Here is a 54,722-nt window from a genome sequence, read left to right on the forward strand (position 1 = left end):
TTAAGAGTTAAAATTGGTCTTCCAGAAGTACCACCAACAACTCACACTTATCCTGAAGCATTAGAAGAAGTAAAGAAATTATGTAAAATTACCGCCTTTGATGAATTAATTGGTTATGATGAAGCAACCGGCGGATTAAAAGAATAGATTTATGAGGAGAGTTATAATATGGAAATTGCATACTTCTTAGGTTGTATTATGAACAACCGTTATCCTGGTGTTGAAAAAGCTACCAGAAAATTATTTGAAGCATTAGATATTGAATTAAAAGATATGGAAGGAGCTTCTTGTTGTCCTGCTCCTGGTGTATTCGGTTCTTTTGATGAAGAAACTTGGGCTACTGTCGCAGCACGTAACTTAACTCTTGCTGAAGATATGGGTGTAGACATAGTGACAGAATGTAATGGATGTTTTGGTTCATTATTTGAATGTAATCATATTTTAAAAGAAGATGAAGATAAAAAAGCTAAAATTAATGCTAACTTAGCTGAAATTGGAAGAGAATACAAAGGAACTACTAATGTAAAACACATCGCTCAAGTTTTAAGAGATGATGTTGGTTTTGAAAAATTAGCTTCCCTTATTGAAAAACCTTTAGACTTAAATGTTGCTGTTCACTATGGATGCCACTTCTTAAAACCTACTGAAACTATTGGTATTGAAGATCAAGCTGAAAACCCATCTATTTTAGATGATCTTGTAGAAATTACTGGTGCTAAATCTGTTGACTACAAAGATAAAATGATGTGCTGTGGTGCAGGTGGGGGTTTAAGATCCAGAGATTTAGATGTTACTGCTAGTTACACTAAAGAAAAACTTGAACACATGTCTGAAGCTGGTGTAGATGCAATTGTTAATGTATGTCCATTCTGTCACATGCAATTTGACCAAGGTCAAGTTGAAGTTAATGAAAGATACGGAACTGATTTTGCAATTCCTGTATTCCACTTAGCTCAATTATATGGATTAGCTATTGGATTACCAGTTGAAGATTTAACATTTGATGCTCAAAAAATTGATGCAACTTCTGCTGTCAAAAAAGCATTAGGTGAATAGATTTAAGGATTTTCAATCCTTTTATCTTATTTTTAGACATTAAAAACACATTTTGGATATCGGTTATCGTTATGATAACTATTTTTTTATTTTAAATTTTTTTGTTTGTATTTATACGAATTATTCGTAAACATGTTTATATATGAGTATGTAGATATGAATAAATGTTATATAAATACGAGGTGAAAATTATGTTTGTAGCAACATTAGATGGAATATTCAAATATTCTGACCTTCCAGAAGAATACGAACCTTATGTTCAATTTAAAGCAACTATAGATAAAAGAGAACTTAAACCTACTGATGAAATGGCTATTTTAAACATTGCAGGTACTTCTACTCATCATGTTTTATTCTTAGATGCTTATTCAAGTATTGCAGAAATCGAAGCTGAATTAAAAGAAGCAGATGCAAAAATTAATCACACTACTTTAAAAATTATAGGTGGCCATTTATGAGTTTACCATCTGAGCAAAACTGGTTAGTTCTTCAAAATCTCATAATAGATTTGACAAAAAAGGGGTATGAAATACCTAATGGAATTAACCCTGAGATGGGATTAATCAGGTCTTCAATTAGTTCATATAAAAGAGATCCTTCCCATCCTGAATTGATCAATGGTTTAGCTAAAGCAGAAATGGCTTTGAATAATATCCAAGGAACTCTTTTAACTATTGCTGAAGAAGAAGGTGAAAATTATGTTGATTATTGGCTTGATTTATTAAAACAAGTCATGAAAGGTGAAGAATTGTTTGAATTTGCCAAATCTAGGTCAAAATTCTTAGTTAATACTCCACCGGGTTTAACTACTGGCAAAATTAACTTAAAAGTTCCTTTAGCTGAAGAAAGAGTTCAAGAAATTGCAGAATGGAATGGTTTAATCATCGAATTTGAGGATGATATGACTGTTCAATTACATGGTGACCAGGAAGACCTCAAAACTGGTTTAAAAGAGATGGGATCTTTCTTTTTAGATGATTAGGTGATTTTATGACAAAAATTTTAGCAATAAGTGACATTCATGGTGAAGAAAATGAAAATTTATACACTTATTTAGGCAATAATGATATTGATTTAGTTTTAATTCTTGGGGATATTACTGACTTCGGGCCTTTGGATTTTGTAGAGACATTTATTAATAAACTTTATGAATATGATGTTGATGTAATTGCTATTCCAGGTAATTGTGATCCACAGGGGATATGCAATGCTATTAATGATGTAGCATTCTGTCTTCACAATAATATTGTTGCTTATGGGGATGCAATTTTATTTGGTTACGGCGGTTCTAATCCAACTCCATTTAACACTCCTGGCGAAACAGATGATGATCATATTTATAAATCAGTTTATGATTTATTGGCAAATTATGATTATGTATACAATACCGAAGTTCCTAAAGTAAAAATTTTAGCCACTCATGCTCCACCATTCAATACTGATGCTGACAGAGTTTCCAATGGCGAACATGTAGGCAGTTCTGGAATTCAAAAATCTATTCATGAATTTGAACCTGAAATTAATGTTTGTGGGCATATACATGAAGCTAAATCTCTTAGTAAAATTGGAACAACTACTGATGTAGCAAATCCTGGTATGCTTAAAGATAATGGTGCTGTCTTAATTGATATTAAAGATGGTTCAAACTATGACATAAGCATTGTTTCTTTAGATGAATAAATTATTTATTCTCTTTTTTCTTATTTTTTATTTATTTTTAAACAGTTACTGTAATTTTATTTTTTTCTAGGAATTCAAATAACAAATTTTATTTAACATTAATTTTATAAATTTAATTATATTTAATGTGATTTTCATGATTTGGGTTACTAGTAATGTTGATGGTGAAGAATACAAAGAACCATTTTCCAAGGGAATTATGTCTCGTTCACTCAATATTTCTTATATTGGATCTAAAAGAGCATATGAATTAGCTAGTGAAATTGAAGAGGAATTGATTAAAAAGGATATGTCTGTTATTTCTCGTGATGAATTAGCAGATATTGTATTAAATCATCTGATTACGGTAGATCCAAAAATTGCAGAAAAATATAAAAGTCTAAGATTACTTAGGAACTCTAAAAAACCATTGATTATTCTTATTGGAGGTTCCTCTGGTGTAGGTACTTCTTCAATGGCATTTGAATTGGCTAATAGATTAAGGTTAAAAAATATTATAAGTACAGACATGATTCGTGAAGTAATGCGTAAAATTGTTTCAAAAGATTTGAGTCCCGTAATTCATAAGTCTAGTTATGATGCTTATGAAAGTATAAGAACACCATCTCTTAAAATGGATAAGATTGTTGAAGGTTTTATTACTCATGCTGATGTTGTTAATGTGGGAATTGAAGCAATCATCGAAAGGTCTATTAAAGAAGGCATTAGTATTATTATTGAAGGAGTCCATGTCGTTCCAGGTTTCATCAGTAAAGATTTAATGGAAAATAATAATATTATCATGTTTACATTAATGATTGATGATGAAGAGTTACATAAGCAACGTTTTTATTTAAGATGTAGTCAACCTTGGGTAAAAAGATCTCTTGAGAATTATATGGAAAACTTTGAATCAATTAGAAAGACTCAAGATTTTTTTGTTGAACAAGCAAAGATTTATGATTCTCACATAATCAATAATATTGAGATTAATGAAACAATTAATCAAATGGTAAGTGCTATCTTGGAAAAATTTGTAGGTGTTAATGATGTTAGATAAGAAAGTTAAGGAAATAATGACATCTGATGTACTAACTACTACTTCAGATGTTGATGTTGTATTTGCATTTGAAAAATTAATGGAAAATAAAATTAGTTCTCTTCCAGTTGTTGAAGATGATGAATTAATTGGAATTATTACTGCAACTGATGTTGGTCATAATTTAATTTTAGATAAATATGAATTAGGTACTAGTGTTAAAGAAATAATGATAACTCCTGTTGTTACTGTTTCTCCAGATAGTACTATCGAAGAAGCTGTTTGCATAATGAAAGATAATGTTTCTTCAGGTATATTAAATCAACTTCCAGTTGTTGAAAATGGAAAATTAGTAGGTATTATTTCTGATGGAGATATTATCCAAGAAATATTCTAAATTAACCTATTTAATTTTATTTTTTTTAAATTATATCTATTTTTACTCAGTTACTATAATTTCATTTTTTCTAGAAAATTTTTACTAATTACTTTTTTCAATTTTTTAGATTTTTTTACTAACCTTTATATAATATTAAACCCATATATTATTATGGCTAGACTGGAGGGTTAGGGGTCCTCTGTAAGCACACACCCCCTTTGGTGCAGTTGAAGTCTAGGAGGCGGCTTTTTAAAAGAATATGAGCCTATTAAAAACAATGTAGAAACCTCGTCCTACAGGATTGGTGGTGATGAAATTTTTACTGTAGGGTAAAAATTAGTCATCTTTGATATGGGAATGGGTCAGGCCCGGAAGGGAGCAGCTTTACTGTTAACATACAATGCTTGTAGAATCCCGGGGTGGAGTTGGGTTTTTTAGATTACTTATATTTTTGAGATTAGTCCACTCTTAGACATGCCATTTCTAAAAAATAATTAACTTTATAAATAAGTTTAGACATATAATTTATTATACTTGTTTTATTATAACTGTCGGGATGGCCCAGCCTGGTACGGCGTCGGACTGCTAATCCGATGGTCTTATGACCACCCGGGTTCAAATCCCGGTCCCGGCGTTTTTATTATTTATCTATTTCTTGATTATGATTATAATCCAATCCTTTTGGACATGCATGGACATTCACATATTTTACATCAGGTATTCTTTCAATAATATTATTCTGGACAATATGTACAATTTTATGTGACTCATTTAATGTCATATTTCCATCGATTTCAATATGTAATGTTACTGCAGCATATGAACCTAAATAATCTACTTTTATATTATGTGCATTGTTTGCATAATCGCTACTTTCATTTGCTATTTTTCTTATTTCATTAACAAATTTTTCAGATGGAATTTTACCCATAATATTGTCAAGATTCTCTTTACCAATGCCATATGCTGTTTTTAAAATTAAAAATCCAATAATCAAACCAATAATTGGATCTAATATAGGATAACCTATGTTTGATACAAGTACTCCAATTAATATTGCAATTGATGAAAAAATATCTGTTTTTTGATGTTTTCCATCAGCCACGATTGCTGGGCTATTAATCTGTTTACCTAATCTAATAATATACTCACTTATTATGTAATTGATAAATATTCCGAAAATAGCCATTACTGCAGCATAAATGTCTGGTGTGGTGATTGTTGATGGATTAAATAATTTTTCAATAGCTCCACTCATAATTTCATAAGCGACCATTGTTAAAAATAACATGATTATTAATCCACTTATTGCCTCAGCACGTCCATGTCCTAGTGGATGTTCTTTATCTGCTGGCTTCTGACCAATTTTAAATCCAATATATGCAATTATTGTTGTTGTAATATCTGATAAAGTATGCCCTCCTTCTGAGATTAATGCATAACTTCCAGACAGCATTCCTACAATAATGTTAAAAACGGTTAAAAATGTATTTGCAATTATTGCAACAGTTACAGCTTTTTTACCACCTTTATTTCTTAATTCATCCATTAACTACACGCTCTTCTAAAATATTCATTGCTTTTTCAATATTTTCATATGAATTTGCATAAGACATACGTACATGATTTTTGCCATTTGTTCCGAACGCAATTCCTGGAACTGTAATTACTCCGGCATCAGCAGCTTTCATTACGAAGTCTTCATCTTCAATTTTTGGAAATACATAAAATGCACCTTCTGCATTTACTGTTTCATATTCCATTTCATTTAAACGACGGATAATTAAATCACGTCTTTTTTGGAATTCAAAAACCATTTTTTCAACTTCATCTTGTGGTCCGGTCAATGCTTCATATGCTCCTCTTTGTGCAGTTGTATTGGCACAAGCAATGTTATATTGGTGTATTTTAAGTAATTGTTCTGTGTAATTTTCGTTAGTAGTAGCTAAATAACCGATTCTAAGTCCTGTCATTGCATATGTTTTTGAAAATCCATTTAAAGTAATTACATTATCACTGTATTTTGCAGGGGAATAATTTTTTTTTCCATAAATAATTTTCTCATATATCTCATCAGAAATTATTAAAAAATTTTCATCTATGGATAAATCTGCAATAGCTTTTATATCTTCTTTCTCCATCACAGCACCTGTTGGATTAGATGGTGAATTTAAAATTATTGCTTTTGTTTTATTGCTTATTTTTTCTTGAACATCTTCTGCTTTTAATTTAAACTCATTTTCCATTTTACAATCAACTGGCACTATATTCCCATCAGCTAGCTTTATGCATGATTCATAAGAAAGAAAACTTGGATTTGGAAGCAATACTTCATCTCCTTTTTCAACGAATGCCTGTGTACACATATATAATCCTTCACTAGCTCCTACAGTAACAATAATATCATCAGGATTTGTGTTTATGTCATTTTCTTTTTTAAATTTTTTAGAAATTTCTTCTCTTAGTTCAATATATCCTTTATTGGGAGTATAATGAGTATCATTTTCATCAATTGATCTTTTCATAGCATTTTTGATGTTTTCAGGAACATCAAAATCAGGTTCGCCGATTCCTAAATTTATTGCATTTGGGTTTGTCACTTCAAACATTTTTCTTATTAATGACAATTCAATTGATTTTGTTCTACTTGCAGGATTTATCATAATTTTTGCCTCTATTTTATTAATATATTATTATTGTAATTTAATTTTTTTCCAAGAATTATTTTTCACAAGATCCGCAATTATAGCAGGGGTTTGTTTCACACCAGGGGGTTTGTTTTAGACTTCTCAATCTTTTGTTCTCTATTTTTAAAAATCTCTTATTTACACCTACATCAATATTGTCCCAAGGCAATACATCATCAATATCATATTTTGGTAGTAATTCTTTCCATTCTTTTAATGTAGGATTTTTTGTTAAAGTTTTTTCAATAATTGCACCAATGCTTCTATTTCCACAAGACAGTATATATTGGATTAATCCTTTTTTAGGACTTTCACACTTTACATTATATTTTCTCATTTCTTTATTAATATATCTAGTTTTCTTTTTAATATCCTTGAAATCATAAGGTTCCCATTGTAATGGTGTGTGTGGTTTTGGAATAAGTGGATTTACACTAAATTTTACATTTTTGATACTTTTGTGCATATTTGCAATTTTTTTCATATATTGGCAAAGTTCTTCAATGTCTTCCATAGTTTCACCAGGTATTCCAATTAAAAAATATAGTTTAATTTTAAAATCAAGTTCAATAGCATTTTTTATTACTGTAAAAATCTTTTCTTCCAGTATTTCCTTATTAATTACTTTTCGCAATTTTTCAGTTGATTCCAGTGCAAGCGTAATAGTTTTTAATCCACTTCTCTTTAATGATTCTAAAGTTTCTTTTGTTATTGATTCAATTCTTAGGGAAGGTGTTGAAATCTGAAAGCCCTCTTTTTCTAAACCATCAATTAAATTTTTTAAATCACTATAATCTGAAACTGCAGCCCCTATTAATGTAATTTTATTTAATCCAGTATTTTCACGATTTTTAATTGCAATGTCAATTAGCTTTTTATATTTGGTTTCTCTCATGGGTCTGTATAAATATCCTGACATGCAAAATCTGCAACCTCTTGTGCATCCTCTTGAAACATTTAACATTATGGTATTATTGAAAATGGTCTGATAATTTTCATCATCACTTTTACTCACAATATGTTCTGTAATGTGGTAAGTGTTATCCATGTTTGGTATGATGTTTATTTTTGTTCTGTTGTTGTACTTTGGAATGTAAACTCCAAGCAACCCAAGATATTTTTCTAAATTTTTTCCATGTTTTTTATATGTATTTAAAATTTCATCAATAACAAATTCACCTTCTCCAATTACAAAAATATCAATATAATCGTATAATGGCATAGGGTTTGCAGTTACACATGGACCTCCTGCAATAATCAAAGGATCACTTTCACTTCTATCTTCTCTTTTTAGAGGTATTTCTGCATCTTTGAGCATTTTTAATACATTAAAATAATCTTCTTCAAATTGGACAGTAAAGCTTATAATATTAAAATATTTGCTGGGTGTGTTTGATTCTATTGAATTAGTATTGGGAAAGATTATTCTCTCACACCAAGTATTTTCACGTTCATTAATCTTATTGTATAAAATATTATATCCTAATGAAGACATTGCAGTCCTATAAATATTTGGATAGGCCAATCCCATGTGAATATTCATATTTTTGATATTTTTTTGAAATATATTTTTTTCATATAACATACAATCACTATTTCATATTTTTTAGTGAATTTCTTTTTATTAGATTAAATTGTTTATTTATAATTTAATGATCAATACGGATGTTATTTTTTTTATTTTGAACAATAAGAAATTAATTTTCACTATGATGGATTAATTCTTTATTATTTTAATTATAAAATCCAAATTGATTTAAATTTTATTTTTCATCCGATTGTTAAAAATTTAAATCAAATTTAAGATATTTAATCTTATCTTTCTTTATTTCCATTTAATTATTCTTTTATTTTAAATTAATACATATTTTTAGTCTATTTTAATTAATTTACATATTTTTAAGGTGTTTTTAAGTTTTTAAAGTTTTAAAAACATTTATATAATATTAAATCATATGTTTATCTACTCATTATGAAATACTATATTTTAGTATACTCATATTTTACTATAAAATTTTCGTAATGAGAACCAAGAGGTGGAAAAATTTCGATAAAAAACAAAGTGTTATTTATTTCTATTGCATTGATGTTCTTCTTAGTTTTGGGGGTAGTTGGTGCAACAGAATTTAATAATGCTTCAAATACAGAAGATTCAAATTTAATGACTGATAATGTTGATTCATTGTCTGTTGAAAATAAATTAGAAGTTTCTAACGAGGATTCTATCTCAGAGGCTAATTTAGTTAATTCTCATGATGATAATTTGAACAATTATTCTGATAGTGATGTTTTAAGTAACTATGAGGATGATTATGGAAATGTTCAAGCTTCTAATTATGCTGAAATAGGTAATACTAATTCTGTTCGTAGTGATGTTTTATCTGTTTCTAATGATGATAATTTAGCTGCTAGTTCTAAAGTATCTGCAAAGGTTGATGTAGTTGATACACATTATTCCAAATCCGCTACATATTTCAAAGTTACTTTGAAAGATACTAAAGGTAATTCTATCAGCAATCAAAAAATTTCTTTTAAAGTTAATGGAGTGACTTACACTGCTACTACTGATAAAAATGGTATTGCATCAGTTAAAACTGCAGCTTTGTCTGTAGGAACATATACTGTTGCAATTAAATACGCTGGTAGTTCCAAATATGCAGCTGTAGCTCTTTCAAAGAAAGTTAAAGTATTGTCATCTGTTAGTGGAAGTGATATTACTAAATATTATGGACCTGTTGTCCAGTATTCAGTAAAATTCTGGAAAAATTATAATGCATTAGCAAATACTAAAGTATCATTTAAAGTTAATGGGATAACTTATACTAAAACCACTGATAAAAATGGAGTCGCTAAATTACCAGTTAATTTGGCTCCTGGAAAATATGTTATTACTACAATTAATCCATATTCTGGTGAAAAATTGTCTAATAAATGTATTTCATTAAGAGATGGTACAACTTTAACCCATGGTTCAACTAATACATATATTACTCCTAATAAAAAACATTCATTTACTGTAACTTTAAAATCTAAACACGGTATTTTAATTAAAAACAAAAATGTAGTATTTAAATATAATAATAAAAAAGTAACTGTTAAGACTAATTCGAATGGGAAAGCTACTTTGTCTATTCCTGCTCTTTCTAAAGGTACTTATTATATTAGTTATTCATATTCAGGAGACAAATATTATTCAGGTTCATCTGGATCTGGAAAATTGTATGTAAAAAATCCAACTACTAAAATTACATCTTCAAAATTGAAGATGCAATATAAGGATGGATCTAAATTTGCGGTTAAGTTAACAAAAAATGGTAAAGTTTTAGCTAATAAAAAAGTGAAATTAACATTTAATGGAAAAACTTATACTGAAAAAACTAATTCAAAGGGTATTGCTTATTTAACTGTCCCTACAGTAAAACCAGCTACTTACAATATTAAATATCAGTATTTAACTCCAAGTTATTTTAATTATTGTTATGGCTCAAATAAAATTGTTGTTTCTAAACAAACTGCTAAAGTATCAGCAGGGGATTTAGTGATGAACTATAAAGATGGTTCTGTTTATAAAGTTGTTGTAAAAAATAAATTTGGAAACCCTCTTAAAAATATTAAAGTCAAATTTACAATTAACGGAAAAACTTATACTAAAACTACTGATTCAAATGGAGTGGCTAAGCAGTCTATTGGTTTAAATATTGGTTATTATTCTGTTAAAACAGTACTTTCTAATAATTATTATGCACATGGCGCTATATATAAACATATTTCAGTTAAAGGAACTAAATTTGTAGGCGGAAATATTCATGTAGCAGTAGGTAAAACTGCATATTATTCAGTAAAATTATTGGATTATAAGAATAATCCGATTAAAAGTACAGAAGTTACTTTTATTTTGGATGGTAAAAAATACACAGCTACAACTAGTTCAAAAGGTGTTGCTAAAGTAAATTTAGGTGTTTTATCTGCAGGTACTCATAATGTTAAATATTCACAAGGAGAGTATTCAGGTTCATCTAACATATATGTTGCTGATAAAGTGACTATTAAGCAAATTATTGCTGCATCTGGAAATGTGCAAAAGTATATTCAAAAAAATCATAGATTACCTTCCACAGTTAATATTGGGGGTGTTACTTATTCAACTAATCAATATTTATATTTAGTTTCAAAAGCTATTGTAAATTTAAAATCTAATGTTAAATCTGCAATTTATGTTAAAAATGTCGATGGTCCAAGTAATCCTTCATCAACATATGCTGCAGGTAATTTATATGATTATCTTTCAGTTGCAAATAGTGTTGTGAAAAATTCTGATTCAAAAGGTAGTGTACCTAATACTGTTAGTTCTAAAGTTGGAACTATTGGTTATAAAAGTTTAGTTTATGCGTTTGCTCGTGTTGTTGCATTTTATGGTGATGATGATAGATTGCCATCATTTGTTGAAATAAAATCACTAAGTGGTACTAGTTCAGATAGTAATATTAACTCTAAAAATACTATTTCAAACTTAAAAGCATATTTGGCAGCATCAACTAATTGCCAGGTTAATAATGCTAAAATTAAACAATTAGTTGGCAAATTAACTAATGGGTTGAAGAGTGAAAAATCTAAAGCAACTGCAATTTATAATTATGTGAGAGATACAATTTCATATAGTTTCTATTATGATACTAAACACGGTGCTGTTGGAACATTGAATGCTAAATCTGGAAATTGTGTTGATCATTCCCATTTGCTTGCTGCTATGTTTAGAACTGCAGGTCTTGCAACTAGATATGTGCATGGGTCATGTACATTTTCTAGTGGAAGTACATATGGGCATGTTTGGACTCAAGTATTGATTGATAATACTTGGACTGTTGCTGATGCAACAAGTTCTAGAAACTCGTTAGGAAAAATAGCTAATTGGAATACTAAGTCTTATAGGCTTAATGGATACTATTCCAGTCTTCCATTCTAATTAACTATTTTTATCTTTTTTTTTAAATTTTTTCTTTTTTTATTGCTATTAATTTTTATAATAGTTCTAATAAATAGTTATTTAGCAAACTATTAGGACAATATTATGAATTCTAAGAAATATAGTAAAGTGGCTGTTGGTGGAACTTTCGATAAATTTCATGATGGGCACAAAAAATTATTAACAACTGCTTTTGAATTGGGTAACCAAATTGAAATTGGTGTTACCTCTGATGCTTTTGGAGGGTTAAAAGGAGATATTGACCCTTGTAAAGAGAGAATGAGCAATCTTAAGGCTTTTTTTTCAGATAAATCAGATTTTGTTGTAATTCCTTTAAATGATCCGTATGGAACTACAATATATGATGAGGATTTTGATGCTATAGTTGTTAGTGAAGAGACTGAGCCTACTGCAGTTGAAATTAATGAGATTAGAATTTCTAAAGGTATGAAACCTCTTGATATTGTCGTAGTAAGTTTTGTGCTAGCTTATGATGGAAATCCCATATCTTCAACACGAATTAGACGTGGTGAGATTAATCAAAAGGGAAATGTTGTTGAATAATCCAAAATATATCGATATGTTTATTAATACAATTCGATAAATAATTAATTGCATAATTTGTTTTGTGTATATTTTTGAGGTGATTATATGGCAGTAAAAATTGATTCTGATTTATGTGGACATATTAAAGATTGTCCAGTACAAGGATTATGTATTAAACTTTGTGAGCAAGGTGCAATCATAGAAAAAGATGGTGATGTATCTATTATACCTGAAAATTGTGATGATTGTGATCTTTGTATTCAAAACTGTCCAAATCAAGCTATATCTAAAGTATGAGGGATATAATGTTTAATATAGAAAGAAATGGTGAAGAGCACCGTAATTTATCATATAATGATATAAATTGTGTTGGTTGTGGTATTTGTACGGATATTTGTCCGACTTCTTCTTTAAGATTAGGACCCATAGTTCCAGTAGCTCGTGGATTAATTGAAATGGATTTAGTTTCTATTAAAGAAGATTCATGTGTGTTCTGTGGATTATGTTCTATTGCTTGTCCGTTTGATGCTTTATCCATGTCTGTTGATGGGGAATATATTAAAAACATTGAGTCTTATCCTATTTGGAATAAAGAATCTGTTGTTGATGATGGAGAATGTATGTATTGTAGTAAATGTTATAATATATGTCCTAGTGATGCAATAATTTTTGAGAGGAATCTTCCAAATCCTGCTGATTTAGTTAGGGGGGAAATTGAAATAAATGAGGAAGATTGCATATATTGCTCTTTTTGTGCAGATATGTGTCCTGCTGAAGCAATTACAATTAAAAATATTCCCATATCTTCTGTTGATAAATTAAATAATTTTATTGATGTTGATTCTTCTAAATGTATTTTCTGTGGTGTTTGTAAAAAGGTTTGTCCTGAAAATGCTATTAAGCAAATCTGTTCTACATGCATGTTAAATGAAGAAATTGAAGTTCCGGAAATTACTGGAAATGTAATGATTTTAGAAGATTTATGTGTATATTGCTCATGGTGTTCTGAAGTTTGTCCTGTTGATGCAATTGATATAACTAAACCATTTGATGGTACTTTGGAATTAGTTGAAAGTGAAGAAAAAATCTGTAAGGGTGATTCTTGTCATGCTTGTCAAGATGTTTGCCCATGCAATGCAGTTTCAATTGTTGATGGAAAATCTGTAACTGATTTATCTTTCTGTAATTTATGTGGTGCTTGTGTGAAAGCATGTCCACAAGATATTAGAATTTTAACAAGAACTGATTTGAATTTAGAAAATATCAATTCTGAATCTTGGAATGATATTTTAACTTCAATTCTAGTTGGAAAATAGAGAGGTTTACTCTCTATTTATATTTTATTTATTAAGAAATCTCTTTCTGTTTTTAACAAATTTTGAATATTTGTCTGTGTTTTTTCAGTTATATTTGATATATAACTTGCTATTAGGAGTACAACAACAATTAAACCACCAATGATTAAAATTAACTCAGCACTCCCTTGGCCTTTGCTGTCAATTCTTTTTCTAAACATGGGTTCTGTTGTCAAGTATGGTATTTCTTACATCAATTATGTCATCTTTAGCTTTTAAACTGACATCACTTGTTTCCATATATGATCTGTATATTGTTAATGCAAGTAGTGCGATTACAAGCACACCTCCAAAGAGCAATATATATTCGGCAGCACCTTGTCCAGAATTTTCTTTGATGAGTTTTTTCATATTTTTCATGTTTTTTCACCAGTATTAAATTGGATTTTTTAATATATTAATATTACTATATTATAAAAAAGTAATACTAATCTCTTTTTTAATTTTTCTTTAACTATTTTCGTGTTTTTCTTCCATTAGATTTATAAATAGTTATTTAGATATTATATAGTAGTTAAATATAGAGTGATTAAAAAGTTATAAGGGTGAAATCGTGGGAAATACAATAAAATTAGTTTCAGGTTTTATTTTATTTGTAATTGGTGTTCTCATAGCTTATGAGGCAAGTGTGTATAATTTATTAGATATCTTATTAATAATTGGTTTAATCATTGCAATTGTAGGAATAATTATGATGATTAGTCATTTTGTGGAATCTAATGCGGATAGGACAACAAATAAAATTAAAGAGTTTTTAGAGTCTAAAGAAAGTAATTCAAGTTTTGAAAGAAAAAATTTTACTGGTGAAGAACCTTTAAAAATCCGTCATGATTATAATGATTTTGACGATGCAGAATATGATGACTTAGGCATTGAAGATTATAATGATTCAACTCCTAGTGAGTATTATGGAGATTCTTTTGAAGATAATCCTAATAGAGTATTAAGAACTGTTCCAAGGCAAGAAAAAGAATTAAATTTAGATAACCAGCTAGTTTTCACTCCTAATTATGGAAGGCCTTTGAAAGTTACTAGAACTCCTAAAAAACGTCAATCAGATTATTTTGAAAAAGAAATGCCTCCGTTTGTTGTGGAAACTGATAAATCTGATGAAATTAAACGTGCTTTAGAAGAACCAACTCCTGTTGAAAAAGCTGTTAATAATCATACATTGGCTCCTGAAGTGAAACAGCCTAGAGATATTAAAATTGATATTAATGACCCTGAGAGTTTACCTGTTCCAAAATCACTCAGTAGCCATATACTTTGTAATGATTCTGTTATTACTTCACAAGAAGCTTTTGACCAATTAGCAATTTATGTTAATAAAGAAATCATGTTGGAAATTCCTTCTTTAAATGAATTATCAGATAGATTCTTATCTCATGTTCCTACAAGTTATTCAAGAGTAATTATTGATGAATTTGATACATCAGACATGTCTTATATGTTTTTAATTTCATCTCTTTTAAAACAAGGTGTTCATATTAAGACTGTCCCTAAAGTTCATACAGTTAATTTAATCACTGATGATTCTCATGCAATGATTATATCTGAAGGTCAGAATGATATGGAATATGGTGCGATATATGATGACAGGAAGTCTATTTCAAACATTCGTGCTAGTTTCGAAAAAACTTGGAATATTGCATCTAACTTAGATGAGAATATTATTATGGGTTCTGTTGGGGGATCTGCTTAATGGAAATAAGATGGTTGGGTCATTCGGCATTTGAAATAATCAGTGATGATAATGTTAGAATATTAATAGATCCGTTTATTAGTAATAATCCTACTTGCCAAGTCCCTGTAGAGGAATTAAATCCAGATATTATTTTGCTTACTCATGGACATTCTGATCATTTTGGTGATGCTTTAGAAATATCCAATAGTACTAATGCTCCTATTGCATGTATTCACGAAATTTCACTCTTTTTAGCTAAACAAGGAATTAGGAATATTAGTGTTAATATTGGTGGTTCTTTTGTATATAGGAACATTAAATTTACAATGCTCGAAGCTAAACATTCTTCTGATATTGACATGGTTGAAGAAATCGCTCCTGGTGGAACTGCTGCAAGCTTTTTAATAACCTTTGAAGATGGAACTAAAATATATCATTGTGGTGATACAGGACTATTTGGTGATATGAAGAATATTATTGGTGCAATATATAAACCTGATGTGGTAATGATACCAATAGGGGATAAATTTACTATGGGTCCTTTTGAAGCTGCTTTAGCTTCCATGTGGATGAATCCGAAAGTTGTTATTCCAATGCATTATAATACATTTCCACCAATAGAACAAGACCCTGCAATTTTTGCTAATTTTGTAAGTCAGTTTAACCCGAATATTGATATTGTGGTTATGAATCCTGATGAATATTTTGAATATAATCCTGAAGATTATCAGGATTAATTTTTTTCATATTTTTTTCTTAGATGATACTCTTCATCGATATCGCATTTTCCTGATGGTAATACTCTTATAATATCATCAAGTGTTAATAAATCATCTTCATTAATCTTATTTATTATTTTTTTAGCGATCGCTTCTTTTTTTGCAAATCCCGGTTTTAATACAACATAATTATCACAATGGGCTTCAAGTGCTTCAACTGGTCCCGCCATTATTCTTTTACCTTCATAATCAACAATTCCAATAGCTAATTTTACCCTTGCACTTCTTATATAATTACGATGTCCCCGTATTACAAAAGATCCTTTAGATAAAAATTCACCTGCTTCAGGTGTTTTTGTAACTTGATCTGGATGAACCCAGAATACATCTTGGGTTGTGAATCCCATTGACCAAGCAGATGAAAATGCTGCGGCAAATTCCCCTGATTCTTTGATGATATTGTCATTTAATTCATTACCGTTTAACTTTATTGCAGTTGAACTTGCACCATGTATATCTGCATGTAAATAAATATCATTTGGTTCTAGATACTTCTTAACAACCATTTCATTGCTGTTAGCATCACGTCCACCGATAACTAATATGTTATCTGAGCTAATGAACCATCTTAACTTTTCATACCATTTTAAATCTTTTTTAATTCTTTTTTTAGGTAATTCTACCTGTTCCATCGCTATGTCCTTTTTGGATTTAATGTCATCAAGTTGTTTTTTAGTATTTTCAATAGCTATTATTGCACCTTTTGTTTTTCTTTTTGCTTTTTTAGCTTTTTCATAATATATTTCAGCATTTTCAGGTATTGTTGATTTAGGATTTATATTCAATGCAGTATCATCAATATTCAGTGTTAAAATACCCATTTTATCAATGGATTCATAAATCTGAGCTTCAGGCATTCCCTCCTTCTTAGCTTTTTTTAGTATTTTGCCAATTTCTTTAAAAGAATAGTCATTACTCCAAGCAGTGTTTATAACATTTATTATATTTTCAATGGTGGAATAATTAGAATAAATAACCTCTCCTTTATGTTGACTTTCTTCTATAGTTCTTGTAAAATTATCAAGGGTTTCTTGTTGTAATTTTAATCTTTTTTCAAACTTATTTACTTTTTTATTCCATGCTGCTTCTTTTACATTTTTTATGGTGCTGTTTACTTTTTTAGAATAAAATTCATCACAGGCCTCATTAAAATCTTTATAAAAAGTTTTTTCAAAATCAGCATATTTAACAAGATCTAATGGAATAACATCTTCTTTTGAATCTTTTTTTACAATTTGTGGTTTAATTGCTCCTTTTTTAAGATTATCAAATAACTCTTTAAGGCATTTATAGATTTCTGCAGTTTGAGTATCTGTTAATTGTGATGTAAGTGTGTTTTTATCAATTTCAATGATTCCATTGGCTCTTTGAATAATTTCTTCAGCATATAAGCTTCCAAGCCCATTCATTGCAAGAGTTCTTACAACATCACTTTCTGCATTTTTGAATAATTTTTTTAATTCTTCTTCAGTAATTGTGATAGGGTTTATTCCTCGTTTTTCAGGAAATTTGTATTCTCTTTTAGAACTAATGTCTCTTGCACTTAACTGTTTTCTTTTTAAAGGTTGAATAATATTGTTTTCATCATCTAAAAGGATTATATTTCCTTTATCAAATAATTCAACAATTATTGTGTAATATTTATCTTTTTTAACTTTAATTTCAATTACACGATCAAATTCATGCTGTTTAATACTTTCAACATGAGCTCCTTTAATTCTTTTTCTTAAAAGCATGGGAAATGATGGGGGAATGGTGGGATTTTCAAGAGGATATTGGCTGGTGTGTATTCTAGAACCACATTGCATTACTAAATCAATTCTGCCAGTTCCAGGAACATGGAATCTGATTACTACAATATCATTTGCAGGTTGGAATGATTTATCTACTCTGGCACCACTTAATAAATTATTTAGTTCATCACTTATTGTATAAATGTCTACATTGGACATGGATTTCATTGTTAACACCTTTTTTATCAATACCTTAATATATTATAACTCACTAAAATCATATTAATATATTTAATTTAATGGAGGATATCAATGGACATAACTGTTAAAGTCACAAGTATTCATATTGTTGCAGGTATAATTGCTGCTCTCATTTCCACTGGTTTAACATTAGGCTGGTTTGGATTTAAAAATGATATTTTTGCATTTTTTATTGCTGTAATTATATTGTATTTCGTTGGTCAAGCTTGTCAAAAAATAGCTGGTGATGAAATTTCCGGATTTTCCCAATGGTTATGGGATGGAATTGCACCATTCTATTTTACATGGGTTATAGCATACACTATTTTCGCCATCTACCTATAAACCACCAAAGAATATCCATATAAATGCAATTAGTAATGCTGTAATCAATAAAACTGGAGCTATAATTTTACTCACTGCAACTACTGAACTAATTGTTGAAATTAATTCAGTTGAATTTTTTGGGCCGAAAGTGTTAAGATTTTCTATTTTTTCAGTTCCAGTTCCAACTTCTACTTTTTCTAAATCTTTTATTGCCTCTTCGATACTAATTCTGACATATTCTATAATTTCAGGTCTTTTTGCAATTCCAATAGGATTGTATCCTCTAGAAAGTGTATTAACAGTATGTGTGTCAGTTGTCATTACTTCAATTTCATCTATTTCCAAATCACTTACTGCATCAATAATTTCTTGTCTAAATCCAATTTCCATATTGTTTGCATCGAAAAGTACATATGCGGTTCTTTGATTGCCGACTTCAACAATCATTGTTTTTATACCACTGTCTCCGACACCATCATGTTTATCTAAGGATTCAAGGTTATCTTCATAGCAGCCTACTTTTACATCATATCTTCCCTGTTTAGGATTAATTGTGTCAATAACATCAATTAACTGGAATACTTCTGAATTTCCAGGCAAGATTTCTCCACTTTCAGGAGTGAAGGAGTTATGGCAATCTACAATTATTGAATCTTCAACATTGCAACGGCTTCTGCTTTGAGCCATCATAGTCAATCCAACACCAAATTCAATATCATCAACTGCATCCGGAGCAAAAGTTGATAAAATAACCATACCCTTATTAAATAATTGAACACCGATATTTGCTTTTTCAACATTATACCTTATAAATCTACTTGCATTTGATGAATATTCTACAGTTTTCAATCCGTTTCTTACAGACTCTTCAATTTTATCAATCTCTGATACTGCAATTGGGTTAAAATCATGTGTTGATGGTCCATGAGCAACCATAGTGAAATGGTCAAATTTATTAGCCAATAACGTTGGCATATTTGATCCCCCAAGATCCCCTAAAGGCCCAGGGTGAACAGAAGGAGATATAAATAATGCTTTTATTCCATTTTCAGTTTTAAAACTAACAAATGTGACGATTGTATCAATAGCTTCACTCATATTTTCAAATAATCCTTCAAGGGAATTTGATCCTTCATTCATATGGGCAATAAATAAACTTAATAAATCCAAAACACCAATACCTAAGTTCTTCTTAAATGGGGATGCAATAACTTTAATGAATGCATATATTGCCATAACAAATATTATTGCAGCAACTATTGCTTTTAAAGTTATTTGTAAAATTGCAGGTCCAATAAAACTTGTGTCAATGAATAAAAATGTAATTAATGTATACATTGCTAATATGAGTAATGGCTGAATTAAACCAGTAATTGCAGCAGTTACAAATCTAACTTTTGATGTGGCCCAGAAAACTAATGTGCCGAATCCATAAATTAAAACACAACCGAATAGCATTGAGTTTAAAAATAAATCTATTTTTAGTATTTGGGAAATTATACATCCGATAATTATGATTATTCCAAGTATTGTCATTGAAAGAACAGATAAAAACATTGAGTGTTTAATTTTTAAATTGATTCCATGAACAACACTAATTGTCTGCTGATTCAATGCACCACTCATTATGGAAGAAATTCCAAATACGATTAAACCAAACAACCCTCCTGCAATAAAATCTTCTAAAATGCCCATAGTCGGATTCAAATCTATTAAATAATAGATGCTTCCAATTAAAAAACTAATAATTAGCATTCCTATTATTGAGAATTTGGTTTTTGGCAAGGTTTTAATATATTTTGATAATCCTGCAACACTACTCATACTTGACATAATTTTCCTCGTTATTATTTTTAGCCATTAAATTTATTAAATCTAAAAATTTTATATAAAATATAATTATATTTTTTTTAATAAATATTTATTACTAATTAAAGGTGAATTGATGGAAAGAAAATTAAATGTACCAATTAAAGATGAAAATTTAAATGAATTGAAAGCTGGAGATGTAGTTTATTTAACAGGTAACATTTTAACTGCAAGAGATCAAGCTCACAAAAGAATTATTGAACAAGGTGCTCCATTTGATATTTCAGGTGCAGCATTGTTCCATGCAGGACCTATTGTCACAAAAGAAGATGAAAACTATAAAATGGTCGCTATTGGTCCAACTACTTCTATGAGAATGAATCCATATCAAAGTGATGTTTTAGATATGGGGGCTAAAATTATAATTGGTAAAGGTGGAATGGATGATACTGTAAGAGAAGCATTAGTTAGAAATAATGCAATTTATGTAGTGGCAACTGGAGGTTGTGCTGCATTATATGTAGATGCAGTGGAAAAAATTGAAGGTGTTGACTGGTTGGACTTAGGAATGCCTGAAGCTATTTGGAATTTAAAAGTTAAAAATTTCGGTCCTCTTATAGTGGCTATGGATAGTGAAGGTAACAGTTTATATGATTAACTTTTTAAAAAGGAATACTTATATATAATTTAGTTTCATACTATATCTTAATAAAATTAGAGACTATAAATTATGGTTGTGTTATTATGGCTGATATTAATGAACTCGCAGAAAAAAAATTGAAATCAAGAATGACAAAAATTAGAAAGTGTAACAGAGAACCCGAAGAAAAAGCAAAATTTTCAGAAAAATTAGGTGTTTCTTTTGATGTAGAATTCCATAATAAAAATCCTGATAAACTTGCAGATGGTATAACTTTCATTACAACACCTGAAGGTAGGATTTTATTAGCAGAATATTACTATGAAATTCCTGAAACTCAGGAGTATACTTCTTTACCTATTGATGAGAAAAAATTAAAATCAATATTGGAATTCTTTGATGAATATAAATTAGAATTTGATGACTCTGATTAGATGATAGTTAATAACTCTTTAGATGAAGTTAAAAAAAGAGATAATGCTCTTACAATCATCAAAAATCTTGTTGAAACTAAAGGCAGGTCTTCTTTATTTGATTTAACAGGTCTGGCAGGTGGATTTATCGCATCTTCTTCTGAAATTAGTCTTTTAGAAACATATGTTGGTCCGGCTATTTTTGAAGATGCTATTCAAGAAGTTGGAAAGGAACATATGGGTGGTGAAAAAGTCCTTGCAGTAAATAGGACTTCTTCAGGCATACTTGCTACAATATTATCTCTTGTTAGTAAAGATTCTAATGTAGTGCATTATCTTGCTGAATTACCTGCTCATCCATCTATTCCAAGAAGCTGTAACTTGGTTGGTGCTAATTACTTTGAAACTGATGTTTTTGAAGAGTTTTCAATACCGAATAATACTTCATTAGTTGTCATCACCGGTTCCACTATGGATCATAAGGTAATTGATGAAGAGGAGTTTAAACAAATTATTGAAATGGCACATGCAAAAGATATTCCTGTCATGGTTGATGATGCATCTGGTGCAAGACTTAGAACAGTTGTATTTAATCAAGCTAAAGCTTGTGATTTGGGTGCGGATATTGCAATCACAAGCACTGATAAATTGATGCCTGGTCCAAGAGGAGGATTGATGTCCGGTCGTGCAGAATTAATTGATGAAATTAAAATTAAAGTTAATCAATTCGGTCTTGAAGCTCAACCACCTGCAGTTCTTGCAATGGTGAATGGTATTAAAAATTTCAAAGAAGAAAATTTAATTAAAAGTTTCAAAAGAAAAGATGAATTATATAAATTATTATCTTTAAAATTTAGCAATTTTAAAAAATCACCTACAGGGGTCATGATTTATCCTGAAGGATTAAGTAGTGAAATTAATGTTCCACATAAGTTATCTGATGATGATTTGGCATATGTATTCTCGTTTATTCTATTAAGAGATTATGGAATAATCACAATTCCACCAGTTTCAATGCCCGGCGCATCAGCCACAATAAGATTTGAATTATCATCAAGTGATGCAGTTAATTTAGATTTAAACAGTCTAGGTAAAAAAATAGTATCTGCATTTGAAAAATTACAAGATATAATTACAAATGAAGAAAAATGTAGGGAGATTGTATTTAATTCTTGATTATACATTCTCCAGAAATTACTTTTTCTAATGTCCCATCAATTTTTTCAACAACAAGCGCCCCTTCTCTACTAATGCCTAACACATAGCCATCATAATATTTATTGAATGGTTCTCTGACTTCTACAATTTTTCCAATTGAGTATGAACGTTTTCTCCATTCTTTTAAGATTTCTTCATATCCTTCATGATCAAAAAGTTCACTAATTTTTTCGAATTCTTCTAAGAAAAGTTTAATTAAAAGATTTTCATTTTCTTTTCTTCCAAGTTCTATTTCAAGGGTGGTGCTGCCATTTTTTAATTCTTCTGGGAATTTTTCAATATCCACATTTGCATCAATACCCACTCCGATAATTACATTTTCAATTGTGTTGAATTTTGCCACAGCTTCGGTTAATATGCCGCAAATTTTTTTACCATTAATCAGGATGTCATTTGGCCATTTGATCTCAGGATTTTTAATTCCAACTTTTTCAAGAGTTTTTGCAACTGCAACACCTGTAGCCAATGTTATTAAAGGAAGTTTAGAGTGATCTACATGAGGATTTAAAACAATGGATAACCATACTCCACCTAATGGTGATTTCCATGATTTTCCAGATCTGCCTCTTGCAGCTGTTTGTTTTTCAGAGATGATAACACTACCGTCTGCAATATTATTGGTTGACAGGAATTTGGCTATAGTATTTGTTGATTTAACTTCGTTGAATACATATAAATTTTTTCCAATGTATTTTGTATTCAGATTTTTTGAAATTTCATCAGCAATAATATGTTCTGTTTTTTGTTTTCCAATTTCTTCAACTAGATTTTTGAAGTCATTGATGTCAACTTGTTTTATTTCATCAATAGTTTCAGTAGAAAGTTTACCCTCTTTTTTTAATAAGTTCATTATTTCTTCTTTCATTGACGAATCCCCGTTATTTTTTTTGCATATTGTGGCTTCTTGCCATATTCTGATAAGATCCTACAGCTGCAGATATTGCGGCTATTTTTTTTCCAGGCATAAATGTTGATTTTAATCTGTTAACATATTCATGATCTTCTGCAATAACATTTTCCATTTCTTTTTCAATACCTTTTTTATAAGTATCAATAAAGTGAGTATTCAGGTCACCTGAAATAAAGTTAGGATTTCTTAAAATAGCTTTATGGAATGGGATTGTAGTTTTAACGCCTAAAATGATATATTCACTTAATGCTCTTTTCATTCTATTAATTGCATCATTCCTGTCTCTTCCATAGGCAATTAATTTTGAAATCATTGAATCATAAAATGTTGGAATTGTATAATTCATGTATACTCCACTGTCTAAACGTACACCTGGTCCTCCGGGAGATCTGTAACCTGTAATTTTACCGGGATTTGGTGCAAAGTCATTAAGAGGATCTTCAGCATTAATACGACATTCAATTGCATGTCCTGTTATTTTAATATCTTTTTGTTCATAGCTTAATTCATCACCATTGGCTATTAAAATTTGTTGCTTTATTAAATCAGTGTTAGTAACAAGTTCAGTAATAGGGTGTTCTACTTGAATACGTGTATTCATTTCAAGGAAGTAATATTGTCCATTATCATATAAAAATTCAACTGTACCTGCACTAGTATAACCTATATATTCGGCAGCTTTAACTGCACTTCCGCCCATTTCATCTCTTAATTCTTCAGTCATAATAGGGGATGGAGCTTCTTCTAAAAGTTTCTGATGTCTTCTTTGAATAGAACATTCACGATCGCCAACGTGGATTACATTTCCATGTTCATCTGCCAAGAGTTGGAATTCAATGTGGCGTGGCTTTTCAAGATATTTTTCAATAAATACTGTTGAATCACCGAAGTTAGTTGATGCAACAGATTGTGTAGATTCAATTGCACGTACAAGTTCATCTTCCTCATAAACTGCACGCATACCAATACCTCCACCACCTGCAGAAGCTTTTACAATTACAGGATATCCAATTTGACGAGCTATATCTTTAGCTTCTTCAATATCTGTAATACCTTCTGGTGTACCTTCAATTACAGGAACGCCTGCTTTTTTCATAAGTGCTTTGGAAGTAATTTTATCTCCCATTTTATTAATTACATCTCCACTTGGTCCGATGAGTTTAATTCCATTCTTTTTACATTCTTCACCGAATTTTGAATTTTCAGCTAAAAATCCGTATCCTGGGTGAATTGCATCTGCACCGGATTCAAGTGCAATATTAATAATTTTTTCAATATTTAAGTAAGATTTCGCAGGTGAAGGATTTCCTAATGGGTAGCTTTCATCTGCATAATTTGTATAAAGAGAAGTTTTATCGGCATCGGAGTATATGGATACACTTTTAATATCAAGTTCACGACAAGCACGCATAACTCTTATTGCAATTTCTCCTCTATTTGCAATTAATACTTTTTCAAACATTTGAAACCTCAAATTAATTTTTCATATGAATAGTTATATATTATTAATTAATATATTAAATGTTTGATTAATGGAAAAATTGAAGTATTTTTCCAGAACTTTAAAATTGTTAAAAATTTTATTTGTTTGTGTTTTTTTCTATTTTCAATATAAAAAACAATATATTTATATACTGATTAATATATACTCTATATTAATATATTCTCTGAGTATGAAAAAGTTGGTAGCATAAAAAGAAGCTACAGATATTATAACTGATATAATATCTTGTAAATGTGTAAATTAATGAGTGATATATAAATGTAGGGAAATCTTTATATACTTTATTTAATATAATTTAAAGTAATGTATAAAGATGAGCTATCTATATTTATTCCGAACTCATTTCTTTCGGAGTCTAAAGATCTTAAAATCCGTACTTATAAGGTAGGTATTTTGGGCAGAGCTTTAGCTATTTTTCAAGCGGATAATGTTATTATTTATAATGATGATAATGTTAAAAATGAAGATGGAGAAATGGATGGAGAATTTATTGCTGAAATTTTGAATTATATGAATACTCCTCAATATTTGAGGAAAAAAGCATTTCCTATAAGATCTGAATTAAAGCATGTTGGTATTCTCCCACCTCTCAGAACTCCTCATCATCCTATTAATAGTCAACCAGACGTGGGTGATTATAGACAAGGTTTTACTGTTAAGAGAAATAAGAAAGGAACTTATGTGGATATAGGTATGGATAAACTTGCATTCTGTAAAGAGCAACTTTCTGTTAAAAGAATTTTTGACTTTAAGATTACTAAAATTGCTAAGAAAGAAGTAATAGTCACACCTGATAAACCAGATGACGTTTACTGGGGATATAATGTTATATCTTCTACTAAGAGTCTTAAAAATAGCTTAAAATTAATTAAACCTGATCTTGTTGTTGAAACTACAAGATATGGGGATTATATTAATTCTATTTTTGATGAATTAAAATCAAAACTCAATGAATCTAAAAGTATTGCTATTTTATTTGGTGGCCCATATTCTTCAATTCAAGAGGATGTTTCTAATCCAAATTGGGATTTGTTTAAATTAAATACTATTCCTGGACAAGGAACTGAAACTGTTAGAAGTGAAGAGGCTGTTGTCGCTACACTTTCTTTATTCAATTGTATGAGATTTTAATTCTCGTGATTTATTAGTTTTACACTCTAATAGATAACTTGCTCAACTTTTTATACATGGATATTTTTAGGACTTTCTAAAAATAATCTTAGCACAGAATTATTTATACATTAGATATATTCTTTATTGTGCTCCAATTGAATTTAACTCAATAGAGTATATTAGAATTTAATATTTATCTAGTTGTAATTTTGCTTACAGCTATTTATTAACTCGATGAGATTGTATTTATTAGAATCTTGTCAAAATTTATTAGTAGTTATTAAATTAACTATTAAGCTACAAAAATTAAAATAATTTAAAAAATAAGGAAAAATATTAATAAGGAGGTTAATTAAATGGTAAGACATCACCAGCCAAGAAAAGGGTCTGTTGCTTTTAGTCCAAGGAAAAGAGCAGCTAAAGAAACCCCTAGAGTAAAATCTTGGCCTCAAATTGATGAACCAAAATTACTCGGCCTCGCAGGTTATAAAGTCGGTATGACTCATGTTTTAATGACTGATTCCGATAAAAACTCTCCAACTAATGGTATGGAAGTTTTCACTCCAGTAACTGTATTGGAAGTACCTCCGGTCGTAGTAATGGGAATTAGAGCTTATGAAAAAACTTCTCGTGGATTGAAAGTAATCACCGAAGTTCTTGCAGACAATTTAGATAAAGAACTTTCAAGGAAAATCTCTCTTCCTAAAGAATACAATAAATCTGAAGCTATTGCAAAAATACAAGGTGCATTAGAAAACACAGAAGAAATTAGGGTATTAGTACATACAAATCCAAAAGTAACTAGCGTACCTAAGAAAAAACCAGATATATTTGAATGTGGTATTGGAGGATCCAATCCTGAAGAAAAATTGAATACTGCATTAGAATTATTAGGTAATGAAGTAAAAGCTAGTGAAATCTTCAATGAAGGAGAATTTGTTGATGCTATCGCAACTACTAAAGGAAAAGGATTCCAAGGTGTAGTTAAAAGATGGGGAATTAGAATTCAATATGGTAAAGCTGTAAGAGCAGGTAAAGGTAGACACGTAGGTTCTATCGGGCCTTGGACTCCTAGAAGAACCATGTGGACTGTAGCTCAAGCAGGTCAAATGGGATACCATAAAAGAACTGAATTCAACAAAAGGATTTTAAAAATTGCATCAGCAGATGAAGTTGATCAAATCAATCCTGATGGGGGATTTATAAAATATGGACTTGTTAAAAATGATTATGTTTTAGTTAAAGGATCCCTTCCAGGACCTTCTAAAAGATTAGTAATTTTAAGACAACCTATTAGACCTAATAATAAAGCTGAGGATATCCCTCAAATTAATTATATTAGTACTAAATCTAAACAAGGGGCATAATCATGAAAGTTAATGTTTATTCTATTAATGGGGAAGTTAAAGAAGAAATTGAACTTCCAGCTATTTTTGATGAAGTATACAGACCAGATTTAATCAAAAGAGCTGTACTTTCTGCACAATCTGCAAGAGTACAACCATGGGGTAACGATCCAATGGCAGGTAAAAGAACTTCTGCTAAAGGTTGGGGTTCAGGTAGAGGAACCGCTAGAGTGCCTAGGATTAAAAATGGTTCTAAAGCAGCATTTGTACCAATGGCAGTTGGTGGTAGAAAAGCACACCCTACTAGAGCTGAGAAAAATCATCATGAAAAAATCAACATAAAAGAAAGAAGATTTGCAATAAGATCTGCTGTTGCAGCAACTACTAATAAAGAAATTGTTGAAAACAGAGGTCACAAAGTTGCAGATTTAGAACAAGTTCCTATCATTGTTGAAGATGAAATTGAAGCTGTTAAAACTGCTAAACAAACTCGTGAAATTTTCCAAAACTTAGGTGTTTACGACGATATACTACGTGCTAAAGAAGGAAAAAGAATCAGAGCAGGTAGAGGTAAAACCAGAGGAAGAAAATACAAAAAAGTAAAAGGACCTCTTGTAGTTGTTGGTGAAAATAAAGGTATCCATTTAGGTGCAAGAAACCATGCAGGTGTAGATGTTGTGGTTGCTGAAAACTTAAATGCTGAATTATTAGCACCAGGTACCCATGCAGGAAGACTTACTATTTACACTAAATCAGCAGTTGAAAAATTGGGAGGTTTATTCCAATAATTATTGGAAGATAGGTGATTATTATGAATGCATACTCAATTATTATTAAACCTCATGTTACTGAAAAAACCATGAACTTAATTGATCAAAATAATGTGATTACTTTTGTGGTAAATCGTGAATCTAATAAAAGTCAAATCAAAAGAGCTTTTGAAGAATTATACGAAGAAAAAGTAGCTAAAGTTAATACTCATATTACTACTAAAGGTGTAAAAGTAGCATACATCAAACTTGTTGAAGAAGAAATGGCAGAAGAACTCGCTGTCAGAATAGGTGTATTCTAAGGAGGAATTTGAATGGGAAAACGATTAATACATCAAAGAAGAGGAAGAGGAACTCCTGCTCACCGTGTTGCTTCTCATCGTTTCAAAGATAAAATTAGATACAGATCTTACGATGCATTAGAAAAAGAAGGCAGTATCAAAGGTAAAGTTATTGATATATTACATGATCCTGCAAGAACCGCTCCTATTGCTGAAGTAAAATTCGAAAATGGTGAAAAGAAATATATCCTAGCACCTGAAAGCATCCAAATTAATGATGAAATTGAATGCGGTATTTCCGCTCCTATTAAATTTGGTAACACATTACCACTTGCTGAAATTCCTGAAGGTACTCCAATTTATGATATTGAAAACACACCTGGTGATGGCGGACGTTTTGTAAGATCTTCTGGAACTTATGCTTCTGTAGTTACTCATGATGCAAATCAAGCTGTTGTTGAATTACCATCTGGAGAATTAAAATACTTAAATCCTAATTGCCGTGCAAGTATTGGTGTAGTTGCTGGTGGAGGTAGAAAAGATAAACCATTCCTTAAAGCTGGTAAAAGATGGCATGCTTATAAAGCTAAAGGTAAGAAATTCATGACTGTTAGAGGAGTAGCAATGAATGCTGTAGATCACCCTCATGGGGGAGGTAACAGACAACATCCTGGTCGTCCAACTACTGTTTCAAGACATGCACCGCCAGGAAGAAAAGTTGGTTCAATTGCAGCTAAGAGAACAGGTTTAAAAAGATAGATAGAGGGTGTTTCATTGGCAAGAAAAATATTTAAATATAAAGGTTATACTCTTGAAGAACTTCAACAAATGTCTTTAGAGGAAGTAATGGAATTATTCCCTGCAAGACAAAGAAGATCTTTAAAAAGAGGATTCTTACCAAGACAACAAATTGTTTTGGATAAAATGAGAAAATTAAATAAAGAAGGAACTAAAGATGGTCGTCCTGTTGTTATTAGGACCCACTGTAGAGACATGATTGTTATACCTGAGATGGTTGGAACCACTTTTGGTATTTATGATGGTCAAAATTTTGTTGAAGTTACTATTGCGCCAGAAATGATTGGTCATTACTTTGGTGAATACGCACCAACAAGAAAAAGAGTTCAACACGGAGACCCAGGTATGGGTGCTACTAGATCATCCATGTTTGTACCACTTAAATAAGGAGATTAGAACATGGCTAACAAATATGCTTATAATGAAGAAGTTGATGAAGCAAAAACTGCACGTGCTATGGCAAAATCTCTTAAGATTTCTCCAAAACACAGTGTTGAGATTTGCAGTGCAATCAGAGGAATGGATGTAGGTAAAGCTAAAGATTACTTAGAAGATGTTATTGAAATGAAAAAAGCAGTTCCTTTCAAAAGACACAACAAAAAAGTTGGTCACAGAAAAGGACTCAAAGGATGGGCTTCTGGTAGATACCCTGTAAAAGCTGCTGAACAAATATTGAAAGTTTTAGAAAATGCAGAAGCTAATGCAGAGTACAAAGGTATGGATACTGAAAAATTATTCATTGAACATATCTCAAGTCATAAAGGTGTTGTAATTCCAGGATATATCCCAAGAGCATTCGGTAGAATGACTCCATTCAATACACCTACTACTCATATTCAAATTGTATTACAGGAGGCTAACTAATGATAGAAAAAGATTTTGTCACAGAGGGCCTTAAAAGAACTAGAATTGATGAATACTTAGAAAAAGAACTAGAAAGAGCTGGATACGGTGGTATGGATGTTCAAATTACTCCTTTAGGAACCATGGTTGTTGTTTATGCAGAAAGACCTGGTATGGTTATTGGTAGAGGGGGTAAAAATGTAAGAGCTATTACCAACACTCTTAAAACTGATTTTGGTTTAGATAATCCTCAAATTGAAGTTAAAGAAGTTGAAGTTCCTGAACTTAATCCTAAAATCATGGCTTACAAAATATCTAATATGTTACAAAGGGGAATGCACTTCAGAAGAGTTGCTTACTCAACCATTCGTAGAATTATGGGTGCAGGAGCTCAAGGTGTTGAAGTAACCATTTCTGGTAAAATTAGAGGTTCAAGATCTGCTGTAGCTAAATTCGTTGAAGGATACATTAAAAAATGTGGTGAACCTTCAATCAGATTAGTTGAAGAAGGTTTTGCTACTGCTCAATTAAAACCTGGTGTTTTAGGTATTTATGTAAGAATTATGCCTCCAGAAACTGTATTACCTGATTCTGTTGAAATTCTTCCTCCTAAAATAATCATCGAAGAAGATGGTGAAGTTACTGAAGAAGAAATTGATATTGAAACTGAAGAAGTCATCGAAGAAGATATCATTGAAGAAGTCGAAGACCTCGATGAATTAGAAGAAGTTGTTGAAGAAGAATCTACTGAAGAAGTAGAGGAAGACGATAGTTAAATTTCAATTTAATTATCTTAAAAGAGTTGGAACAATGGCGATTTTAAGAAGTAAAGAAATTTGGGACATGGAAGTTGATGAGATTCAAGATAAATTAGTTGAACTCAGAGCTGAATTATCCAAAAACATTTCTAAAAGTGCAGCTGCCGGGATTAATGAAAATCCTGGGAAAATTAGAGAATTAAAAAGAACTATTGCTCGTGTTCTTACAATAATGAACGAAAAACAAAAGGAGAATTAAATGTCAAAAATTTGTGATGTATGTGGGCTTCCTGAAGAACTTTGTGTTTGTGAAGAAATTGCACGTGAAGTTCAATCTTTGAAAGTTTTTACTGTAAGGAGAAGATTTGGAAAACTCATGACTATTATCGAAGGTATAGATGAACACGATATCGACATAAGAGAACTCACAAAAACCCTTAAAGCAAAATGTGCTTGTGGGGGAACTGCTAAAAATGGTCAAATAGAACTCCAAGGAGATCATAAAGTTAAGGTCAAAAAAGTTTTATCTGACATGGGTTTCTCATCTGATACTATTGAGATTCGTGAATCTAAGAAAAATAATAAGAAAAGGAGATAATTCATCTATTCGATATGTTTTTCAATTAAATTATTGTAATTCTGCATAATTTATTGTAAATGTTATATTAAGAGATGATACTATGATTACTTCAAATAATTTGGTTCATCATGAATTCATTGGATTAAGAATTCATGCCATGAATCCGAAGAATCCTTCTCTTAATTTAAAAGGAACAGTTATTGATGAGACAAAAAATACCATAATTATTGAAGAAGAAGATAACAATGAAAAAATGATTCCTAAAAATGGAACTTTTTTCGTGTTTGAACTTCCGAATGGGGAAAAAATTAAAATTGATGGTAATATTTTGTCTATTCGTCCTGAAGATAGAATAAAAAAAAGATTTAAAAAAATATAAACGGTGATAATATGGTTGGGCTTAACGTTCAAGAACCAGAAACTACATGTAATGACCCTAACTGCCCTTTCCATGGAACTTTATCTGTAAGAGGTCAAGTTCTTGAAGGAATTGTTGTAAGTAACAAAGCAGAAAGAACTATTACTGTTGAACGTAGTTACTATAAATTCATTAAAAAATACGAAAGATATGAAAAAAGGAAATCTAAAATCAATGTTCACAAACCAGATTGCTTGAATGTGAATGTTGGTGATTCTGTAAAAATTGCAGAATGTAGACCATTAAGTAAAACTAAACATTTTGTTTTAGTTGAAGTTAAAGGAGAGTAAATATTATGAAACCATTAACCTCAAGTGTAACTAAAGCATTACCAATTGGAGCAACCCTCCAGTGTGTTGATAATACTGGTGCTCGTGAAATCGAAATTATTTCTGTAAAAGGATTTAAAGGAGTAAGAAGAAGACTCGATGTTGCTGGTGTTGGAGACTTAGTTGTTGCTTCTGTTAAAAAAGGAACTGCTGATATGAGAAGAGAAGTTGTCAATGCAGTTGTAGTTAGACAAAAAAAGGAATATAGGCGTGCTGATGGTCTTCGTGTTAAATTTGAAGATAATGCTGCTGTTATTATTACTCCAGAGGGTATTTTAAAAGGATCTGAAATTAGAGGTCCTGTTGCAAAAGAAGCAGCTGACAGATGGCCTAGTGTAGGTAGTGCTGCTAATATTTTAGTATAGGTGAAAAAATGTCAATTCAACCAAGAAAACAAAGAAAAGCTCGTTATACTGCTCCTGCTCATGCACGTGGTAAATATTTAAGTGCTTCTGTAAGTAAAGATTTAAGGGAAAAAGTTGGTAAAAGATCTTTACCGGTTATAACAGGAGACAAAGTTAGAGTTGTCCGTGGAGACTTTAAAGGACATGAAGGAGAAGTTCTCACTGTAGATTATACTTCTTATAAAGTTACTATCGAAGAAGTTACTTTATCTAAACCTGATGGAACTGTCACTTTCCTTCCAGTCGATCCATCTAACTTAGTAATTATTGATGCAAATTTAAAAGACGATAGAAGAATTAAAAATAAAGGAGATAATTAATATGGCTAAAATGGGATCTAGAAAACATCTTAAAAGATACAAAGCACCAAAATCTTGGCCTATTCATCCTAAAGAAGATACTTGGACTGTAAAACCTTCCGCAGGTTCTCATTCCATTAATGATTCTATTCCATTAACTTTAGTTATTAGAGATGTTTTAAAATTAGCTGATAATGCAAGAGAAGCAAAAAGAATTATCAACTCCGGTAACATTTTTATAAATGGAATCATTGTTAAAGATTATAAATTCCCAGTAGGATTTATGGATGTTCTTGACATTCCAAAAACTGAAGAATCTTATAGAGTTCTTTTAGATAGAAAAGGAAGATTACAATTAAAATTAATTGAAGATGCAAGTGCTAAATTATCTAAAATTGTTAACAAAACCACTATTAAAGGTGGAAAAACTCAATTAAACCTTCATGATGGTAAAAATGTTATCATTGATGAAGATGCTTACTCTGTTGGGGATGTTATTTGTTTAAAAGTACCTGAACAAGAAATTGTTGAAGCATATCCTTTACAAGAAGGAGCTACTATCCTTGTTACTGGTGGTAAACACACCGGTGAATTAGGTACTGTATCTGAAATTATTGAAAACAAATCCACTAATCCAAATACTATTATCATTGAAAATAGTGCTAAAGATGAATTCTTAACTTTAAAAGAATATGCATTTGTAGTTGGTAATGATGCACCAGTAATTGATTTATTGGAGGTTAATAAATGAACCCAATGAATGAAGTACGTATTGAAAAAGCTACTGTAAGTATCGGTGTTGGTGAAGCAGGTGAAAAATTATCTCGTGCTATTACTCTTTTAGAAAATATGTTCGATCAAACTCCTGTTAAAACTTTTTCCAAAGTTACTAACCCAGAATGGGGAATTAGGAAAAAACAACCTATCGCATGTAAATTAACTTTACGTGGAGAAAAAGCAGATAAAGCTATTGATATGGTATTGGAAGGTATTAGTAGAAATATTAAACCTACTCAATTTGATGCACAAGGAAACCTTTCTTTTGGTATTAAAGAACATATTGATATTCCAGGTATGAGATATAATCCAGATATTGGTATTTTCGGTATGAATGTTTCTGTTACTTTTGAAAAACCAGGTTACAGAATTTCTAGAAGAAAAATCCAACAAAAGAAAGTTCCTCAAAAACATAGGATTTCTAAAGAAGAAACTATGAAATTTATGGAAGAAAACTTTAAAGTTAATTACGTAACTGAATAAGGTGATATTTTGCCAAGAAAATACGGAAAAGCTGCTAAAAAATGTAGTCGTTGTGGAGACCACTCTGCTATGATTAGTAGATATGGATTAAACTTATGCAGACAATGTTTTAGGGAAATTGCTCCTAAAATTGGATTTAAAAAATATAATTAGAGGTAATTACTATGAGTCTTATGGATCCTCTTGCTGATGCTTTAACTAATATTAGAAATAACGAATTACAAGTAAATGGTTCTTGTGTTATTTCTCCAGCTTCAAAATTAATTGGACAAGTTTTAAGCACAATGCAAAAAGAGAATTATATTGGTAATTTTGAATATGTTGATGACAATAGGGCAGGTAAATTCACTGTTGAATTAATAGGTAACATTAACAAATGTGGTGTTATCAAACCTCGTCATGCTGTTAAGAAAGATGAATTTGAAAAATTTGAAAAAAGATATTTGCCAGCAAAAAACTTTGGTATTTTAATCGTCACTACTCCTCAAGGAATTATGACTCACAATGAGGCTAAAGAAAGAGGAATTGGTGGACGTTTGTTGGCTTACATGTATTAGGTGATAATATGGTAGTAGCTGCAGCTATAAGGGAAGAAATTGCAATCCCTGAAGGCGTTGAAGTTATAATTGAAAACAATGAGGTTTCTGTAAAAGGACCTAATGGAGAAGACTCCAGAAAATTTACTTATCCTAATGTAAATATTAAAGAAGAAGAAAATGTTGTTATTTTAGAAACTGTATTTCCTAAAAAGAAAGATAAAGCAATGATTGGAACCACAAGGGCACACATTAACAATATGATTGTCGGAGTAACTGATGGTTTTACTTACCACATGAAAATCGTATTTGCTCACTTTCCAATGACTGTAAAAGTTCAAAAAGATACTGTAGTAATTGACAACTTCCTCGGGGAAAGACACCCAAGAACTGCTAAAATTGTTGGTTCTGCTAAAGTAGCAGTTAAAGGTGATGAGGTAACAATTACCGGTATTAATAAGGAACATGTTGGTCAAACTATGGCTAATTTAGAACAAGCAACTAAAATTAAAGGAAGAGATCCTAGAGTATTCCAAGACGGAATATATTTAATTAGCAGGGAATAAATTCGGTGATTTAAATGGCTAATAAAAGATTTAAAAGACAAGAATATGCTCGTTATAAAAAACTTGGAATCAAATGGAGACGCCCTAGAGGTAAAACCAGTAAAATGAGAAGATATGAAGCTGGTAAACCTGACATGCCGGCAATTGGTTACAGAACCCCTAGAGCTATTAGGGATTTACACCCTTCAGGATTCAAAGATGTTCTTGTTCATAATATGCAAGAATTAGAAGACTTAGATCCAGCTACTGAAGCTGCTAGAATAAGTGCTTCTATCGGGAAAAGAAAAAAAGATTTAATGCTTGCAAAAGCATTAGAACTTGGTATTAAAGTTTTAAATAAATAAATCATAATTATAAGCAATCAATTCCGGGTTTTTATGAATTGATATAGCTATTAAATTAAATTAAAAAAGGGAATTTAGATTTTATCTAAATTTATCAGCTATGCTGTATGGAGGATTATATATATGAATCTTACAACTCAAAAAAGATTAGCTGCTAGTATCCTCAAAGTAGGACTTAATCGTGTTTGGATTGATCCAGAAAGATTAGAAGAAGTATCTATGGCGATTACTAGAGAAGGAGTAAAGCAGTTAATTAATGATGGAGCTATTAAAGCAAAACCTCAAAAAGGTATTAGTAGCTACAGATCTAAGAAAATTAAAGAACAAAAAGCAAAAGGAAAAAGAAAAGGTAGAGGTAGTATTAAAGGAGCTAAAAAAGCACGTACTCCTAAGAAAAAAGCTTGGATGACTACTATCAGAGCTTTAAGAAAAGATCTTAAAGAAATGCGTGAAGATGAAGTAATTGATGTTACTACCTACCGTAAATTATATAAAATGGCTAAGGGTGGCGCATTCAGAAGTAAATCTTACATGAGAAACTATGCCCGTGACCATGATTTAATTAAAGGAGATGAGTAAACATGGCACATGGAACTAATTATAAAGTAGCTTTCAGAAGAAGAAGAGAAGGTAAAACTGATTATGCAGCAAGAATGAAATTAGTCAGTTATGACAAACCTCGTTTAGTTGTTAGAGTTTCTAACTCTCATGCTACTGTTCAGGTTATTAATTATGCTCCTGAAGGAGATTTAACTGTAGCTTCAGCTGTAAGTAAACAATTAGCAAAATATGGTTATTTAGGACATACTGGTAACCTTACTTCATTTTACTTAACTGCTTATCTTTGTGCTAAAAGAGCATTAGCTAAAGGTGTTGAAAGTGCAATTTTAGATATTGGTTTAAAATCTCCAATTAAAGGATCTAAAGTCTTTGCAGCTCTTAAAGGTGCTGTTGATGCAGGTTTAGAAATTCCTCACGGTGATTTCATTTTCCCAGAAGATGATCGTATTAATGGAGGACATATTGCTGCATATGCTGAATCTTTAGATGCTGAAGAAGTTGCTAAAAAATTCTCAAAGTATTTTGAAAGAGGTCTCAATCCTAAAGATTTACCTGCAAACTTTGAAGAAACTATTAAAAATATTGATGAGGCAGGGGAATAACTATGAGTTTTAATATTGATGAATGGGAACCTAAAACTAAATTGGGTAGATTAGTTAAAGATGGAACCATTACTGATATCGATGAAATCTTTGAAAAAGGTCTTCCGATTATGGAATTAGAAATAGTTGATGCTTTAATTCCAGATTTAGAAGAAGAAGTAATGGATGTTAACTTAGTTCAAAGGATGCATAAATCTGGTAGAAAAGTTAATTTCAGAGTAATTGTTGCTGTAGGTAATAAAAATGGTTATGTGGGATTAGGCCAAGGCAAAGCTAAAGAGGTTGGTCCTGCTATTAGAAAAGCTGTAGACAATGCTAAATACAATCTTATTAAAGTAAGAAGAGGTTGTGGAGATTGGGGTTGTGTATGTGGAAGAGAACATACTGTACCATTTAAAGTACAAGGTAAAACCAGTAGTGTAAGTGTAAACTTAATCCCTGCACCTGCAGGAGTAGGTTTAGTAATTGGTGATGTTGGTAAAACTATTTTAAAACTCGCCGGTATTCATGATGTATGGTCCCAATCATTTGGACAAACTCAAACTACTGTAAACTTCGCTAATGCAGTGTTTGCTGCTTTAAAAGAATTAAGTAATGTAAAAGCAAGTCAAGAAGACCTCAAAAAAATGGGCGTTAACTACTAAATGGTGATTATATGTTTTTAGTTATTAGAGTTAGAGGAACTACTGGTGTTATTAAAAATATTGCAAACACCTTAGACATGTTAAGACTTAACAGAATCAGCCATGCAGTACTCGTTGAAGAAAATCCTAGTTTTGAAGGTATGCTTCAAAAAGCTAAGGATTACATCACTTGGGGTGAAATTGATGCAGAAACTTTATCTGCACTCATTGCTAAAAGAGGAAGACTCCCAGGTAATGTAAAAGTCACTGACGAATACGTTGCAGAAAATACTGATTACAAAGATATTGCTGATTTAGCTCAAGCTTTAATTGAGTCTAAAGTTAAATTAGCTGATGTTGGAATTAAACCTGTATTCCGTTTACACCCTCCTAGAAAAGGATATAAAGATATTCGTTTATCTGTACAAGAAGGTGGATCCTTAGGTTACAGGGGAGAAAACATTAAGGAACTAGCAAAGAAAATGCTTTAAATCGGGTGTATATTTATGATTAGAACAAAACGTAAAATTAACAAACAAAGAGGTTCTAGATCCAACGGTGGAGGCTGTACTAAAAAACGTAGAGGTGCAGGTAACAAAGGTGGAAAAGGAAAAGCAGGTATGGGCAAACAACATTGGACCTGGACTGTAATCCATGATCCTAACCACTTTGGTAAACATGGTTTTAAAAGACCTCAAAAAATGATTAATAAAGTCAATGCTGTTAATTTAAATTATTTGGAAGAACAAGCTGATAAATTACTTGCAAATGGTAAAGCATCTCAAGATGGTGACGCTATTGTAATTGATGTAACAGAATTAGGTTACGACAAAGTTTTAGGTAAAGGTAAAATTACTAAAACTTTCAAAATTTCAGCTCCTCAATTTTCAGCATCTGCTGTTGAAAAAATTGAAGAATTAGGAGGAGAAGCTATAGAATTATAGCTTTTTTCTCTTTTATATTATTAGAGGAAAAAAATGTCATCACTAGAATTTTTAGAGCCAGTCTTTAAAATTGTTCCAGAAGTAAAATCTCCTGTTCATAGAGAAGATTTTAATGAAAAACTTAAATGGACTGCTCTTGTTTTAGTTTTATATTTTATATTAACTCAAATTCCATTATATGGGTTAGCTCCTGGAGCTATTGATTCATTTGCTCAGTTAAGAGCAGTTATGGCAGGAAGTTTCGGTTCCATCCTTACATTAGGTATTGGTCCGATTGTTACTGCATCTATTGTTTTACAATTATTAGTTGGTTCAAATCTTTTGGATTTGGATTTATCTTCTCATAAGGATAAATCTCATTTCCAAGCTACTCAAAAAATTCTTTCTATAGTTTTTACATTTTTTGAAGCAAGTGTTTTAGTATTAACTGGTAATTTAGTACCAATTGATGGTTCTTACACTTTAATATTGATCATCCAACTTGTTGTCGGGGCATTAGTAATTATTTATCTGGATGAAGTGGTTTCAAAATGGGGATTCGGTAGTGGTATTGGTTTATTCATTGCTGCTGGTGTATGTCAAGCCATTATTGTAGGTACTTTCAGTATCTTGAATGGTTCAGATGGATTATTAGCAGGTATTATTCCTAAATTTATCCAACTTGCTACCGGCGGTACTTTTGACTTCTCAATTTTAGTTCCATTAATAGCAACTATTATTGTATTTGTAGTTGTTTTATACGGTGAGGCTATGAAAGTAGAAATTCCTATATCTCATGGTCAAGTTAAAGGTCATGGTAGAATTAGGGGATCTGTTGGTAAATATCCATTAAAATTTGTTTACTCAAGTAATATGCCAGTAATTTTAACTAGTGCATTGCTTGTAAACGTTACTTTATTTGCAAATGTTTTCCAAAAAATTGGTGTTCCAATTCTAGGACATCTTCAAAATGGTAAAGCTGTTGATGGTATTGCCTGGTTATTGTCCACACCTAACTTAACCATGTTTATTACAGAACCGATTCATGTTCTTGTATATGCATTATTTTTCATTGCTTGTTGTATATTATTCTCATATTTATGGGTTGAAATCAGTGGATTAAATGCTAAAAAGATTTCTGAGCAGCTTCATAAATCCGGTATTCAAATACCAGGGTTTAGAAGTAGTAAACGTCAATTATATAAAATTTTGAAAAAATATATTCCTGCACTTACCATTATAAGTGGTGTTTATGTAGGTCTCATTGCTTTCCTTGCAGATTTAACTGGTGCTTTAGGTGGAGGTACTGGTGTATTGCTTACTGTAGGTATTCTTCATAAACTTTATGAAGAAATGGCTCAAGAACAGCTTATGTCTGCAAATCCTGTTCTTAGGAAAGTTTTAGGAGGAGATTAATTTTTCTCCTTTTTTCTTTTAACAATATGCGGGGGATTAAATTGAAATTAGTAGTATTAACTGGTATTCCAGGTTCTGGAAGTACAACTTTACTTAATAAAGCTTTAGAACAAGTTGATTATGTTCATTTAAATTATGGGGACATAATGACTGAAATTGCAATTAATGAAAATATTGCTGATAATAGAGATTCTTTAAGAAAATTACCAGCTGAAACACAAAAAAAAATTCAAGCTAAAGCAGCAAAAGAGATTAAACAAAGATCTGAAAATGATAACGTTATTGTAGATACTCATTGTACTATTAACACACCTGCCGGATTTTTACCGGGGCTTCCAAATTGGGTTTTAGAACAATTACAACCGGATCTTTTTATTTTAATTGAAGCTAATGCTGATGAAATCATTTACAGAAGATTAAATGATGATACTCGTCAAAGAGATGTTCAAAAAGCTAAAGAAATTCAGTTACATCAAGAAATGAACAGAGCAACTTCTATGGCTTATGCAACTTTAACAGGTGCTACTGTTAAAATCGTCGAAAACCATGATAATCATTTAGATTCTTCTGTTTCAAAATTAGTGGATGTTTTAAATTTATAAATTATTATTGAGGTATATTATGTTTGATATTATGGGAATGATCTATGGTGTTTTGAATACTATTTTCGATCCGATTCTTGCTATGGATCCGAATCCAAGTAATCCGGCATTAACTGTATTGATTATTGCATTTATTGTATCTTTAATTACAACTATTGCTAATAAATATTTGGTTGATCAAGATGCATTAAATGAAAAACAAGCAAAAATGAAAGAGTTCAATAAAGAACTTAGGGATGCTCAGAAAAGAGGTGATGGTAAAAAAATTGCTGAACTTCAAGCTAGACAAACTGAAATGATGAAAGAAAATACTGCGATGATGTCAGAACAATTTAAACCAATGATTGTTACTTTTGTTCCGATTATTTTAATATTTTTCTGGATGAGAGCATCTGCAATTCATGATTTGGTAATTATATTGCCTACTACTGTATATTGGGTTACTTTAACTCCTCTTTGGCATGTAATTGGCAGTATGTTCTATGGTGGTCAAGCTACTATTCCATATGGGATTGGTTGGTTATTATGGTATATGATTTGCACTTTCGGTATGAGTCAAATTTTAAGAAAATTCCTAGGATTCAAACAAGGGTTCTAAATACTCCTAAAAACTATACCTTTATTAATAATGAGGAATATATATTATAATATTCTATTTTGAATACGCTATTACACAATTATTAATTTATTAAAAATTATTATAGGTGATTAAATGCCTGCTAATAGGTTTAGATCAAGATCATATAAAAGAGTTCATAAAAAAACTCCTGGTGGAGTAAATGTTTTAAGATATAAAAAGAAAAAACCATCTAAGCATGTTTGTGCTGAATGTGGTGCAGTATTACATGGTGTTCCTCGTGGACGCCCATATGAAATTAGAAAATTATCAAAAACAGCTAGAAGACCTAGTCGTCCATATGGTGGGTACTTATGCTCAGCTTGTACCCGTAAACATTTCAAAAAAGAGGCTAGAAAATAATGATTATTACAATCGGCGGATTAGCTGGAACTGGAACTACTACACTTGCTGAAGTTTTAAGTGAAAAATTAAATGTTCCTTATATTTCTGCAGGTTTTATCTTTAGGGAAATGGCTGCTGAAAGAGGGATGAGTGTTTTAGAATTCAGTGAATTTGCTGAAGGTAATGCTGAAATTGATAAGGAAATTGACAAGCGTCAAGCTGAAAAAGCTAAATCTTCAGATAATTTAATACTTGAAGGAAGATTATCTGCATTTTTTGTTGAAAATGCTGATTTGAAGATTTGTTTAATGACTCCATTTGAGGTTAGATCTAAAAGAATAGCTCAAAGGGAAGGTAAATCTGTAGATGTGGCTAAAAACGAAATTATCATTCGTGAAGAAAGTGAATCTTTAAGATACAAAGAAATTCATAATATTGATATTCGTAATATGGAAATTTATGATTTAATTATAAATACTGATAGCTTTAATCCAGAAAGCATATCAGAAATCATTACAACAACATTAAAGGTGATATAAATGGCATCAATTGAAGTAGGTAGAGTATGTGTTAAAACTGCTGGTAGAGAAGCAGGCAAAAAATGTGCGATTGTTGAAATTATTGATGAAAATTTTGTAGAAGTAATTGGTGAAGCTGTAAAAAACAGAAGATGTAATGTAGCTCACTTAGAACCAACTGCAGATTCTATCGATGTTTCTGGTGATGCAGAATCTATCAAGGCAGCCTTAGCTGACTTATAATTTTAAATGAATAATTAAATTTATTCATATCTTTTTTTATTTAACTATTTTTTTATTTATTCATTCAAGGGTTTTTTATGAAGTTCAATAGAATGGTCAAATCTAAAAGTTTCACTTCTCCGGATTTCGGGTGTAAACCAGAGGAAAGAGAGATTTCCGAATATATTTCTAAAGGTGTAATCAATTTAGATAAGCCATCCGGTCCAACTTCGCATGAAATTGATTCTTGGGTTAAAAGAATTTTATCTTTAGAAAAATCAGGTCATGGTGGAACATTAGATCCTAAGGTGACTGGAATTTTACCAGTTGGGTTAAATGATGCGACAAGAGCAATACAATTGTTATTGACTGCTCCAAAGGAATATGTTTGTTTGTTAACATTGCATCAAGATGTTCCCGAAGAAAGAATCCGTGAAGTTTTTGCTGAATTCACAGGTAAAATTTATCAACTTCCTCCGGTTAAATCCGCTGTTAAACGTGAATTAAGAACACGTAATATTTACTATGCAACTATCTATGAAATAGATGGGCGTGATGTTTTATTCAGAATAGGTTGTGAGGCAGGAACTTATGTTAGAACTTACTGCCATAATATCGGTGAAGCGTTAGGTGTTGGAGCACACATGGCGGAACTTAGAAGAACCCAAGTCGGTTCATTTAATGAAAAAAACAATTTGGTAACCTTGCAAGATGTAACTGATGCATATCATTTTTATATTGAAGATGGTGATGAATCGTTTTTACGTCAAGCAATCATGCCGATGGAGATGGCTGCTGATTATTTGCCGAAAGTCATTGTTAAAGATTCTGCTGTTGATGCAATTTGCCATGGTGCAGATTTAGCTTGTGGTGGTATTGCAGAACTTACAGATAATATCCAAAAGAATGATATTGTAGCAATTTTAACACTTAAAGGTGAGTTAGTTGGTGCTGGTTCTTCATTATTAACTTCAGGTGAAATTTTAGAATCTGATTCAGGTTTTGCTGTTAATGTTTCTAAAGTATTAATGAAACCCGGTACTTATCCGAGATTCTGGAAATAACTTTATTTTCACTAAATTAAAAACTATTTTTTTCTTAATTCTTTAAAGCCGTATTCTACAAATTATATTCAAAATTTTTATTTTAATGTGGGATGGAATTTATTTAAAAAAGAAATGAAAGAGCTAAAACGCTCCTCCACCTCCTCCTCCAGATCCTCCTCCAGATCCACCGAATCCACTAGAGTCAGATGGGTTTGCTGAAATTTCACCAGTTGAAAATGCCATATTCATCATTCCATATCCCCCGTAATAATGATACATGAATAATCCATCATTATCATAATCTGAAATGTTTGGCACTTGCAGTTTCATTGATTCGTAAACTTTGTCTGCTACTCCGAGAGCAGCACCATAAATTAGGTACTTCTTCCAAATAATTATTGATTCTGGAGGATGTTCTTTAATTAAACTGTTGTCTTCTAAAAAATTCTTCAAATTTTTCCATTTGAGATAGTATACTCTACCTTCTTCTGTCCATCTTCCAAAGATATCATCATCTGACATGGTGATTACTATTGAAAATATTATTAAAAATATTCCTCCAGCTATACTATATAATCCGTTATTTAGATTTGTTATAAATCCAAGAACAATTAATGCTATAGCGAAAGGTATTCCTAATAATCCGATTACATTCATTATTGAAGAACCTCTGTCATCAAAAAATCTTGATACATCCATATCATTTTCAACTGATGATTCCCATTCTCTAATTTTTTCCATAAACCATTTACCATTTGTTTCTGAAGATAATTGTCCATTAAGTGTTGAAAGATTTAAAATATTATTTGTTGAAAAGTGGTTAAGAGTGTCAAATACAATTTGTTCACTTGCACTCAATCCTGCCTTGTTATTCAATGTTAACATTAAGTCTTTGGTATTGCTTTCAATATTTTCTTGTGAGGATAATGTAATGAATTTTCTATCAATAAGATTCATTATTGAAGCTTCAAATCCTTTAATATTCGGATGTCCAATGCTTATTTTATTTTCAATCAGTGCATTAACTATTTCCGGAGGATCATTTGTGGGCAAATCTCTTTCGTAAATTCCATCATAATTAACTTCTGGTTCTCTACCATATTTCAAGTATACTATTATAGCACTTATGGGGCTTATAAGAGTTAATAATCCTAAAACTAAATAAGTTGTATTCCAAAAGTCACGTTCGTTAATGGTGTTTTTTAAGTTTTTCATAATCATGTCATGACCATTTTGATTTACATGTTTTGCATTTGGGGATTTATTAAAATCATCAACTGGCATTAAAACAAGTAACTCATAATATTCGCCTTTCGGAATGTATGAACTTTCTGCAGTTATTGTGTTTCCTTTTAAGGATGAAGTATCATTGTACTCGGAGGGGGTTAAATAATATTCATTTCCATTATTTCCAGGTAAATGTACTGTTGCTTTTAAATTGTTAGCTCCAACATCCCATTCTTCACCCCAAAGTTTGTATTGAAGTCCACTAACATCATTAAAAATAGTTACTGCACCAATCAAATCGTAGCTAATGTAGACTTTTACATTACAATCTTTTATACCTTTAGTATGGGCTGCATCGGAATATAAATAAATTTTTACATGTTTATATCCATCATCATCACTTTCTTCATATGTGGCATATGCACCATCAACATGAATTTTAATATTCTCAATGCTTTCTCCGGATTTTAGAGGTATGTCCCTATAAACTCCATTAAAAGCTCCATCAAATGAATAATCATACTGTTCTTCTACATGTAGTAGTCCATTATTTTTAACTGTTAAATCTGTTATCACTTGATCTATTGAATAGCTTCTATCATCATCTGCAGATACAAATGTAACTGTTGAAAATAATATTAAAAAAAGTAAGATTATAACAAATGTGTTTTTAACATTCATATAATCCCTCATGTTTAAAATTCTACTTTAGGAACTGTCCTTTCTGCTTCCGGAGCTTCAAAATAGTCTTCTATTTTATAACCAAATATTCTTGCAAGTATGCTGCTTGGAAACTGTTGGCATGCATTATTATATTTTAAAACAACATCATTATAGAACTGTCTTGAATAAGCAATTTTATCTTCAGTTTCACTTAACTCGTTTTGTAATTGTTGGAAATTACTATTAGCTTTTAAGTCAGGGTAATTTTCAGCAACAGCGAAAAGTGATTTTAATGCACCAGTCAATTGGTTATCTGCAACACTTGTTTCTTTAATGGATGAAGCATTCATAACACTATTTCTGGCTTTTGTTACTTCTTCAAGAACTCCTTTCTCATGAGAAGCATAACCTTTTACTGTTTCAACAAGATTCGGTATTAAATCATTTCTTCTTTTAAGCTGAACATCAATTTGTGCATAACTGTTCTTAACACGATTTCTAAGTCCAACAAGATTATTGTACATATGTATTAATGTAACTATAATAAATAAGACTACTATTATAATTACTATAGTTAGTATAAAATCCATATTATCACTAATATTAATATTATTTATATAAAATATAAACTTTGTTTTTTAAATTTATTAATGGGATTAATCTAATTATTATTATAATAATAATGTAATTTTAAAGATTGCTGCCATAATCAATACATTTATATATGTGAAAATAAATATATTATTTTATCATATTATTCTAGACAATATGATTTGCAGGTATTTGCTAACTATTTTATGCCGAGATAGTCTAGCCTGGTAAGGCGCGAGACTGGAAATCTCGTGGGCGTTCAGCCCTCCTGGGTTCAAATCCCAGTCTCGGCGTTTATTAGTTTTTAACTATATTTTTTTAACTTTATAAAATACTTGTTAGACTGATATTTTTGCACTCTTAGTTATATTATAACTAAGTTTATAACTGTTGAAAGAACTGTGTTTTGTTAATCAAAACATTCGAATCTATAATTCGCGTCTCGTAGATTCGCTCTATAAATGGAGGTTATTTGATGGAAGACGATTTTAAGCATTTAGTGCGTATTTCAAGAAAGGACGTAAATGGTAATAAAACCATTGAACAAGCTTTAACTGAAATTAAAGGTGTAGGAATCTCTTTATCTAAAACTATGTGCCGTACTTTGGACTTAGATTTAGATGCTAAAATTGGATACATCGCTGATGAAGATGTTTTAAGAATTGAAGAAATTTTAGAAAACCCTCAAAAATTTGACATTCCTAGATGGATGTTGAACCGTAGGGAAGACTATGAAACTGGTGATGACATTCACTTAATTGAATCTGATCTTGATATGACTTTAAGAGATGATTTAAATAGAATGAAAAAGACCAGAAGTTACAAAGGTAGAAGACATGAAGTTGGTTTACCTGTTAGAGGTCAAAGAACCAAGTCTACTTTCAGAAAAAGTTCTTCAGTTGGTGTAAAACGTTCACGTGGATAGACATGGAACTTTTTTTTAAGAAATTTAATATTTTAAATTCAATTTTATAAAGGAGATGTTTTAATGGGACAACCTAGAAAATCAAGGAAAAAGTATAATACACCACCACATCCTTGGAATGCGGAAAGAATTAAAAATGAAAATAAATTAATGACTAAATACGGCTTAAAAAATAAAAAAGAAATTTGGAAAGCCGATACTTTAGTCAGAAGATACAGTAGGGAAGCAAGATATTTGCTTGGTTTTTCCACTGATCAGATGCAAGAAGAAAAATTAGAATTATTAGGACACTTAGCTAGAACTGGTATTTTGCCTGAAGGTGCTGCTCTTGAAGAAATCTTAGATTTAAATGTAGAAGATATCTTAAGAAGAAGATTACAAACTATTGTATACAATAAAGGTTTAGCTCGTACTCCTAAAGAAGCAAGAATGTTTGTTGTACATGGACACATAGCTTTAAATGGTAAAAAAATCAACTCACCAAGTTATGTTGTTTTAAAAGGTCAAGAAGATGATATTGGATTCTACCGTTCTTCACCTGTAGCTAAACAAATTGAAGAGTACAACAATAGTAAATCTGATAAAGTTAATACTGAGGAATAGAGGGTGTAATCATGGCAAAAGATGAAAAATGGGGTATAGCTAATATTTACTCATCATTCAATAACACTATTATTACTGTAACAGACATTACTGGTGCTGAAACTATTTCCCAATGGTCTGGTGGAAAAGTTGTACGTGCAGACAGACAACAAGCTTCACCTTTTGCGGCTATGGCTGCTGCAACTAGAATTGCGGATGATGCAAAAGAAAAAGGATTCGTTGGTTTACATATTAAAGTAAGAGCTCCTGGTGGAAATGGACCTAGAAGTCCAGGTCCTGGTGCACAAGCTACTATTCGTGCTTTAGCAAGAGCCGGAATTAAAATAGGAAAAATAGAAGATATTACTCCAATTCCTCACGATGGTACTGGAAGACCTGGTGGTAAAAGAGGAAGAAGAGTTTAGATGGAAGGGTTTAATATGGAGATAGAAGTTAAAAGTCAAAAGGATGATGAAATAGTATTCATTGTTCGTGATGCAGAAGTACCTTTTGTTAATGCAATTAGAAGATGTGCTATGGTTAATGTACCAAAAATAGCTATCGAAGATGTAAATATTATTAGAAATGATTCTGCTATGTTTAATGAGGTGCTTGCTCATAGACTTGGTTTAACTCCTTTAGTTTCTGATCTTGATGCTCTTGAAGGGTTATCTTTACCGGAAGATGATGATTGGGAAGAGTATACTAATGGAATCATGTTCACTTTAAAGGAAGAAGGACCTAAAGTAGTTTATTCAAAGGATTTAATATCTTCAGACTCAAAAATTAAACCAGTATACGATACCATTCCTTTAGTAAAACTTAAAGACAATGAAAAACTCAATATAGAATCTGTTGCAAAAGTTGGATATGGAAAGGATCATGCAAAATGGATGCCAACCACTGTCTGTGCTTATAAACAATATCCTGAAATCACTTTTAATGATGATTTAGAAATTGATTATGATTGTGCATCTGCATGTCCTAGAGGTGTTTTAAAATCTGATAAGAGATCTAAAAAGATTAAAATTTTAGACATTGAAAACTGTTCTATGTGTAAAAGTTGTGTAAGAGCTTCAACTAATGGCTACATTAATGTAGGGTATCGTGAAAATGATTTCATATTTAGAATAGAAACTGATGGATCAATGCCTCCTAAAGAAGTTTTATTAAAAGCTTGTGAAGTATTAGGTGAAAAAGCAGATAAGTTTATCAGATTTAGTGAAGAAGGAGGAAGTAAATAATGGCTAAAAAGATTATAAAAACTAATCCTAACCTTATTGAACTTATTAATAAACTTTATGAACAATCAAGAAATGAAAATGCAGCTATTTGGAAAGATGTTGCAAAAAGACTTGAAAGGTCTAATAGAAGAACCGCTGAAGTAAATTTGTCTGATATTGCAAGACATGCTGAAGCTGGTGAAACTATTTTAGTACCGGGTAAAGTTTTATCAAATGGTAATTTAACAGAAAAAGTAGATGTTGTAGCATTAAAATTCTCAGCTAAAGCGCAAGAAAAAATTGAAAGTGCTGGTGGAGAATGCATTGCAATTGATGAAATAATCGAATCTAATCCTAAAGGATCAAACATTAGGATTATGGAATAGGTGTTATTATGATTATTGACGGAGAAGGATGCGTTTTAGGAAGATTAGCTAGTGTAACTAGTAAAAATCTTTTAGAAGGCGAAGAAGTAATTATTATTAATGCTGAAAAAATTATGTTAACTGGTAATAAGGATTGGGCTTATGCTAAATACAAACAAAGAGTTGACAGGGCAAGTATTTCTAACCCTCGTGATTTAGGTCCTAAATATCCTAGAAGACCGGACGATATATTTAGAAGAACTGTAAGAGGTATGTTGCCTTTCAAAAAATCTAAAGGTAAAACTGCATTCAAAGGATTAAAAGCGTTTGTTGGCGTACCTGCTGAATATGCTGATGTAGAACTCACTGCAGTTCCTGAAGCAGAATATAAAAATATTAAAAAAGGTATCGAATTAGGAGAAATCTCCAAACTTTTAGGAGCTACCTTTTAGATAGATGGATGTGTAATTATGGTTAAAGTTATTCATACTAGCGGAAAACGTAAAACAGCTATCGCAAGAGGTACTGTTCGTGAAGGAACTGGTAAAGTTAGAATTAATAGAATTCCTTTAGAACTTTATTCTCCAGAGCTTGCTAACTTAAAATTACAAGAACCATTAACCTTAGCTGGTGATTTAGCTAATGAAGTGGATATTAATATCCATGTTATTGGTGGAGGAGTAATGGGTCAAGCTGAAGCTGCACGTATGGTTATTGCAAAAGGGCTTGTTCAATGGTCACAAGATATGGATTTAAAAGAAAAATTCACTCAATATGACAGGACTATGTTAGTTGGTGACCCAAGACGTTCTGAACCTAAAAAATATGGTGGTCCTGGTGCAAGAGCTCGTAAACAAAAAAGTTACAGATAATTTTTCTGTACCTTTTATATTTTATTTAATTTAAAAGATGATGTAAATGATTCCTATTAGATGTTTAAGTTGTGGAAAACCAGTATCAGCAGTTTTTGATGAATATAATAAAAGAGTTGCTGCTGGAGAAAAATCTAAAGATGTTTTAGATGACTTAGGTTTAACTAGATATTGTTGTAGAAGAATGCTAATTTCTCATGTGCAAACATGGGAATAATTTACATGTGTAGGGATATTTTTAATAAAAAATATAATCTTGGTAAAATATATACCTAAAATGGAAGTAATATTCATGGATGTTGAAAAAAAATTAACAAGGTTTGAAAGAGCTAGACTTCTCGGAGCTAGAGCAATTCAAATATCAATGGGTGCTAAACCTTTAGTTGAAATTAAAGATTCTTTGGATCCTATTGATATAGCTTACGAAGAACTTAAAGCTGGAGTTTTACCATTAGATGTTATTAGATATGAATAAATAGTTGTTCTATTTATTCCTAATATTTATTTAAAAAAATAAAAAATACCAATATAACTCTATAAATTAACTTACTGATTTTTTCGGAGTATAGGTTAGTTGGTAATAAATTAATTGGCACTGAGGTGTTTTTTTTGGTTAGTATAATAGAAGACGTCCAAGTTCGAAAGATTTTGGATAGCAGAGGAAACCCTACTATAGAAGTGGATGTAATTACTTGGAATAGTAAGGGTAGAGCTGCTGCACCTAGCGGAGCGAGTACTGGCTCATATGAAGTAGTACCATATCCTAAAGGTGGGATTGATGAAGTTGTTAGTGAAATGGAAGATTTAATTGCTTCTGAACTTATTGGAATGGATGCTGAAGATTTAGTAACTATTGATGAAGTATTAAAAGAAGTTGATGGAACTGATAATTTATCTGCTATTGGTGGTAATACTACTGTTGCTATTTCAATGGCAGTGGCTAAAGCTGCAGCTGCATCTTATAATATGCCATTATATAAATACATTGGTGGAAATTTAGTAAATGAATTACCTTTCCCTTTAGGAAACATGATGAATGGTGGAGCACATGCGGGTATTAATGCACCGGATATTCAGGAATTTTTAGTTGTTCCTGTTGGAGCTACTAATATTTCTGATGCAGTTTTTGCAAATGCTTCTGTTCATAAAAGATTAAAGGAGTTAATTCAATCTAAAGATTCAAACTTTACTGGCGGTAAAGGTGATGAAGGTGGATGGGTGCCTAACATTTCAAATGATGCTGCTTTAGAAATTCAAGCTCGTGCTTGTGAAGAAGTAGGGGATGAATTAGGTATTGAAATTAGACCTTCACTTGATATTGCTGCATCCGAATTATGGAATGCAGCTGAGCAAAAATATATTTATGCTCAAGATGGTATTAAAAGAGATACCGGAGATCAAATTGATTTCGTAAAAGATATTATTGATACTTACAATATGTTTTATGTGGAAGATCCATTTGATGAATCTGACTTTGGAGGATTTTCTCAATTGACTGCGAAAGTTGGAGATAAATGCCTTATCTGTGGTGATGATTTATTTGTGACAAATAAAGAATTATTGGCTAAAGGTATTGAAATGAAAGCTGCAAATGCTATCATTATTAAACCAAATCAAATTGGTTCCTTATCTGAAACTTATGCTACTGTTAAATTAGCTAAAGAGAATAATATTGTCCCTGTTGTATCACATAGGTCTGGTGAAACTACTGATGAAACTATCGCTCATTTGGCGGTTGGTTTTTCATCGCCATTGATTAAAACCGGAGCTATTGGTGGGGAAAGAATAGCTAAATTAAATGAACTAATTCGTATTGAAGAGGAACTTCCAAATCCAACTATGAACAAATTTTAAAAATAGTTTTGGGGAGAATAATTATGGCTAAAGTAACTATTGATTATGATAAATGTGATGGTGCAGACTGTGCAGAATGTTCTGACGTCTGTCCTATGGAAGTATTAGTTCTTAAAGGAGACAAAATTGAAATTGTTGATCCTTCAGAATGTAGTTATTGTGAAGTATGTATGGATGTATGTCCAAATGATTGTATTAAAATTGAAGATGATTTTTAAATAGGTGATAAAATGGCAAATGATGAACTTTTAATAGATTTAGATAATTACTTAGCAGCTGGTTTACATATTGGTACTCAACAAAAAACCAGTGATATGGAAAAATATATATTCAGAGTAAGATCTGATGGTTTATATGTATTGGATATTCAAAAAACTGATGAAAGAATCAGACAAATTGCAAAACTTTTAGCAAAATATGACCCAGAAGATATTTTAGTAGTTGCTACCAGACAATATGGTCAAGCTCCTGTTAAGAAATTCGGTGAAATCACCGGTGCAAAAACTATTCCTGGCAGATTCATTCCAGGTACTTTAACTAATCCAAATTATGCTAAATTTATTGAACCAAAAGTTATTGTTGTAACTGACCCAAGATCTGATGCACAAGCAGTTTTAGAATCCAAACAAAATGGAATTCTTGTTGTTGCATTATGTGATACTGAAAATTTACTTAGTTTCGTTGATATTGCAGTACCTGTTAACAACAAAGGTAGAAAAGCTATTGCTTTAGTTTACTGGTTACTTGCAAGACAAATTTTAAGAGAAAGAGGAGACATTCCTGAAGACGGTGACTTAGATATTGATTCCACTGACTTTGAACTTAAATTTTAAGTGAGTTAAATGTTAAGACAACCTGCTGTAGCCGGATCATTTTATCCAAATGATGCTGAAAATCTAAAAAAAATCATTGAGAGTTGTTTTTTAGATAAATCGGGTGTTGGTTTCATACCTGAATTAAATAAGTTTAATGGTAAAGATTATCCTATCAATGTTATGGTTCCACATGCAGGTTATCAATATTCTGGTGCAATAGCTTCTCATAGCTATTGTGACATCGTTAGAAATGGTTTTCCTGAAGTTTTTATTATTATAAGTCCAAATCACACTGGATTAGGTAGTGAAATTTCTGTTTTTAATGAAGGTGAATGGATAACACCTTTAGGGGATGTAGAAGTTGATAATGAATTTGCAAATGAGATAATTTCTATTTCTGATATTGCAAGTTCAGATTTTCATGCCCATGTCCATGAACACAGTATTGAAGTTCAACTACCTTTCCTTCAATATTTTTCTTCTGATTTTAAAATTGTTCCAATTACTATGGGAACACAAACATTTGCAACTTCAAATGATTTGGCTAATGCCATTTTTGAAGCTGGAAATAAGTTAAGTAAATCTTATTGTGTTATTGCAAGCACTGACTTATCTCACTTTAACAATCAAGAGAAAGCAAATAAAGTTGATGGCTTTGTTTTAGAAGATATTGAAGAGATGAATGAATTCAAATTGTTTGAAGAAGTTGTTCAATATAATATTACTATGTGTGGTTATGGTCCTGTAATGACCAATATTTCACTTTCTAAAAGATGTGGGAAAAATTCTTGTGAAATATTAGCATATCAAACTAGTGGGGATGTCACTGGTGATTTTAGCTCTGTTGTGGGATATGCTTCAGGAGTTTTTAAATAAGGTGTTTTTTTATGATTGCAAAAGCTTCTGCTCCGGCAAAAACTATATTGTTTGGTGAACATTCAGTTGTTTACGATGAACCTGCAATTGCAGGAGCGGTTAATAAAAGGGCTTATATTACAATTAAAGAGTCCAAATCTGATAAATCTATTTTTAGAGCTCCAGATATAGGTTTTGAAGCTGAATTACTTTCAAAACAGAAAAAATACATTTTAACAAAGGGAAAACCTGGTATTATTAGATATATTTTAGAATCTCTTTACAGAGCACATGACCACTCTCCAATCGACATAACATTATCATCAAATGTCCCTATTGGTTCTGGGCTTGGTTCATCAGCAGCAGTTACTGTAGCTACACTTGCTGCATTATATAGGTATCATAATATTCGGTTTAATAAGAAATCTTTAGCACATGATGCCCACATGGTAGAACAAGCTGTTCAGGGGGTAGCCAGTCCTCTTGACACATTGGTTTCTACTTATGGGGGTCTTGTATATTTGTCTAGGAATAAAAAAGTTGAACATTTTAAAGTAAACTTTAATGCTCCATTGGTTGTAGGTTTTACCACTAAACATGGAAATACTGGAAAAATGGTTAAAGATGTTAAAAATTTAAAAAATAGAAATCCAAAAATTATCAATCCTGTGATTACTGCAATGGGTAATTTAACTAATTATGCTAAACAAGCTATTTTGAAAAAAGATTATAATAAAGTTGGAGAATTAATGAATATCAATCATGGATTTTTGGATGTTATTGGTGTAAATACATTAGAATTATCTCGTATGGTATATAATGCAAGAGAAGCTGGAGCTATCGGTTCTAAAACTACCGGCGCCGGTGGCGGAGGAAGTATTATTGCACTTTGTCCGGGAAAAGTTGATGAAGTTGCAAATGCTATTGCTCGTGATGATAGTATTTTAAAAGTTAGATTTACTAGAAGAGGTGTCTCTTCAAGGGTTTATAAGTGATTTCATGATTATTTTAAAAATTGGTGGAAGTAGTTTAACTAATAAAGATTCCTCTAAAAGTGAAGTTAATTCTGATAGTCTTAAAAGAATTGCTTTAGAAATTAAATCTTCTTTAGATAATTCTGCAAAAGAATTAATTGTTGTTCATGGTGCGGGATCATTTGGACATCCACCTGCTAAAAAATATAAAATCGGCGAGGTATTTGATAAATCAGAATATCCTCAAAAAAGAATTGGATTTTGTGAAACTCAGAATGCTGTTAAAAAATTAAATATGTATGTATGTGAAGCATTCATTGAACAAGGTTTACCTGTTGTTGCAATTCCTGCTTCAAGTTTCATGACAGCTACTAATAAAAGAATAACTCATGGGGATTTAGATTCTTTTAATAAATATTTGGAAAAAGGTTTTATTCCTGTAATTTATGGTGATGTTGTTCTAGATGATGAATTGGAATTTTGTGTTATTTCTGGTGATCAATTAATTCAATACCTTGCAATGAATTTAAATCCTAATCAGGTAATTCTCGGAACAGATGTTGATGGAGTTTATAATAAAAACCCAAAAACTCATGATGATGCTATATTTTTTGATAAATTATCTTCACTTGAAGAGTTAGATGCATTTGAAGGAACTACAAATGTAGATGTCACTGGTGGAATGATTGGGAAAATTAAAGAATTATTATATTTAG

The 54,722-nt window shown here is 31.0% G+C and carries 75 protein-coding genes, 2 tRNA genes and 1 other RNA gene (2 of these 78 running past the window's edge); 67 read left to right on the forward strand and 11 right to left on the reverse strand.

Annotated elements, in window-relative coordinates:
* The 9 genes from hdrC to EDC42_RS04595 form a co-directional block, all read left to right on the forward strand.
* Positions 1-147, forward strand: partial view of a CoB--CoM heterodisulfide reductase subunit C gene (gene hdrC, locus EDC42_RS04555; RefSeq protein ID WP_069574727.1) — the final stretch only. 780 nt of this gene lie to the left of the window's left edge; only the last 147 of its 927 coding nucleotides appear in the window; the start codon falls outside the window, past its left edge; the stop codon is at positions 145-147.
* Between the two features lie 21 nt (positions 148-168).
* Positions 169-1,056: a CoB--CoM heterodisulfide reductase subunit B gene (gene hdrB, locus EDC42_RS04560; protein ID WP_069574726.1), complete on the forward strand. Its 888-nt coding sequence runs from the start codon at positions 169-171 to the stop codon at positions 1,054-1,056.
* 191 nt (positions 1,057-1,247) lie between these two features.
* A complete protein-coding gene (locus tag EDC42_RS04565; protein ID WP_069574725.1) occupies positions 1,248-1,514 on the forward strand; it encodes a DUF749 domain-containing protein in 267 nt (88 codons plus the stop codon).
* On the forward strand, positions 1,511-2,038 hold the full coding sequence (locus tag EDC42_RS04570) for a DUF2096 domain-containing protein (protein ID WP_069574724.1): 528 nt from the start codon (positions 1,511-1,513) through the stop codon (positions 2,036-2,038). The genes EDC42_RS04565 and EDC42_RS04570 overlap by 4 nt, the downstream gene beginning before the upstream one ends.
* Positions 2,039-2,046: 8 nt before the next feature.
* Entirely contained in the window at positions 2,047-2,736 is a 690-nt protein-coding gene (locus EDC42_RS04575) for a metallophosphoesterase family protein (RefSeq protein WP_069574723.1), read from the forward strand.
* 136 nt (positions 2,737-2,872) lie between these two features.
* The gene (locus EDC42_RS04580; protein ID WP_069574722.1) at positions 2,873-3,775 is read left to right on the forward strand and encodes a 2-phosphoglycerate kinase; all 903 of its coding nucleotides are present in this window, start codon (positions 2,873-2,875) and stop codon (positions 3,773-3,775) included.
* Positions 3,762-4,151 (forward strand): CBS domain-containing protein, encoded by a 390-nt coding sequence (locus tag EDC42_RS04585; RefSeq protein WP_069574721.1) that lies wholly within the window; start codon positions 3,762-3,764, stop codon positions 4,149-4,151. Before EDC42_RS04580 ends, EDC42_RS04585 begins: the two co-directional genes overlap by 14 nt.
* 150 nt (positions 4,152-4,301) lie before the next feature.
* An RNA gene (gene ffs / locus EDC42_RS04590) (signal recognition particle sRNA) lies at positions 4,302-4,617 on the forward strand.
* 66 nt (positions 4,618-4,683) lie between these two features.
* Positions 4,684-4,767 (forward strand) — tRNA-Ser (locus EDC42_RS04595).
* 6 nt (positions 4,768-4,773) lie between these two features.
* Here the strand turns inward: EDC42_RS04595 and EDC42_RS04600 are convergent.
* Genes EDC42_RS04600 through EDC42_RS04610 form a run of 3 tightly spaced genes read right to left on the reverse strand, consistent with a single transcriptional unit; the run spans position 4,774 to position 8,405 of the window.
* Positions 4,774-5,682: a cation diffusion facilitator family transporter gene (locus EDC42_RS04600; protein WP_069574720.1), complete on the reverse strand. Its 909-nt coding sequence runs from the start codon at positions 5,680-5,682 to the stop codon at positions 4,774-4,776.
* Entirely contained in the window at positions 5,675-6,796 is a 1,122-nt protein-coding gene (locus EDC42_RS04605) for a pyridoxal phosphate-dependent aminotransferase (protein WP_069574719.1), read from the reverse strand. Before EDC42_RS04605 ends, EDC42_RS04600 begins: the two co-directional genes overlap by 8 nt.
* Positions 6,797-6,854: 58 nt before the next feature.
* Entirely contained in the window at positions 6,855-8,405 is a 1,551-nt protein-coding gene (locus tag EDC42_RS04610) for a radical SAM protein (protein WP_069574718.1), read from the reverse strand.
* Positions 8,406-8,906: 501 nt separating this feature from the next.
* On the opposite strand from EDC42_RS04610, the gene EDC42_RS04615 reads away from it, so the two are divergent.
* From EDC42_RS04615 to fwdF, 4 genes are all read left to right on the forward strand, one after another.
* Entirely contained in the window at positions 8,907-11,783 is a 2,877-nt protein-coding gene (locus EDC42_RS04615; RefSeq protein ID WP_123833406.1) for an Ig-like domain repeat protein, read from the forward strand.
* A 105-nt stretch (positions 11,784-11,888) separates the two neighbouring features.
* Positions 11,889-12,347 carry a phosphopantetheine adenylyltransferase gene (locus EDC42_RS04620; RefSeq protein WP_069574716.1) on the forward strand — a complete coding sequence of 153 codons (459 nt, stop codon included), beginning with the start codon at positions 11,889-11,891 and terminating at the stop codon, positions 12,345-12,347.
* Positions 12,348-12,434: 87 nt separating this feature from the next.
* The gene (locus EDC42_RS04625; RefSeq protein ID WP_069574715.1) at positions 12,435-12,626 is read left to right on the forward strand and encodes a 4Fe-4S binding protein; all 192 of its coding nucleotides are present in this window, start codon (positions 12,435-12,437) and stop codon (positions 12,624-12,626) included.
* Positions 12,627-12,634: 8 nt separating this feature from the next.
* Entirely contained in the window at positions 12,635-13,645 is a 1,011-nt protein-coding gene (gene fwdF, locus EDC42_RS04630) for a tungsten-dependent formylmethanofuran dehydrogenase subunit FwdF (protein ID WP_069574714.1), read from the forward strand.
* Positions 13,646-13,662: 17 nt separating this feature from the next.
* Here the strand turns inward: fwdF and EDC42_RS04635 are convergent, their stop codons facing one another.
* Complete coding sequence (locus EDC42_RS04635) at positions 13,663-13,845, reverse strand: class III signal peptide-containing protein (protein ID WP_069574713.1); 183 nt, start codon at positions 13,843-13,845, stop codon at positions 13,663-13,665.
* Complete coding sequence (locus EDC42_RS04640; RefSeq protein ID WP_069574712.1) at positions 13,838-14,044, reverse strand: class III signal peptide-containing protein; 207 nt, start codon at positions 14,042-14,044, stop codon at positions 13,838-13,840. Before EDC42_RS04640 ends, EDC42_RS04635 begins: the two co-directional genes overlap by 8 nt.
* Positions 14,045-14,237: 193 nt before the next feature.
* On the opposite strand from EDC42_RS04640, the gene EDC42_RS04645 reads away from it, so the two are divergent.
* Together EDC42_RS04645 and EDC42_RS04650 are read left to right on the forward strand one after the other, a co-directional pair.
* Positions 14,238-15,386 (forward strand): hypothetical protein, encoded by a 1,149-nt coding sequence (locus EDC42_RS04645; protein ID WP_069574711.1) that lies wholly within the window; start codon positions 14,238-14,240, stop codon positions 15,384-15,386.
* Entirely contained in the window at positions 15,386-16,105 is a 720-nt protein-coding gene (locus EDC42_RS04650; protein ID WP_069574710.1) for a metal-dependent hydrolase, read from the forward strand. The genes EDC42_RS04645 and EDC42_RS04650 overlap by 1 nt, the downstream gene beginning before the upstream one ends.
* On the opposite strand, the gene rqcH is transcribed toward EDC42_RS04650, so the two are convergent.
* On the reverse strand, positions 16,102-18,108 hold the full coding sequence (gene rqcH, locus EDC42_RS04655; RefSeq protein ID WP_069574709.1) for a ribosome rescue protein RqcH: 2,007 nt from the start codon (positions 18,106-18,108) through the stop codon (positions 16,102-16,104). The genes EDC42_RS04650 and rqcH overlap by 4 nt on opposite strands.
* An 84-nt stretch (positions 18,109-18,192) precedes the next feature.
* On the opposite strand from rqcH, the gene EDC42_RS04660 reads away from it, so the two are divergent.
* The gene (locus EDC42_RS04660; protein WP_069574708.1) at positions 18,193-18,465 is read left to right on the forward strand and encodes an EMC6-like membrane protein; all 273 of its coding nucleotides are present in this window, start codon (positions 18,193-18,195) and stop codon (positions 18,463-18,465) included.
* Here the strand turns inward: EDC42_RS04660 and EDC42_RS04665 are convergent.
* Positions 18,460-20,280, reverse strand: a complete 1,821-nt coding sequence (locus tag EDC42_RS04665; RefSeq protein WP_069574707.1) for a DUF2070 family protein — start codon at positions 20,278-20,280, stop codon at positions 18,460-18,462. The genes EDC42_RS04660 and EDC42_RS04665 overlap by 6 nt on opposite strands.
* A gap of 112 nt (positions 20,281-20,392) precedes the next feature.
* Here EDC42_RS04665 and EDC42_RS04670 point away from each other — a divergent pair, with 112 nt between their 5' ends.
* From EDC42_RS04670 to EDC42_RS04680, 3 genes are all read left to right on the forward strand, one after another.
* Positions 20,393-20,914: a FumA C-terminus/TtdB family hydratase beta subunit gene (locus tag EDC42_RS04670; RefSeq protein WP_069574706.1), complete on the forward strand. Its 522-nt coding sequence runs from the start codon at positions 20,393-20,395 to the stop codon at positions 20,912-20,914.
* An 86-nt stretch (positions 20,915-21,000) separates the two neighbouring features.
* Positions 21,001-21,330 (forward strand): hypothetical protein, encoded by a 330-nt coding sequence (locus EDC42_RS04675; RefSeq protein ID WP_069574705.1) that lies wholly within the window; start codon positions 21,001-21,003, stop codon positions 21,328-21,330.
* Positions 21,331-22,485, forward strand: coding sequence for a TIGR03576 family pyridoxal phosphate-dependent enzyme (locus EDC42_RS04680; RefSeq protein ID WP_069574704.1), 1,155 nt, complete (start codon positions 21,331-21,333; stop codon positions 22,483-22,485). It begins immediately after the preceding gene.
* Here EDC42_RS04680 and EDC42_RS04685 read toward each other — a convergent pair.
* On the reverse strand, positions 22,475-23,392 hold the full coding sequence (locus tag EDC42_RS04685; protein WP_069574703.1) for a biotin--[acetyl-CoA-carboxylase] ligase: 918 nt from the start codon (positions 23,390-23,392) through the stop codon (positions 22,475-22,477). The two genes, EDC42_RS04680 and EDC42_RS04685, sit on opposite strands and share 11 nt — an antisense overlap.
* A 13-nt stretch (positions 23,393-23,405) precedes the next feature.
* A complete protein-coding gene (locus EDC42_RS04690; protein ID WP_069574702.1) occupies positions 23,406-24,899 on the reverse strand; it encodes an acetyl-CoA carboxylase biotin carboxylase subunit in 1,494 nt (497 codons plus the stop codon).
* Positions 24,900-25,244: 345 nt separating this feature from the next.
* On the opposite strand from EDC42_RS04690, the gene EDC42_RS04695 reads away from it, so the two are divergent.
* The 32 genes from EDC42_RS04695 to EDC42_RS04850 all read left to right on the forward strand — a co-directional run bounded on the left by EDC42_RS04695 (position 25,245) and on the right by EDC42_RS04850 (position 43,078).
* Positions 25,245-26,072, forward strand: a complete 828-nt coding sequence (locus tag EDC42_RS04695) for a putative RNA uridine N3 methyltransferase (RefSeq protein WP_069574701.1) — start codon at positions 25,245-25,247, stop codon at positions 26,070-26,072.
* A gap of 338 nt (positions 26,073-26,410) precedes the next feature.
* Positions 26,411-27,421, forward strand: coding sequence for a 50S ribosomal protein L3 (gene rpl3p, locus EDC42_RS04700; protein WP_069574700.1), 1,011 nt, complete (start codon positions 26,411-26,413; stop codon positions 27,419-27,421).
* Between the two features lie 2 nt (positions 27,422-27,423).
* A complete protein-coding gene (gene rpl4p, locus EDC42_RS04705) occupies positions 27,424-28,188 on the forward strand; it encodes a 50S ribosomal protein L4 (RefSeq protein WP_069574699.1) in 765 nt (254 codons plus the stop codon).
* A gap of 23 nt (positions 28,189-28,211) precedes the next feature.
* Positions 28,212-28,472 carry a 50S ribosomal protein L23 gene (locus EDC42_RS04710; RefSeq protein ID WP_069574698.1) on the forward strand — a complete coding sequence of 87 codons (261 nt, stop codon included), beginning with the start codon at positions 28,212-28,214 and terminating at the stop codon, positions 28,470-28,472.
* A gap of 12 nt (positions 28,473-28,484) precedes the next feature.
* The gene (locus tag EDC42_RS04715; RefSeq protein ID WP_069574697.1) at positions 28,485-29,210 is read left to right on the forward strand and encodes a 50S ribosomal protein L2; all 726 of its coding nucleotides are present in this window, start codon (positions 28,485-28,487) and stop codon (positions 29,208-29,210) included.
* A 15-nt stretch (positions 29,211-29,225) separates the two neighbouring features.
* A complete protein-coding gene (gene rpsS, locus EDC42_RS04720) occupies positions 29,226-29,636 on the forward strand; it encodes a 30S ribosomal protein S19 (protein ID WP_069574696.1) in 411 nt (136 codons plus the stop codon).
* A 12-nt stretch (positions 29,637-29,648) separates the two neighbouring features.
* Positions 29,649-30,113 carry a 50S ribosomal protein L22 gene (locus EDC42_RS04725; RefSeq protein WP_069574695.1) on the forward strand — a complete coding sequence of 155 codons (465 nt, stop codon included), beginning with the start codon at positions 29,649-29,651 and terminating at the stop codon, positions 30,111-30,113.
* Positions 30,113-30,868 carry a 30S ribosomal protein S3 gene (locus EDC42_RS04730; protein WP_069574694.1) on the forward strand — a complete coding sequence of 252 codons (756 nt, stop codon included), beginning with the start codon at positions 30,113-30,115 and terminating at the stop codon, positions 30,866-30,868. The genes EDC42_RS04725 and EDC42_RS04730 overlap by 1 nt, the downstream gene beginning before the upstream one ends.
* Before the next feature lie 34 nt (positions 30,869-30,902).
* A complete protein-coding gene (gene rpmC / locus EDC42_RS04735) occupies positions 30,903-31,109 on the forward strand; it encodes a 50S ribosomal protein L29 (RefSeq protein WP_069574693.1) in 207 nt (68 codons plus the stop codon).
* The gene (yciH, locus tag EDC42_RS04740; RefSeq protein WP_069574692.1) at positions 31,110-31,448 is read left to right on the forward strand and encodes a stress response translation initiation inhibitor YciH; all 339 of its coding nucleotides are present in this window, start codon (positions 31,110-31,112) and stop codon (positions 31,446-31,448) included.
* Between the two features lie 82 nt (positions 31,449-31,530).
* The gene (gene rnp1, locus EDC42_RS04745; RefSeq protein ID WP_069574691.1) at positions 31,531-31,809 is read left to right on the forward strand and encodes a ribonuclease P protein component 1; all 279 of its coding nucleotides are present in this window, start codon (positions 31,531-31,533) and stop codon (positions 31,807-31,809) included.
* Between the two features lie 11 nt (positions 31,810-31,820).
* Positions 31,821-32,138, forward strand: coding sequence for a 30S ribosomal protein S17 (locus tag EDC42_RS04750; protein WP_069574690.1), 318 nt, complete (start codon positions 31,821-31,823; stop codon positions 32,136-32,138).
* A 5-nt stretch (positions 32,139-32,143) separates the two neighbouring features.
* Positions 32,144-32,542 carry a 50S ribosomal protein L14 gene (locus EDC42_RS04755; RefSeq protein WP_067043685.1) on the forward strand — a complete coding sequence of 133 codons (399 nt, stop codon included), beginning with the start codon at positions 32,144-32,146 and terminating at the stop codon, positions 32,540-32,542.
* Positions 32,543-32,550: 8 nt separating this feature from the next.
* Positions 32,551-32,901, forward strand: coding sequence for a 50S ribosomal protein L24 (rplX, locus tag EDC42_RS04760; protein ID WP_069574689.1), 351 nt, complete (start codon positions 32,551-32,553; stop codon positions 32,899-32,901).
* Between the two features lies 1 nt (position 32,902).
* Positions 32,903-33,631, forward strand: a complete 729-nt coding sequence (locus EDC42_RS04765; RefSeq protein ID WP_069574688.1) for a 30S ribosomal protein S4e — start codon at positions 32,903-32,905, stop codon at positions 33,629-33,631.
* On the forward strand, positions 33,628-34,140 hold the full coding sequence (locus EDC42_RS04770) for a 50S ribosomal protein L5 (RefSeq protein WP_069574687.1): 513 nt from the start codon (positions 33,628-33,630) through the stop codon (positions 34,138-34,140). Before EDC42_RS04765 ends, EDC42_RS04770 begins: the two co-directional genes overlap by 4 nt.
* Before the next feature lie 9 nt (positions 34,141-34,149).
* A complete protein-coding gene (locus EDC42_RS04775; protein WP_069574686.1) occupies positions 34,150-34,293 on the forward strand; it encodes a 30S ribosomal protein S14 in 144 nt (47 codons plus the stop codon).
* A gap of 11 nt (positions 34,294-34,304) precedes the next feature.
* Positions 34,305-34,697, forward strand: coding sequence for a 30S ribosomal protein S8 (locus EDC42_RS04780; RefSeq protein ID WP_069574685.1), 393 nt, complete (start codon positions 34,305-34,307; stop codon positions 34,695-34,697).
* An 8-nt stretch (positions 34,698-34,705) separates the two neighbouring features.
* Entirely contained in the window at positions 34,706-35,242 is a 537-nt protein-coding gene (locus EDC42_RS04785) for a 50S ribosomal protein L6 (protein ID WP_069574684.1), read from the forward strand.
* 14 nt (positions 35,243-35,256) lie between these two features.
* Positions 35,257-35,586 (forward strand): 50S ribosomal protein L32e, encoded by a 330-nt coding sequence (locus tag EDC42_RS04790; RefSeq protein ID WP_069574683.1) that lies wholly within the window; start codon positions 35,257-35,259, stop codon positions 35,584-35,586.
* Positions 35,587-35,709: 123 nt separating this feature from the next.
* Positions 35,710-36,165, forward strand: a complete 456-nt coding sequence (locus tag EDC42_RS04795; RefSeq protein ID WP_069574682.1) for a 50S ribosomal protein L19e — start codon at positions 35,710-35,712, stop codon at positions 36,163-36,165.
* 2 nt (positions 36,166-36,167) lie between these two features.
* Positions 36,168-36,749 (forward strand): 50S ribosomal protein L18, encoded by a 582-nt coding sequence (locus tag EDC42_RS04800; protein WP_069574681.1) that lies wholly within the window; start codon positions 36,168-36,170, stop codon positions 36,747-36,749.
* Positions 36,750-36,751: 2 nt separating this feature from the next.
* On the forward strand, positions 36,752-37,393 hold the full coding sequence (gene rpsE / locus EDC42_RS04805) for a 30S ribosomal protein S5 (RefSeq protein ID WP_069574680.1): 642 nt from the start codon (positions 36,752-36,754) through the stop codon (positions 37,391-37,393).
* 11 nt (positions 37,394-37,404) lie between these two features.
* Positions 37,405-37,863, forward strand: a complete 459-nt coding sequence (locus tag EDC42_RS04810; protein ID WP_069574679.1) for a 50S ribosomal protein L30 — start codon at positions 37,405-37,407, stop codon at positions 37,861-37,863.
* A gap of 15 nt (positions 37,864-37,878) precedes the next feature.
* The gene (locus EDC42_RS04815) at positions 37,879-38,316 is read left to right on the forward strand and encodes an uL15m family ribosomal protein (protein WP_069574678.1); all 438 of its coding nucleotides are present in this window, start codon (positions 37,879-37,881) and stop codon (positions 38,314-38,316) included.
* Between the two features lie 33 nt (positions 38,317-38,349).
* Complete coding sequence (gene secY / locus EDC42_RS04820) at positions 38,350-39,711, forward strand: preprotein translocase subunit SecY (protein ID WP_069574677.1); 1,362 nt, start codon at positions 38,350-38,352, stop codon at positions 39,709-39,711.
* Between the two features lie 41 nt (positions 39,712-39,752).
* Entirely contained in the window at positions 39,753-40,313 is a 561-nt protein-coding gene (locus EDC42_RS04825) for an adenylate kinase (protein ID WP_069574734.1), read from the forward strand.
* Positions 40,314-40,332: 19 nt separating this feature from the next.
* Positions 40,333-40,911: a DUF106 domain-containing protein gene (locus EDC42_RS04830; RefSeq protein WP_069574676.1), complete on the forward strand. Its 579-nt coding sequence runs from the start codon at positions 40,333-40,335 to the stop codon at positions 40,909-40,911.
* Between the two features lie 114 nt (positions 40,912-41,025).
* Positions 41,026-41,292, forward strand: a complete 267-nt coding sequence (locus EDC42_RS04835) for a 50S ribosomal protein L34e (RefSeq protein ID WP_069574675.1) — start codon at positions 41,026-41,028, stop codon at positions 41,290-41,292.
* Positions 41,292-41,813 (forward strand): (d)CMP kinase, encoded by a 522-nt coding sequence (gene cmk, locus EDC42_RS04840; RefSeq protein ID WP_069574674.1) that lies wholly within the window; start codon positions 41,292-41,294, stop codon positions 41,811-41,813. Before EDC42_RS04835 ends, cmk begins: the two co-directional genes overlap by 1 nt.
* Entirely contained in the window at positions 41,814-42,035 is a 222-nt protein-coding gene (locus EDC42_RS04845; protein WP_069574673.1) for a 50S ribosomal protein L14e, read from the forward strand.
* 77 nt (positions 42,036-42,112) lie between these two features.
* Entirely contained in the window at positions 42,113-43,078 is a 966-nt protein-coding gene (locus EDC42_RS04850; protein ID WP_069574672.1) for an RNA-guided pseudouridylation complex pseudouridine synthase subunit Cbf5, read from the forward strand.
* Between the two features lie 123 nt (positions 43,079-43,201).
* Here the strand turns inward: EDC42_RS04850 and EDC42_RS04855 are convergent, their stop codons facing one another.
* Together EDC42_RS04855 and EDC42_RS04860 are read right to left on the reverse strand one after the other, a co-directional pair.
* Entirely contained in the window at positions 43,202-44,968 is a 1,767-nt protein-coding gene (locus EDC42_RS04855; RefSeq protein WP_069574671.1) for a DUF2207 domain-containing protein, read from the reverse strand.
* A gap of 14 nt (positions 44,969-44,982) precedes the next feature.
* Positions 44,983-45,540, reverse strand: coding sequence for a LemA family protein (locus tag EDC42_RS04860; protein WP_069574670.1), 558 nt, complete (start codon positions 45,538-45,540; stop codon positions 44,983-44,985).
* A gap of 209 nt (positions 45,541-45,749) precedes the next feature.
* On the opposite strand from EDC42_RS04860, the gene EDC42_RS04865 reads away from it, so the two are divergent.
* The 16 genes from EDC42_RS04865 to EDC42_RS04940 all read left to right on the forward strand — a co-directional run.
* Positions 45,750-45,834 (forward strand) — tRNA-Ser (locus EDC42_RS04865).
* Between the two features lie 182 nt (positions 45,835-46,016).
* A complete protein-coding gene (locus tag EDC42_RS04870) occupies positions 46,017-46,466 on the forward strand; it encodes a 30S ribosomal protein S13 (RefSeq protein WP_069574669.1) in 450 nt (149 codons plus the stop codon).
* Between the two features lie 63 nt (positions 46,467-46,529).
* Positions 46,530-47,069 carry a 30S ribosomal protein S4 gene (locus EDC42_RS04875; protein WP_069574668.1) on the forward strand — a complete coding sequence of 180 codons (540 nt, stop codon included), beginning with the start codon at positions 46,530-46,532 and terminating at the stop codon, positions 47,067-47,069.
* A gap of 11 nt (positions 47,070-47,080) precedes the next feature.
* Positions 47,081-47,473, forward strand: a complete 393-nt coding sequence (locus tag EDC42_RS04880) for a 30S ribosomal protein S11 (RefSeq protein WP_069574667.1) — start codon at positions 47,081-47,083, stop codon at positions 47,471-47,473.
* A gap of 15 nt (positions 47,474-47,488) precedes the next feature.
* Positions 47,489-48,292, forward strand: a complete 804-nt coding sequence (locus tag EDC42_RS04885) for a DNA-directed RNA polymerase subunit D (protein WP_069574733.1) — start codon at positions 47,489-47,491, stop codon at positions 48,290-48,292.
* Complete coding sequence (locus tag EDC42_RS04890; protein WP_069574666.1) at positions 48,292-48,657, forward strand: 50S ribosomal protein L18e; 366 nt, start codon at positions 48,292-48,294, stop codon at positions 48,655-48,657. Before EDC42_RS04885 ends, EDC42_RS04890 begins: the two co-directional genes overlap by 1 nt.
* A gap of 8 nt (positions 48,658-48,665) precedes the next feature.
* Positions 48,666-49,088 (forward strand): 50S ribosomal protein L13, encoded by a 423-nt coding sequence (locus EDC42_RS04895; protein ID WP_083234855.1) that lies wholly within the window; start codon positions 48,666-48,668, stop codon positions 49,086-49,088.
* 18 nt (positions 49,089-49,106) lie between these two features.
* Complete coding sequence (locus EDC42_RS04900; RefSeq protein WP_069574664.1) at positions 49,107-49,508, forward strand: 30S ribosomal protein S9; 402 nt, start codon at positions 49,107-49,109, stop codon at positions 49,506-49,508.
* A 46-nt stretch (positions 49,509-49,554) separates the two neighbouring features.
* A complete protein-coding gene (locus tag EDC42_RS04905) occupies positions 49,555-49,725 on the forward strand; it encodes a DNA-directed RNA polymerase subunit N (protein ID WP_069574663.1) in 171 nt (56 codons plus the stop codon).
* A gap of 60 nt (positions 49,726-49,785) precedes the next feature.
* Entirely contained in the window at positions 49,786-49,983 is a 198-nt protein-coding gene (locus EDC42_RS04910; RefSeq protein ID WP_069574662.1) for a DNA-directed RNA polymerase subunit K, read from the forward strand.
* A gap of 134 nt (positions 49,984-50,117) precedes the next feature.
* On the forward strand, positions 50,118-51,362 hold the full coding sequence (eno, locus tag EDC42_RS04915) for a phosphopyruvate hydratase (protein WP_069574661.1): 1,245 nt from the start codon (positions 50,118-50,120) through the stop codon (positions 51,360-51,362).
* Positions 51,363-51,385: 23 nt separating this feature from the next.
* Positions 51,386-51,580, forward strand: coding sequence for a 4Fe-4S binding protein (locus EDC42_RS04920; protein ID WP_069574660.1), 195 nt, complete (start codon positions 51,386-51,388; stop codon positions 51,578-51,580).
* 12 nt (positions 51,581-51,592) lie between these two features.
* Positions 51,593-52,195 carry a 30S ribosomal protein S2 gene (rpsB, locus tag EDC42_RS04925; protein ID WP_069574659.1) on the forward strand — a complete coding sequence of 201 codons (603 nt, stop codon included), beginning with the start codon at positions 51,593-51,595 and terminating at the stop codon, positions 52,193-52,195.
* Positions 52,196-52,204: 9 nt separating this feature from the next.
* Positions 52,205-53,053: an MEMO1 family protein gene (locus tag EDC42_RS04930; protein WP_069574658.1), complete on the forward strand. Its 849-nt coding sequence runs from the start codon at positions 52,205-52,207 to the stop codon at positions 53,051-53,053.
* 11 nt (positions 53,054-53,064) lie between these two features.
* A complete protein-coding gene (gene mvk, locus EDC42_RS04935) occupies positions 53,065-54,027 on the forward strand; it encodes a mevalonate kinase (RefSeq protein WP_069574657.1) in 963 nt (320 codons plus the stop codon).
* Positions 54,028-54,031: 4 nt separating this feature from the next.
* Positions 54,032-54,722: the 5' portion of an isopentenyl phosphate kinase gene (locus EDC42_RS04940; RefSeq protein ID WP_069574656.1), read on the forward strand. 110 nt of this gene lie beyond the right edge of the window; only the first 691 of its 801 coding nucleotides appear in the window; it begins with the start codon at positions 54,032-54,034; its stop codon lies beyond the right edge, outside the window.

It is taken from the genome of Methanobrevibacter gottschalkii DSM 11977, assembly GCF_003814835.1.
In the GTDB taxonomy this organism is placed as follows: domain Archaea; phylum Methanobacteriota; class Methanobacteria; order Methanobacteriales; family Methanobacteriaceae; genus Methanocatella; species Methanocatella gottschalkii.

Bases quoted from the DNA above. Each gene is read 5' to 3' on its own strand.
- hdrB (WP_069574726.1), top strand. From the start codon at position 169: ATGGAAATTGCATACTTCTTAGGTTGTATTATGAACAACCGTTATCCT.
- EDC42_RS04565 (WP_069574725.1), top strand. From the start codon at position 1,248: ATGTTTGTAGCAACATTAGATGGAATATTCAAATATTCTGACCTTCCA.
- EDC42_RS04570 (WP_069574724.1), top strand. From the start codon at position 1,511: ATGAGTTTACCATCTGAGCAAAACTGGTTAGTTCTTCAAAATCTCATA.
- EDC42_RS04575 (WP_069574723.1), top strand. From the start codon at position 2,047: ATGACAAAAATTTTAGCAATAAGTGACATTCATGGTGAAGAAAATGAA.
- EDC42_RS04580 (WP_069574722.1), top strand. From the start codon at position 2,873: ATGATTTGGGTTACTAGTAATGTTGATGGTGAAGAATACAAAGAACCA.
- EDC42_RS04585 (WP_069574721.1), top strand. From the start codon at position 3,762: ATGATGTTAGATAAGAAAGTTAAGGAAATAATGACATCTGATGTACTA.
- EDC42_RS04600 (WP_069574720.1), bottom strand. From the start codon at position 5,682: ATGGATGAATTAAGAAATAAAGGTGGTAAAAAAGCTGTAACTGTTGCA.
- EDC42_RS04605 (WP_069574719.1), bottom strand. From the start codon at position 6,796: ATGATAAATCCTGCAAGTAGAACAAAATCAATTGAATTGTCATTAATA.
- EDC42_RS04610 (WP_069574718.1), bottom strand. From the start codon at position 8,405: ATGTTATATGAAAAAAATATATTTCAAAAAAATATCAAAAATATGAAT.
- EDC42_RS04615 (WP_123833406.1), top strand. From the start codon at position 8,907: ATGTTCTTCTTAGTTTTGGGGGTAGTTGGTGCAACAGAATTTAATAAT.
- EDC42_RS04620 (WP_069574716.1), top strand. From the start codon at position 11,889: ATGAATTCTAAGAAATATAGTAAAGTGGCTGTTGGTGGAACTTTCGAT.
- EDC42_RS04625 (WP_069574715.1), top strand. From the start codon at position 12,435: ATGGCAGTAAAAATTGATTCTGATTTATGTGGACATATTAAAGATTGT.
- fwdF (WP_069574714.1), top strand. From the start codon at position 12,635: ATGTTTAATATAGAAAGAAATGGTGAAGAGCACCGTAATTTATCATAT.
- EDC42_RS04635 (WP_069574713.1), bottom strand. From the start codon at position 13,845: ATGTTTAGAAAAAGAATTGACAGCAAAGGCCAAGGGAGTGCTGAGTTA.
- EDC42_RS04640 (WP_069574712.1), bottom strand. From the start codon at position 14,044: ATGAAAAATATGAAAAAACTCATCAAAGAAAATTCTGGACAAGGTGCT.
- EDC42_RS04650 (WP_069574710.1), top strand. From the start codon at position 15,386: ATGGAAATAAGATGGTTGGGTCATTCGGCATTTGAAATAATCAGTGAT.
- rqcH (WP_069574709.1), bottom strand. From the start codon at position 18,108: ATGAAATCCATGTCCAATGTAGACATTTATACAATAAGTGATGAACTA.
- EDC42_RS04660 (WP_069574708.1), top strand. From the start codon at position 18,193: ATGGACATAACTGTTAAAGTCACAAGTATTCATATTGTTGCAGGTATA.
- EDC42_RS04665 (WP_069574707.1), bottom strand. From the start codon at position 20,280: ATGTCAAGTATGAGTAGTGTTGCAGGATTATCAAAATATATTAAAACC.
- EDC42_RS04670 (WP_069574706.1), top strand. From the start codon at position 20,393: ATGGAAAGAAAATTAAATGTACCAATTAAAGATGAAAATTTAAATGAA.
- EDC42_RS04675 (WP_069574705.1), top strand. From the start codon at position 21,001: ATGGCTGATATTAATGAACTCGCAGAAAAAAAATTGAAATCAAGAATG.
- EDC42_RS04680 (WP_069574704.1), top strand. From the start codon at position 21,331: ATGATAGTTAATAACTCTTTAGATGAAGTTAAAAAAAGAGATAATGCT.
- EDC42_RS04685 (WP_069574703.1), bottom strand. From the start codon at position 23,392: ATGAAAGAAGAAATAATGAACTTATTAAAAAAAGAGGGTAAACTTTCT.
- EDC42_RS04690 (WP_069574702.1), bottom strand. From the start codon at position 24,899: ATGTTTGAAAAAGTATTAATTGCAAATAGAGGAGAAATTGCAATAAGA.
- EDC42_RS04695 (WP_069574701.1), top strand. From the start codon at position 25,245: ATGTATAAAGATGAGCTATCTATATTTATTCCGAACTCATTTCTTTCG.
- rpl3p (WP_069574700.1), top strand. From the start codon at position 26,411: ATGGTAAGACATCACCAGCCAAGAAAAGGGTCTGTTGCTTTTAGTCCA.
- rpl4p (WP_069574699.1), top strand. From the start codon at position 27,424: ATGAAAGTTAATGTTTATTCTATTAATGGGGAAGTTAAAGAAGAAATT.
- EDC42_RS04710 (WP_069574698.1), top strand. From the start codon at position 28,212: ATGAATGCATACTCAATTATTATTAAACCTCATGTTACTGAAAAAACC.
- EDC42_RS04715 (WP_069574697.1), top strand. From the start codon at position 28,485: ATGGGAAAACGATTAATACATCAAAGAAGAGGAAGAGGAACTCCTGCT.
- EDC42_RS04725 (WP_069574695.1), top strand. From the start codon at position 29,649: ATGGCTAACAAATATGCTTATAATGAAGAAGTTGATGAAGCAAAAACT.
- EDC42_RS04730 (WP_069574694.1), top strand. From the start codon at position 30,113: ATGATAGAAAAAGATTTTGTCACAGAGGGCCTTAAAAGAACTAGAATT.
- rpmC (WP_069574693.1), top strand. From the start codon at position 30,903: ATGGCGATTTTAAGAAGTAAAGAAATTTGGGACATGGAAGTTGATGAG.
- yciH (WP_069574692.1), top strand. From the start codon at position 31,110: ATGTCAAAAATTTGTGATGTATGTGGGCTTCCTGAAGAACTTTGTGTT.
- rnp1 (WP_069574691.1), top strand. From the start codon at position 31,531: ATGATTACTTCAAATAATTTGGTTCATCATGAATTCATTGGATTAAGA.
- EDC42_RS04750 (WP_069574690.1), top strand. From the start codon at position 31,821: ATGGTTGGGCTTAACGTTCAAGAACCAGAAACTACATGTAATGACCCT.
- EDC42_RS04755 (WP_067043685.1), top strand. From the start codon at position 32,144: ATGAAACCATTAACCTCAAGTGTAACTAAAGCATTACCAATTGGAGCA.
- rplX (WP_069574689.1), top strand. From the start codon at position 32,551: ATGTCAATTCAACCAAGAAAACAAAGAAAAGCTCGTTATACTGCTCCT.
- EDC42_RS04765 (WP_069574688.1), top strand. From the start codon at position 32,903: ATGGCTAAAATGGGATCTAGAAAACATCTTAAAAGATACAAAGCACCA.
- EDC42_RS04770 (WP_069574687.1), top strand. From the start codon at position 33,628: ATGAACCCAATGAATGAAGTACGTATTGAAAAAGCTACTGTAAGTATC.
- EDC42_RS04780 (WP_069574685.1), top strand. From the start codon at position 34,305: ATGAGTCTTATGGATCCTCTTGCTGATGCTTTAACTAATATTAGAAAT.
- EDC42_RS04785 (WP_069574684.1), top strand. From the start codon at position 34,706: ATGGTAGTAGCTGCAGCTATAAGGGAAGAAATTGCAATCCCTGAAGGC.
- EDC42_RS04790 (WP_069574683.1), top strand. From the start codon at position 35,257: ATGGCTAATAAAAGATTTAAAAGACAAGAATATGCTCGTTATAAAAAA.
- EDC42_RS04795 (WP_069574682.1), top strand. From the start codon at position 35,710: ATGAATCTTACAACTCAAAAAAGATTAGCTGCTAGTATCCTCAAAGTA.
- EDC42_RS04800 (WP_069574681.1), top strand. From the start codon at position 36,168: ATGGCACATGGAACTAATTATAAAGTAGCTTTCAGAAGAAGAAGAGAA.
- rpsE (WP_069574680.1), top strand. From the start codon at position 36,752: ATGAGTTTTAATATTGATGAATGGGAACCTAAAACTAAATTGGGTAGA.
- EDC42_RS04810 (WP_069574679.1), top strand. From the start codon at position 37,405: ATGTTTTTAGTTATTAGAGTTAGAGGAACTACTGGTGTTATTAAAAAT.
- EDC42_RS04815 (WP_069574678.1), top strand. From the start codon at position 37,879: ATGATTAGAACAAAACGTAAAATTAACAAACAAAGAGGTTCTAGATCC.
- secY (WP_069574677.1), top strand. From the start codon at position 38,350: ATGTCATCACTAGAATTTTTAGAGCCAGTCTTTAAAATTGTTCCAGAA.
- EDC42_RS04830 (WP_069574676.1), top strand. From the start codon at position 40,333: ATGTTTGATATTATGGGAATGATCTATGGTGTTTTGAATACTATTTTC.
- EDC42_RS04835 (WP_069574675.1), top strand. From the start codon at position 41,026: ATGCCTGCTAATAGGTTTAGATCAAGATCATATAAAAGAGTTCATAAA.
- cmk (WP_069574674.1), top strand. From the start codon at position 41,292: ATGATTATTACAATCGGCGGATTAGCTGGAACTGGAACTACTACACTT.
- EDC42_RS04845 (WP_069574673.1), top strand. From the start codon at position 41,814: ATGGCATCAATTGAAGTAGGTAGAGTATGTGTTAAAACTGCTGGTAGA.
- EDC42_RS04850 (WP_069574672.1), top strand. From the start codon at position 42,113: ATGAAGTTCAATAGAATGGTCAAATCTAAAAGTTTCACTTCTCCGGAT.
- EDC42_RS04855 (WP_069574671.1), bottom strand. From the start codon at position 44,968: ATGAATGTTAAAAACACATTTGTTATAATCTTACTTTTTTTAATATTA.
- EDC42_RS04860 (WP_069574670.1), bottom strand. From the start codon at position 45,540: ATGGATTTTATACTAACTATAGTAATTATAATAGTAGTCTTATTTATT.
- EDC42_RS04870 (WP_069574669.1), top strand. From the start codon at position 46,017: ATGGAAGACGATTTTAAGCATTTAGTGCGTATTTCAAGAAAGGACGTA.
- EDC42_RS04875 (WP_069574668.1), top strand. From the start codon at position 46,530: ATGGGACAACCTAGAAAATCAAGGAAAAAGTATAATACACCACCACAT.
- EDC42_RS04880 (WP_069574667.1), top strand. From the start codon at position 47,081: ATGGCAAAAGATGAAAAATGGGGTATAGCTAATATTTACTCATCATTC.
- EDC42_RS04885 (WP_069574733.1), top strand. From the start codon at position 47,489: ATGGAGATAGAAGTTAAAAGTCAAAAGGATGATGAAATAGTATTCATT.
- EDC42_RS04890 (WP_069574666.1), top strand. From the start codon at position 48,292: ATGGCTAAAAAGATTATAAAAACTAATCCTAACCTTATTGAACTTATT.
- EDC42_RS04895 (WP_083234855.1), top strand. From the start codon at position 48,666: ATGATTATTGACGGAGAAGGATGCGTTTTAGGAAGATTAGCTAGTGTA.
- EDC42_RS04900 (WP_069574664.1), top strand. From the start codon at position 49,107: ATGGTTAAAGTTATTCATACTAGCGGAAAACGTAAAACAGCTATCGCA.
- EDC42_RS04905 (WP_069574663.1), top strand. From the start codon at position 49,555: ATGATTCCTATTAGATGTTTAAGTTGTGGAAAACCAGTATCAGCAGTT.
- EDC42_RS04910 (WP_069574662.1), top strand. From the start codon at position 49,786: ATGGAAGTAATATTCATGGATGTTGAAAAAAAATTAACAAGGTTTGAA.
- EDC42_RS04920 (WP_069574660.1), top strand. From the start codon at position 51,386: ATGGCTAAAGTAACTATTGATTATGATAAATGTGATGGTGCAGACTGT.
- rpsB (WP_069574659.1), top strand. From the start codon at position 51,593: ATGGCAAATGATGAACTTTTAATAGATTTAGATAATTACTTAGCAGCT.
- EDC42_RS04930 (WP_069574658.1), top strand. From the start codon at position 52,205: ATGTTAAGACAACCTGCTGTAGCCGGATCATTTTATCCAAATGATGCT.
- mvk (WP_069574657.1), top strand. From the start codon at position 53,065: ATGATTGCAAAAGCTTCTGCTCCGGCAAAAACTATATTGTTTGGTGAA.